The organism is Arthrobacter sp. GW460-12-1-14-TSB2 (assembly GCF_059423525.1).
This window is the reverse complement of sequence record NZ_JBWKYC010000025.1, coordinates 1-47,218: the sequence shown is the minus strand read 5'-3', so window position 1 is coordinate 47,218 and position 47,218 is coordinate 1. Positions and strand designations below refer to the sequence as shown.

Sequence of the window (47,218 nt, the reverse complement as noted above, 5' to 3'; positions counted from 1 at the left end):
TAGAAGACAAACCCTTCACCGGGCGTCAGTCAGAGCCGGAGTCACACCGCAACACAGCCAATTCCATCATTACTGTCGGTGCCTGTTGAGATGCTGTGGGTATGGACGGCAAAGCGGTTGTGGAGACGTTGGAGGCCATGGCGGCGTCCCTTGCTGCGTTGGCCGGATGTGCCGGTCGTGCGGCCGGGAATGGGGCCCCGGCTGGTGCTGATCTTCTTCGGGACGAAGCGGACGCGTGCCTGGACGGCCTGGCCGTGGTGGCCGGGTTGGACGCCAGGATCGCTGCGCTGAAAGTGCTCTTCGCCGCCGGATACGCGGCCGCGGCTGCGGCGGTGGCGGCCCCGGCCCTGTCTCCGCAGGGGCGCACTGCCCGGGACATGGCGGTGACGGCGGAGGTGGCGTGCGTGCTGACGGTGAGTGAACGATCGGCGGCGGCGCTGCTGGCGGAGTCGGCCGCCCTGACGGCAGGGTTGCCGCTGACGCTCGCTGCGCTCCGGTCAGGGACCGTGTCGTGGCAGCACGCCCGGGTGATGTGTGATGAAACGTCCGGTCTGGACCCGGCCGCGGCTGCTGCCCTGGAGGCTCATTTCCTGGACCCCGGGGCTCCCTTTGCTGCCCGTGGCTGCCTGGCGGGGGAGCTCGTGCCGGGCAGGTTCCGGGCCAAAGCGCGCAGCTGGCGTGAGCGGCATCATCCGGTCAGCATCGAAGGGCGCCACCGCAAGGGTGTGACGGACCGCCGGCTGGAATTTGTCCCGGACCGGGACGGCATGGCCTGGCTTTCGGCCTACGTGGCTGCGGAGGTGGCAACGGCTGCCTGGTCCCGTGCCACGGCAGCGGCCCGCGCGCTCCAGGGGCCCGCCGAATCCCGGACCCTGACCCAGCTCCGGGCGGACGTCGCCGCTGACTGGCTGATCGCGGGGGTGGCGGAAGGAACCCCGTCACCGAGGGCGCAGGTGTTGGTGACCGTTCCGGTGCTCTCGCTCCTGGGCACCGGGGAGGAGCCGGCCATGCTGGACGGGTACGGTCCTATTTCGCCGTCCGTGGCCCGCCGGCTGGTCGGGGACGGCGCCGGATCGTTCCTGCGGGTGCTGACCGATCCGCGCAGCGGGGCGCCGCTGGAGATCGGACGCACCAGCTACCCGGTGCCGAAGGCGATGCGCCAATGGTTGCGGCTCCGGGATGGCCGCTGCCCGTTTCCCGGCTGCAGCAACCATTCCCTGGACAATGAAGCGGACCACCTGCTGGCCTGGTCCGAGGGTGGCGGCACCGGGGTCACCAACCTGGGCCAGCCCTGCCGGAAGCACCACCGACTCAAACACAGCACAGCATGGAGGCCGGTTAACGCCACCCGGGACCAGCCACCCGGCTGGATCTCCCCGGCGGGACGCTCCTATCCCAGCGAATACCAGGACTGGGAACCACCACACTGGCCGGAGCTGCCTACCGGCGCGGACGGGGACCGCCTCGCGGGCGACGACACTGAGTGGGAACCGCCCGACTGGCCGGACGAACTTGCCGGCGCGGACGAACGTGCCGATACCGCCGGTCCCGGAGAGACCGGCCCGCCATTACCGGTGGATCCCTTTCCTGACTGGGCACAATTCATCGCGGCCTAGGATCGACTCGTCACTGTCCTTCCCGGTTGCCCGCTGCCCGTTGGCCAGTGCCCGCTGCCCGGTGGAGGCGACATCCTGATCAGGGGCGGTCCGCCTAAGGCTCGACGAGAATCAGGATTGTTTCCGGACGGACGCCGTCGAATTTCATTGCTTCGGCGGCCGTTTCGGACTCCATGATTCGCTGGAATGCTTCCATGTCGGGGACCTGGACGATCAGGCCTACACGCTGGCTCTTGGCCGGGTCGATGAACGTTCGAACGGTGATGCCCAGCGGCCCGAATACTTCTTCTCTCTTTGGTGAGCTGAGCCAGTGCTCAACATCGTCGACCTCGTGGAAGACCATTAGAGTTGGCATCGTTGCCTCCGCTTTCCGGGGTTGCGCCAGGAGCCGGGCTGGATAGGGGCCGCATGGGACATCCTGATCACCGTGAACGTACCACGGCGTCGAATGAAGCGGTAGCAATTCCTCATTGTGGTGGATGCCCAACAGGGCCACCATGATCCTATGGATGCTGAAACACCTAAAGCGGTGGAACTGAGCCTTCCCCAGGCCTTCCTGCTTCTGGCCACAAACGACAAAGACGGCAAACCTGAAGTGCCGGTGTTCGCCCTCAGAACCACTACGGCAGGGGCAATACTGGCCGAGCTGGCCCTGCTCGGGGCGATCGAACTGCAGGGGAAGCACATCAGGGCTACCGACGCCGCTCCCAAGACCGACTTCCTGCACGAACTGGAACTCATCCGCGGCAAGTCCCGGCCCCACACTCCCAAGGCGTGGGTCGCCATACTGGAGGGCCGAGCCGAAGTGCGGCGTGTCTATGAGGGGATGGCGGCACAGGGCATCGTGGAACATGTCGGAGAAAAGCACCTGGGCCGCTTCCGGGCCATGCGGTACCCGGAGAAGGATCATGCTTCGGAGGAGGCGCTCCTGAAAAAGATCCAGGCGACACTCAGCAGTGCGTTGTCCGATCCCGAGGCGTCTGCATCCCGAGTGACCGAGGCCGAGGCCGAGGCGGTTGATGCGGGGACGATTGCTGCGGAGGCGGCTGACGCCAAGACGCCTGATGCCGCGACGCGGGCTCCCGCGAAGCCTGGTGCCCAGGCGCCCGATGCCAGGTCCACAGCGCTGATCGCCCTGCTTCAGGCGGCCGGGCTGTTCGGCAAGCTCTTCCCGGAGGCGAACCGAAGCCGGGCGAGTGAGCTGGCGAGGAGCTATTGGCCGTCCCGCGCGGTGGAGGACGAACTTCGTCTGATTAGGTTGGCAGAGGAAGAGGCTGCAACCCTGTGACGCTTGCCCCATAGCTTCTTCGTGCCGTTGAGCCGGATACGCGCCGGGTCAGATGAGGCCGAGCTCCGCGAAGGCGGCAACGAGCCCTTCCTGCCGGGGAGGAGCGGCCGTTAGGTCGGCGAGCGCCACAAGCTCGGGGAGCGACCCTTCGATGGCGATGCCGACTCCCGCGAAGGCGATCATCTCCAGGTCGTTGGCGCCGTCGCCCGCCGCTATCGTGTCTTCGCGCGCGATGCCCAGATGGGCTATGACGGCCGCGACGCCATCAGCCTTGCTGATCCCGCGCTGGAACAGTTCCCCAGCGTGCCGGCCCTCGTCGGCCACCGAATTCGCGACCACTGCAATGGCCCCGCCGATTTCCTCGACCAGTCGCTCCATGGCAACGGGGGAGTCAAACACGGAGACCTTGGAAAACGGCACGTCGGCACCATTGGAGGTGGAGCGCACCGCGCGGAGGATATCGGACGAACCCACCGGGCCTCCGGGTGCCTGCTCGAAATGGGCGTCAAGAATTACCTGCAACCGCTCGAGTGCAGCGGGTGGTACGTGCAGTGCCTCCTGCGCTTCCAGGATGTATACGGCGTCGTGCGCGTCGAGCGCCCGGACCGTCCTGGCCGCAAGGTCCGCCGGGAAGCGCCGGTCCATCAGCACCGTCCCGGCCACCTCGGCGTAGGCGCCGGCACTGGCCACGAGGCCGTCGAAACCCGCGGCCAGGATGCTTTTGGGCAACATTGAGACCGGGCGGCCCGTACACAGGAAGATCCGGTGTCCTGCCTTCCGCGCGGCCTGGACCGCGCGCATATGGCCCTCGGGGACGACGCCGTAGTCCGCGTAGGTGCCGTCCACGTCAAGGAAGACAGCCCGGACAGTTCCAGCGGTGCTCGGCGTAGCGCTCATGCTCCGGGATCATACCCATGCGCAACATCCCGGCCTAACCGGTGCCGGCTGCTGCATCGACTTAGTCGAACCATTCCGCGCGATCGACGCTGTGGGGGAGCGGCACCAAACTGAAACGGTCGACGGCGGGAAGTCCCGCCGTCGGCCGCCGCTTCCTGCTCTGGGGTTCAGGGTATTTTTAGCATGCCCTTCAGCCGCGTTGTGCTCGCATGGCTCCAAATGGCGTGGACAGGCGTCGGCATGGCCGCGATGGCGACAAGAAGCCGATCGAGGTCAGAAGCAGCCGCGCTCACAGGTAGCTCTTGACGCTCGCACGCAGGGCCTCGGTGTGCTCATAGATCTCTTCCAGCGAGCCGATGGGCACCCGGGTCTCTTCCTTGTTGTCGTCGAAAATTCCGATGTACTTCTGGGTGCGGTTGAAGTGCAAGCGCGCGATCGGTTTGCGGTTGTTGTCGTCCAGAAGCACCGCAAAATAGGACTTGGCGTCCCTCTGCACTACGCGAGCTGGCTTCACTTCGCTGCAGACGATGGCCCGGACAATCTGGTACCCCTCGATTTCCTCGAGCGTCGTTTCCAGCCCGTCCGCCTCGGCCAGGTCGGCTTCGGCCACAGGTGCGCTGGTGACACTGGCGGCGGCAGCAGGGTCGTCATTCTGGGGGAAGCCCGGGGCGCCGAGGGCTTTCTTAAGACGCTCATTTACCTGGTCGTTCAGGAACTGCTTGGACGCTTTAGCTACCAAGGCGGTGAACTGCTCGCGCACTTTCTGCGTATAAGGGCCCGGATATACGCGACCGGTGAGGAACTTGACCCATTCGTCTTCCGGTTCCTTGAACTGTGCTGCGAGTGTCCTTTTGAGTTCGCCGATGTATTTCAGTTCGCCAGCGGCGCTGATGATCGAATCGAGGTCAAAGATGTCTTTGGACAGTTTCTGCAGTTCCGGAATGAGCGACTCGTCGATATCGTTCAAATCGAGCACAAGGAACGGCTTGGCGTCCATGCGGTTCGGCGCATCGAGGTCAGTGAAGAATTGGTACACCTCGCCGTTGGTGAGGATTGCGATCCTGGCGTTGGTGACGGCAAAGTACCGGAACAGCTGCGATGCGTGCTCGATCTTGACCGGCTCCGTGGATTTCTTGCACTCGATCAGGATCTGCACGTCGCCGTCTTTGACGATCGCGTAGTCGATCTTCTCGCCCTTCTTGAGTCCGACATCTGCGATGAACTCCGGAACGACTTCCATGGGATTGAAGACGTCGTAGCCAAGAATTGTGGAAATGAAGGGCATTACAAAGGCATTCTTTGTTGCTTCTTCCGTTTGGATCACACCCCGCTGCTGGCGCACCTTTGCTGCCAATGCTGAAAGCTTTTCTGCGAACTCCAATTGTCCCCCTAAGAAATGATGGTGGTGCAACGGTAGCGCAGCACCATGACAATTTGATGAATTAGCAGAATCTAGCTGCCCCTAGTCCTGATTTACTCCTTTTGTGTTGCTAGCGCGCCGGTCCTTGTTAGGGCGCTGAAGGATCGCCAACGTCAACGAGCCACCGGCGCGTCCGTCGCGGGCCGGTCGGCACTGTAAGCGAGCAGCGCCAGACCGGAACGGACGACGGCGGGAGGTCCCGCCGTCGTCCGGTGTGCATGAGTGCCCAGTGGCCTGCTAGCCCGCAATCCCGCCCGAACTGGACAGACAGCGCGTTCATGAAAATTCCTTCATGATCCCTTCATGTGAGCCTCATGGTTCTCGGCCAAGCTGAAGAAACGAAGCGGCTGGCGCCGGAAAAGCCTAAGTGGGAACACAGGGGGTGGGCATGGAAGGACAAAGCCCGTCCGCGGACCGTCCCTGGCAGGTCCGCCGGGCGCCATTGAACCCTGCCCCGACGGTGTCCACCCTGGGGAGGATCGGCGGTTCTCCGCTCCACGCCGAACCCGTATTCCACGGCGAACCGGCATTCCACGCCGAACCGGCCGAGGACCTCTCCAGCATCCCGGCGCAACGGCCGCCGCGGATCCTTTTCGCCAGTGCCGAGGCTTACCCGTTCGTCAAGGTGGGCGGGCTGGCTGACGTCAGTATTGCGCTGCCGAAGAGGCTGGCGGAACTGGGCTTCGACGTACGCCTAGTGATCCCGGCCTATCGGGGGATCGGCGGGACCCCTGTGCTGACGTTCGACGTCCCCCTAGGGCCGGTGGCCGAGCGTGTGGTGGTCCGGCGGCTGCCGCCGCTCCGGGGAGTGGAGGTCTTCACCATCGGCCTTCCGGGGTGGTTCGACCGCGAGGTCCCCTACAGCTACCAGGACGACGACGTCATGCCGTTCGTGCTGTTCTCCAAGGCAATAGCGACGCTCGCGGCGCAGGACGCATGGCGCCCCGACATCATCCACTGCAACGACTGGCACTGCGGGCTAGTGGCCCAGGAAGCCCGGCTAGGACCCCACCGGCTCGCGCTGGACCGCACCGGCGTCGTCTTTACGATCCACAACATCGCCTACCAGGGGCCGGTGGGGGCCGCCACCGACCAACTGATCGGACTACCGCCGGCAGGAAGCCTGCTCGAGCGGGGTGTCACCTTCGCAGACCAGGTCAACACCGTCAGCCCCCGCTACATGCAGGAGATCCTGACCCCGGCGCAGGGCGCCGGCATGGACCAGCTGCTGCGCACCCGCGGGGACACCGCACGGGGCATCCTCAACGGCGTCGACTACGAGGAGTTCAGCCCGGAACGTGATCCGTGGATCGACACCCGCTACAACGGTTCGTTCGTCCTCGGCAAGCGTGCGAACAAGGAAGTCCTGCAGCGCATCAGCCAACTGGAGTTCGCGCCGGACCGGCCGCTCTTCGGCATGGTGGCCCGGCTGGTGTCGCAGAAGGGGGTGGGCCTGCTGTCGTCGGCCCTGGACCAGTTCGTGGCCCGCGGAGCCCAGGTGGTGGTGATGGGCGAGGGGGCGCCCCGATATCAACGGGAGCTCCAGGCCGCGGCGCGCCGGCTCTCCGGCAACATGGCGTTCCACCCGACCTCGCAGGAATCCCTGGCCCGGCAGGTCTATGCGGGCTCGGACCTCTTCCTGGCGCCGTCCGTCTTTGAGCCCTGCGGGCTGACACCGCTGATCGCCCTGCGTTACGGCACTATCCCGGTGGTCCGCCGGACCGGTGGCCTGGCGGACACGGTGAAGGATTACACCGAGGACCCTGCCACAGGGCTGGGCTTCACCTTCGTCCAGCGCCGCGTCGCGTCGATGCTGTCCGCCGTCGACAACGCCATAGCGGTCTACCGTCGCAAGCCTGAGTGGCGCCGGCTGCAGACGCGGGCGATGGGGGCGGATTTCTCCTGGCAGGCACCCGCACGTGAATACGTCGCCCTGTACGACGAGGCCGTGCGCTCGCGTCGCGGCGCCGCCGTCGTCCGGAACGCCGTCGACATCCGGAACTCCGCCGTCGTTCCGGGCACCTCCGCTCGGGGCATCTCCGTTCCGGGCACCGCATCGCCCGGCATCCCGATGCCCCGGCAGCGGCCGCGCCCGGCTCCGCTGCCCCTGGCGATCGTCCACCACGCCAACCAGTTCCTGGTCACGGACGGCTACCAGGACCGGGAAGGCCTGACCTCACTGGTGAACGGCTACGCGGCGCTGCTGCGGCTGCACGAAAAATACCGCACCCCGGTCACGCTCCACCTGTCAGGGACCATGGTGGAAGCAGCCGCCTGGCACCACCCCTGGTTCCTGGCTGAGGTCCGCCGGCTGCGCGACCTCGGACTGCTCTCGCTGGTGGGCGGAACGTACTCCGAAAACATCCTCACCGCCTTCGACCCGGAGTACAACCGGCGGCAGCTCAAGGAGCTGTTCTGGCTCTACCGGCAGCACTTGAAGTGTGCCCCGGAGGACCTTGAGATCTGCTGGATCCCCGAACGGGTATGGGACACCAGCCGCCTGGCCGGACTGCTGACCGATCCCACCCTGCCCAACGGAGGGTACCGGTACGTGCTGCTCGACGACCGGCTGCTATATCCCACCGACGGATCCCACGGGAGCAGCGACAGGGCCGACTTCGACGGCGCCGATCAGGACAGCCCTCCGCCGGCCGACGCGCTGCGCCCCTACTGCATCGACGGCGGAAGCGGCCTTCAGGTGGTGCCGATGTCCACCCGGCTGCGGTACTGGCTTCCACCCGACGACCGGAGCCACTGGCGCAGCCTGTCCCGCACGGCCGAACTCCCCACGGCTCCGGGCGACGACACCATCCTGGTGTACGCGGACGACATGGAGAAGAGCGCCGGCGTGGGCCCGTGGCACCCCAGCGCCCTGGGGCGTTATGAGGAATTCCTGCGCTGGCTGGCCACCCAGCCCCACCTGATACCAGTGGACCTGCCGTCATGGCTCCGCCAGCGCCGGCGGACCCCCGGCGTCCGCGTCGTGGAGCGCGGCACCTTCGTGGAGCTGGCCCAGGACTGGCACGCGGGAGAAGACTACCGGGGCTGGGACCAGGACACGGCCTGGGCCCCCTATCAGCAGCACCTCGCCCGTGCCCGCCGCGCCGTGGCCGGCGCTGAGAGCGCGGGTGCCGAACCGAGGCTGACCGCGCTGGCCTGGAAACACCTGCTGGCCTCGGGGTACGAGACGGCATGGCACGACACGGACCACCCGGAGCGGCAGCCGGCCGCCTGGGCCAAGGCCGTGGCAAGCCACGGGCGCGCCGCCGGCGTGCTGGCTGCCGCAGCCCGGTGGTTCGGCAACCCCGCCCGCGCGCTCGGGGCGGAACTGGTGGACCTCGACGAAGACGGCGCGGAGGAACTTGTCCTCAGGAGCGAGCACCTGTTCGCAGTGCTGTCCCCGGAGTGCGGCGGCCGCCTGGTCTACCTGGCATGCCGCGGCCCGGACGGCGGCATGCTGGTGATCGGGAACCCTACCGACGACTGGAACAAGCAACAGGAGCTGAACAGCTACATGGACGTCCCGGCCAACCACCCCGGTGCGCTCGCCGACGTCGGGGGTGTCCACGACCGCCATGAGGCAACCATCCATGCCGGCGACGGAGCGGTCCAGGTTGAACTGACCAACGTGCAGGAGGACAGCCCGCTGCACGGGCTCCGCAAGCGGATCCTCCTCGATGACGTGAACCCGTCACTGCTGGTTGCCTACGATCTCCCCGCGGCAGCGCCCGGTATCACGGTGGAGACCTGCCTGTCGCCGGACTACTACCGGCTGCTCCGCCACGGGGTGGCAGAGCTGCAGCGTTGCGGAGGACGCAGCTGGCGGGGCGCCCGCAACCGCGGCGCGGACGTCTGGGTCGCCCTGGCCGGCGACGAGGACACCGCCTGGCGGGATCCCTCCGGGCCGGAACCCGGACACGGCGTACTCGTCCGCGTGCGCGCCGAGACGCGGTCCTTCCACCTCCTCATCGGAGTGGGAGAGGCCGACGACGACACGGCGCAGCTGGCGATGGAGGCGGGGCGGGAACGGCTCCACCACCTGGCCGCCCACAAAACAGCGGGAGGCCTGAGGTGATCACCCGTGCGGCCTCCGTCGCGGCCACGACCTCCGATGCGGCCACGGCCTCCGATGCCCGCCGGGCTGAACGGCTCGCCGTGGCCGAATCGCTGCTCGTCTCGCCGCCACCGCTGGATGCCCTGCCGCCGGGCAAGGTCCAGGTACTCACGCGGTCGGTGGTTCATGCGTCCCGGAGCCGGCCGGTGGTCCGATGGACAGTCACCGTCGACTCCGGGACCGGTCCTTCGTCTCCGCTGGCGGTGATCGGCAAGAGCTACCGCGCGGGCGGCGGAGAGCAGGCGTGGCGGTTGCTGACCAGCCTGCACCATGCCGGTTTCGACGGCGCCGAGCTCGGGGTTCCCGCGCCGTACGGCTTCGACCCCGCCCGTCAGCTCCTCGCGCAGGAGGAGGCGCCTGCCACTACCCTGCACTCGTTCCTGGACGGCGACCCGGGGCCAGCCTCGCCCGAGGCCGGGCGGGCCGGGCGCTGGCTCGCCCGCCTGCATGGCATCCGGGACGTGCAGGTGCCAGACCTGGCGGAGGACTTCGAGCGGCTCAAGCTCGCGGAGTACGGCACGGCGCTGGCCGGGCTGCTGCCGCAGTCGGCCGCCCGCCTGGATGAGCTCACGGCCGGGACCCTGGAGGGCTTGGCCGGCGCCGTCGGCTCCCGGGTGGTGACCCACGGGGACTTCCAGCCCAAGAACATCCACCTGGACGCGGACCGCTTCGTCGTCATCGACTTTGACCGGGCCGCCTGGGCCCCTGCCGCACGGGACCTCGGACACTTCATCGGGCAGACCCTGACCATGGGTGCCGCCCGGCACGGAGACCTGGCAGCCGCCCTGCCCTGGGTGGGGGCGTTCCTGGACGCCTACTCGGACAGCAGTGGCGACTCCGGTGCCGTCCGTTCCACCCCGGCCTACGTGGCCCGCACCTTCGCCGAAGTGCTCTACTACCGCCTGGTGGTCCGCCCGGTGGCGGACACCTCGTTCGTGCCGGACTGGCTCGACGCCTGGGAAGCGGCCGTGGAAGCCGCGGCAGCGGGAGGCTACCGGTGAGGGTATCAGGTACCGGGGCCACATATCCCGACCGCGCCGAGCGCCGGCGGCGCCAGCGCGGCGGATCGGTGCCGGTGATGCGCGCCGGGGTGATCCTGCGGACCTTTGGTCCTTTCCTGCGGCCCCAGTGGCCGGGTTGCGTACTGGCAGGGTTGCTGGCCGCAGCCAGTGCCGGCGTCGCCCTGCTCAAGCCGTGGCCGCTGAAGTACCTTTTCGACGAAGTGCTGCTGCCGGCGGGCGGCCCGGGGGGACAGGACGTGCAGCGCGTCCTGGTCCTCATCGTCGGTGCGCTCGCCGTCATCACTCTCCTGGACTCACTGATCAGCGCCGCACGCAGCTACACACTGACCGCCGTCGGTGAGCGCGTCTCCGCCGCTATCCGCACGAAGCTCTACGACCATCTGCAGCGGCTGCCCCTGAGCTACCACGAGCGGACCCCCACCGGTGAACTCACCACACGCCTCACCGGCGACGTTGACAAGGTGCGCGCGCTGCTCACCGTCACGTTCGTGGACGCCGCCACGAACGTGCTCACACTCGCCGGCATGGCCGGAGTGATGCTGATTCTGGACTGGCAACTCAGCCTGGCGCTGCTGCTGGTGCTGCCCATGCTCCTGCTCACCGTTTCCAGTTTCCGCGCCCGCATCCGGGCCGTGGAGGAGAACTCGCGGGAGATCGAGGGGGACCTGGCGGCGATGGCGCAGGAATCACTGGTGGCGGTCAAGCTGGTGAAGGCAACCGGCCGGGAGGAACACGAGTCCCGCCGCTTTCGGAGCCGTTCCGACGCCTCGGTCGCGGCCGTGCTCCGCTCCGCGCGCACCAGTGCCGCTTTCGGTGCCGCGGTGGACGCGGTGGTGGCCATTGCCACGACGGGCCTGGTCTGGCTGGGTGCCCAGCGCGTGCTCTCGGGTGCCCTCACACCGGGCGACCTGGTGATCTTCACGGCGTACCTTCGCGACTTCTTCGGCCCCACCCGGGCGCTGTCCAAGCTGCCGGCGCAGCTGACCCGGGCCGGTGTCCGCGCGGCACGCATTGCCGACACCCTTGGCCGCCGCCCGGAAGTGCAGGACAAGCCCGATGCCCGCACGGCCGGCCCGCCACGGCGGCGACTGAGCCTTGACGCCGTCGGATTCTCCTACAGCACCGACTGCCCCGTCCTGCGGGACGTCGACCTGAGCGTTCCGGTGGGCACCACCCTCGCGATCGTCGGGCCCACCGGCGCGGGGAAGTCGACGATTGCCGCGTTGCTGTGCCGGCTGCAGGATCCCACGAGCGGCCGGGTCCTGCTGGACGACGAGGACCTGCGCGACCTGACCGGCGAGAGCCTGCACACCCAGATCGGACTGGTCACGCAGGAGGCCCTGCTGTTCCGCGCCTCCGTGCGGGAGAACATCGCATATGCCCGTCCCGACGCCTCCGCGGAGGAGGTGGAGCACGCCGCCCGGACCGCCCAGGCCCACGACTTCGTGCAGGCACTGCCAAACGGCTACAACACGGTGCTGGCCGAGCGAGGGGCGACGCTGTCCGGCGGGCAGCGACAGCGGCTGGCGCTGGCGCGCGCGGTCCTGCAGGGCTGCCCGGTCCTTGTACTCGACGAGCCGACGACGGGCCTGGACGCGCATTCCGAGCACGCCGTGCTCCGCGCACTCCGGCACGTCAGCTCCGGCCGGACCACCGTGATCATCACGCACCGGATGGCAGCGGCCATGGCGGCGGACGAGATTGTGGTCATCGAGGAGGGGCGCGTGGTGGAACGCGGTACCCACAGCCGGCTCATCGCCGCGGGCGGCCTCTACACGGAGATGTGCCTCCTACAGGGGATCACCCTCCAGGGCAGCACCGGCCCCCGGGCCGCCCTGCACGGCGACGCCGCCGATTACGGGCGCCACGCCGCCTCGTCTTTCGACGTAGACGGCAACCAACCCGCCACCGATCTGAAGGGAGCCCTCCCATGACCGAGCCCAGTGTCCGGGCGCCAGCGAGCGACCTCGCATTCATCACCACCGGATCCACCGACGGCGTCCTGGCCGCCATGGCCGACGGCGCTGCCCCGGCTGCCGACCCGGCGGACCGGCTGCTGGTGCTGCGCAGTTCAGTGCCCCGCCAGGGCGGCCGGCTGCCCGTGACTGCGGTCGACGAGTCGGCGCTAATCCCGGTCCTGGAGGACGCTTACGGCCTCGGCCGGTGGCGCGCGTGGCGCCGCACCGACCACGGCAGCTCGAACATGAGCTGGTTCGTCCGCACGGATGCGGGCGAGGTGGTGCTCCGCCGCTCGCACAACCTGAAGACCGTGGCGGGGGCGGAGTTCGAATGCGCCCTCATCGACCACCTGCGCGGACGCGGCTACCCGGCTCCGCCCGTGGAGCGGACACGAGACGGCGCCGTCTCGGTGCAGGTGGACGGCGTCCTGCACATGGTCACGCGGCTGATGCACGGCCGCGCGTACGATCCCGGCGACGCCGCCCAGCTGGCGGAAGTGGCCCGGGGACTCGGGCGCTATCACGCCATCGTGTCAGAGCTGTCGATGCCGGGATACAGGGAGCGTTCCTCCGGCCTGGCCACCCTCGGGCAGGTGGGGCAGGAGAAGCTATACGCCGCCGTCGACGTCATGGCGTCGCTGCTGGACGCCGACGCCGGTGCGGCACTTCGTGAGGACGCCCGCTATCTGGCTGACCGGATGGAGCAGCTGAACGTGGGGCTCGGGGGACGCCAGCAGGACCTGACATCCATCGTGATCCACGGTTCCTATGGCCAGTCCGCCGTTCTCATGGACGAGGGCCGGCTCAGCGCGGTGCTGGACTTCGACCGGTCCGCGCAGGAGCTGCTGGGCCTGGATCTGGCGTATGCCCTGAGGTCGTTCTGCTTCGACGGCCCGATCCGCCGCGCCGGGTTCGGCCTGGACCCGGACCGATGCCGGACCTTCCTCCACCACTACCGCAGCCATGCCCCGCTCGCAGAGGCGGACCTGTCGGCCATGCCGGACATCTTCCAGGCCCAGCGGCTGATGGTGGTGGTCAAGAAGTGCGAGAACCTGCTGACCAAGCAGGCGCTGATTCCCCGGCAACCCCAGGACGCCGTCAAGTTCGCGCGAATCATGGACCGCGAGGCATCCTGCATCCGCCTGCTCATGGACAACCCTTTCACCATTACGGAGGAAGCATGAACCCCACCCAGACCCGGACCCAGATCCATGCCCAAAGCCATCAGGTGAAGGAGCAGCAGGTCCTGCGTGCCGAACGGGTCCGCACCCCGGAATTCCTGGACCGGTATGTCCGCCCGCACCTGGGCTCCGCGGCCGGCGGCGGGTCGTGGGCAACGAACGTGATCCAGCTGGACGGCACCGGGGCTGCCACGGTGCAGATAGAACTCGACGACGGCGCCCCCGTGTTCGCCAAGCTTTTCCCCTTCGACGACGGTCCCGCCGTGCACGCGAAGTTGCAGGCCCTGCGTACCGCCGGGCTGGGGCACGGTTCCGCTTACCAATCCGTCGAACCCCTGGCCTGGTACGGAGACGAGAAGATCCTGCTGTGCAGGGGAGCGCCGGGTGAGCCGATGTCCACGCTGTTCGCCGCGGACAGCGCCGACCTCGCAGCGGCCGCCGCCCGTGCAGCGTCGTGGTTGGCCCGCCTGCACAGCCTGGACCTCCGGATCGGGACCCCGCATTCCCTTCTGGTGACAGGAGAACTGACGAGCCTGGCCAAGCGCCTGGCCAAAGTGGCGGTCGCCAGCCCCGGTTATGTCGACGCGGCCCTGGGCATGCTCGAACAGCTGGACGGCCTGGCCCGGGACACCGTGGACGGCATCCAGGCCCAGAGCCACGGACAGTTCCGGCCGATCCACGTCTTCCTGACCGAAGACGTCGTCACGGTCATCGACCTGGACCGCAGCGCGCCGGCCGACCCCGCGCGGGACGTGGCGGAGTTCCTGCACAGGATGCGCCAGGGCGTGTACTCGGCCACCGGTGACATCAGCCGGGCCGACGAGCCATGCGCTGCGTTCCTCGCTGCCTACCGGGAGGCCACGCACGGCGACCGGCTGGTCAACCTGCGCTTCCACTGGGCGCGCTACATCTTCCACAGCCTCAACCGCGAGATCAAGACCGGGGATGCGGACTGGCGCGACCGCGACGACACCCAGTACCGCCTCTACGTGAATGAGTTCGAACGGGTGGCAGAGGGACGGGCGGGAGCATGACGCCGACGGAGGGCAGCGTGCTGGACCGTGCCGGGCAGGCGCTGCCTGTGGCCGAGCTGGAGGGATTGTGGCCCCTGGGTGGGTGGATCTCGGTCAGCCCTCTTCCGGGGGGCAAGAATGAACACCTGCGCGTCGCCGCTGCGGACGGTGTCCACTACCTGCGCCGCTCCTACCGGGCCAAGACGCGTGATGAGCTCACCGGCCAGTTGCGCCTGATGCGGCTGCTCCGGGACAGGGGGTTCCCTGCCCCGGAGGTGGTTCCCGCCCGCACCGGCGCCGACTCCATCGAGCTCTTCGGCCGGTTGTGGATCGCCACCCGCGGCGTCGAGGGGACACCCTTCGACGACGACTCACCCGAGCACGTGCGGGCGCTGGGCCGGACGCTCGCCCGGTACCACGCCGTCGTCGCCGACCTGCCAGCGGTGGCTGCCGAGCCGGCTGTGCTCAGCGAGCTGCGGAGCCGGGCCGGTGAACAGGATGTGGAGCCGGCACTGCGTGCCCGGACCGTGCAGGTACTCAACAAACTGACAGGCCTGCTGCCGGAGCTTCCCCGGGTGGTGGTGCACGGCGGGGCCAGGCGCGGCAGCCTGGTGTTCGCCGGCGACCAGGTGGCGGGAGTCCTGGACTTCGACAGCGCCCACCCGGACGTGCGGGTCCTCGATCTCGCGGTGGCCGTTCACGACGTCGGCAAGGTGTACACCCGTCTCGGGGAGGCCGACCACAAGGTGGCCCTCGACCTGAGCCGGGTCACCGAACTGCTCGCGGCCTACGGCAGGGATGCGCGGCCAACGGCGGCCGAGGTCGAGGCGCTGCCGCTGCTGCTGGAGGCCAAGCGGCTGAAGCGTGGGCTGGGCCGGCGCAGCCGTGTCCTGGGCGGCGAAACCCTGTCCGAGAACGACCACGCCAAAATACGTTTGGAAGACCACCGGCTCGCCTGGCTGGACGAGCACCAGGACGCCCTCGCGACGGCCTGCCGTGCGGTCCTAGCGTGAGACTCCGCCGCAGGGGAGCGGCACCAAACGCAAGCGGACGACGGCGCTGTAGGCACACGGGACCGCCCGCCGTCGTGGGCCCACTGGCTGGAGGCGTTACAGGAATCCTTCACTGGCGAAGCTGGCGGCGCTGCCAGCGCAGCGGATGGGTGCCGGGGCCGGGCGGGCTTTCACAGCCTGCCCATAGGCAAACGGTGCCTTGTTCCCATGCGGGGAGCTCAAGATCAGGGTATGAGCGTACGGAGACGGAGAACAGTTCACGGGCTGGCCGCCGTCGCGGCGTTTTTCCTGCTCGCAGCCAGCGTGGCCGGAATCGATGAGATGGCCAACGCCAAGATACCGGGGGCGGCCCACCGGAATCGTCCAGACAGCGACCATGAACACCGAGCCGGGGCTTGAGCACGTCCTTCTGGCCGGCCTGAGTCAGGGCACACTTCCCGGTGGTTTCCCGAATGATGATGTCCGGGACGACAAGTACGACGAGGACTATCTGGAAACACTCCACGTCCAACCACGTCCCCCGGGCTGAGAACACCGGACCGTCAGCGGACCGTCGCCGCGGGAACCAGCACGTCCGCCCTCCTGGGGCTCCGGGCCATGTACTTCCTCCTTGCACCCGGGTGGGACGCCGTCCGCTCTGCTGAAGTAGCCGCGGTTACAGCAAGCTCAGCGAGGATTCGGCTAACCGTTGCCTCGACGCCGTCGTGCGTCGGCACGGTGAATCCCGCCTCGTCTGCTTGCAGGGGTTCCAGCGTTTCCAGCTGTGAGTGGAGGAGCGAGGGAGGCATGAAGTGTCCGGGGCGTTGGGCTACGCGGTCCTGCAGAACCGGTAGCTCGACGCTGAGTTGGATGAACACCGTCCCGGGTGCTTTGACTCTGATTGCGTCCCGGTAGGCGCGCTTCAGTGCCGAACACGCCACGATGATCCCCTCCGGGTGGACGGACGCCAGCTCGGCGCCTACAAGCCCGAGCCAGGGCCAGCGGTCCTGGTCATCCAGGGGGCTGCCGGCGGCCATTTTCTGCACATTTGCCTGCGGGTGCAGGGAATCGGAATCGACGAAAGCGGCGCCCGTGCGTTGGGCCAGTGCTGCCCCAACCGTGGATTTTCCTGCCCCGGACACTCCCATCACGACGACGGGCTTCATTACAGCGTCCCTTGATGCTCGGTCCCTGCGGGAATGGGTGAGAGACGCGTAACTTCGACAGGTTTCTGAAGGAGGCCCTCGAGCGAGGCATTGAGGCGGTTGACGGCTTCTCCCGCACCGTGGGCGTCGAGCAGTTCTGCGCTTTCCCACTTTTCAATCATGACGATCTGGCCGTTGGGCGCTTCGTGGATGGCATACAGCAGGCATCCGGGTTCCTGGTGCACTTCGGCGATGGCGGGGGAAAGGGCGGCAGCTACGTCGCTGAATGCCCCTTCTTTGGGTGTGAATACGGCGGTAACAATGACGGTCATGGGACTTCCTTAGCTGATGGGAGAGAGCGTGAGGGGTGAGCAGCTGCTGCGTGGGACGAAGTCGGCCTTGACTTCGATCGTGCGGGGGGCCGGAGGGAGCCGGCCCTGCATCCTTCCCAGGACCAGTTCCAGGGAGTGCACCGCTAGCATGTCGATCGGCTGGCGGATCACGCTCAATGGCGGGCTGGTCAGTTCCGTCCAGGGATTGTCGTCAAAGACGATGACCGACAGATCGTCAGGGATCCGCACGCCGATCTGGACGAGGCGTCGAACGGAGCTCTGGACCTGGGCGGTGTTGGCCACAATGAGCGCGGTGGGGCGGTCTGGCAGAGCGAGAAGAGACCCGACTGCATCGCCCCCGCCGTCTCCCCGGAACGGTACATCCCGGATGAGCTGGGGGTCCACGCTGATCGAGAAGTTGTTGTGCGCGGTCTGGTAGCCCTCGATCCTGGACCGCCCCGTTGAGGTGCTGACGGGCCCGGTAATGAGGCCAATACGCCTGTGTCCGAGGCCGAGCATGTGTTCGGTGGCGCGTCGGGCCGAATCTACGTTTTCGATGCTCACAAGGTCGACGTCTGCGAGTTCCGGAATGGTGCGGTCGACGAAGACTACATTCACACCCAGGGACTGGAGGCGGGCCCACTTTTCAATGTTTGCTCCGGTGGGCGTGGCAATGACGCCTCCTACGGAGCGGTCAAGGAGTGTGTCCAGGCTGTCGGCTTCGAGGTGGGGGTCTTCCTGGGTGGTCATCACCATCACCTGCACGCCGTGGCTGCGGGCCTCCCAGACGACGCGGTCGGCTAGCTGCGCAAAAAAGGGGTTGGCCAGGTCTGCTACTACCAGGCCAATAGTGGGGGTATGGCCGACGCTGAGTTCACGGGCGGCGGCGCGGGGCCGGTACCCGAGTTCATCAATGACCCGCAACACCGTTTCGCGCTTGGCCGGCGCGACCGGGCCTGAGTCAGGGTTCAGGACCCGGGACACAACCGAGACTGAAACTCCGGCCGCCGACGCGACATCGCGAATTGTTGGCGCCTTCTTCACTTCTCCTCCTCGGTGAGGGTCCTGACGGGCAGGCGATCACGGGCTGTCTGTCTGCCCTGGGATGCGTGCCTGAGTAACCTTCGTTTGCGTTCCGGTGTGACTGTTGACACAGCCTATCACTGACTGGTACAAAAGTGGAACCGGTTCCACTCCGGTCCTAGAATTCCAGTTTGCGACGAAGAAGTTGCTCCGCCAGTCAGGTGGAGGGTCCTTCTCGACGCGGAACGTCAATCAGAGAGATCCCCATGAACCTCCACAAGCTTCTTAGCGACCGCGAGCAGGAAGGCCGCCCGATTCGAGTCGGACTCATCGGAGCTGGCCGTTACGGCACCATGTACCTGGCCCAGGCGAATAACATTCCTGGCATCCACGTGGTCGCTATCGCCGACATCAACGTCAAGCGCGCCGAGGGTGCATTCGAACTGGTCGGATGGCCGAAGAGCCAGATCGCGCCGAACATCGCTACCGCCCTCAGGGACCGTTCCACGACCATCGTGGCCAACGCCGACGAGCTGTTTGATGTAGACATCGACGTCATTGTTGAAGCGACGGGCAACCCGATCGTCGGGGTGAAGCATGCACTGCGTGCCATTGAGACGAAGAAGCACATCATCATGGTCACCGTTGAGGCAGACGCACTGGCCGGTCCTGCCCTGGCCAGGCGCGCGGAAGCCGCCGGTGTGGTCTATTCGATGGCTTACGGTGACCAGCCGGCCCTCATCATGGAACTTGTCGACTGGGCGCGCACCAGCGGCTTCGACGTTGTCTGTGCCGGCAAGGGCGCAAAGTTCCTTGAGCACTATCACGAGATGAACCCGGACAACGTCTGGGAGAACTGGGAGTTCTCCAAGGAACTCACCGATTCCGGGCAGCTGAACCCGAACATGCACACTTCCTTCCGTGACGGCACAAAGGCCTCTATTGAGATGGCCGCCGTTGCCAACGGCGCCGGACTGGTACCTTCCGACACCGGGCTGACGTTTACGCCGGGAGACGTCGAAGAGATCGCCACAATCTGCCGCCCCGCCGACGTCGGGGGAGTCCTCGCCCACGAAGGCACCGTCGACGTCATGTCCAGCGTCAAGCGCGACGGCACGTGGATCCCGCACAACACCCAGGAGGGCGTGTTCGTCGTGGTGAAGGCCACGAACGCCTACGTTTCCGGCTGCTTTACTGAGTACCCGTGGCACCCGGACCCCACCGGCCAGTACGCAGCGCTGTACCGCCCCTACCACTACGTGGGCCTGGAACTGAACATGTCCATCGCCAACGCGGCTCTCCGCGGGATCTCCACAGGTTCGCCGATCGGGTTCTTCGGCGACGTTGTCGCGACAGCAAAGAAGGACCTCAAAGCCGGTGAATTCCTCGACGGCGAAGGCGGATACACGGTCTGGGGCCAGCTGGTGTCGGCCAAGCACTCCGTCGCAACCGGCGCCCTCCCCGTTGCTTTGGCCCACCACGTGGAACTGCGGAACGACGTAGCCAAGGGCGGGATCGTCGGCTGGGACGACGTCATCATGGACGACTCCCTGTCCCAGGCCCTGGAAGTTCGCCGGGAAACCGAAGCGCTCGTCGCGGAATCCGCAATCAACGCCTGACCCTCCCCGCACCAAACCGGGCGCGGCCATGAACTTCAGCCGACGTCGTTCACGCCTCCGGAACAAGACTCCTTCCAATGAAGAAAGGCACCACATGAAATCCAAGACCCGCGCCCTCACCGGAGTGCTGGCATGCACCCTCGCAGCCTCAGTCCTCGCCGGATGCGCCTCCGGGGCCTCCGGCGGGGCTGGAGCACCGCCAGCCAAGATCCAGCTCTCGATCCCTGACCCGCTCACGTCCTCCGTCGGCGTCTCGGCCCAGCACTTCGCCGACCAGGTCAAGAAGACGTCCAACGGATCCGTGACCGTCACCGTGGTCCCCAACGGAACGAGCTTTAGCGGAGACCAGAACGCGGCTGTGACACGCCTGCAGGGCGGTTCCCTCGATGCACTCATCCTGTCGACGTCCGTCTACGCCGCCGTCGTACCGGAAATGAACGCCATCAGCATCCCGTACCTCTTCAAAGACACCACGGAGGAAGCGGCGTTCCTGGCAGGGAAGCCGGGCCAGGCGCTGAAGGAAAAGCTCGCCGCCAAAGACACTGTGGCGCTTTCCTTCCTCACCCGGACCGGCCGGGAGATTACGAACTCAGTACGCCCGATCGAACAGCCCTCGGATCTCAAGGGACTGAAGATCCGCGTCCCCGGTAACCCGTTGTGGACCGATTACTTCAGCAAGCTCGGCGCAAGCCCCACCACCATGGCATTCTCCGAGGTGTTCACCGGCCTGCAGACCGGAACGATCAACGGCCAGGAAAACCCTATTGAGGTGCCATGGACCAACAAGTTCTCCGAAGTCCAGAAGTACATTTCGATGACCAACCACATCAACGACGCCTGGGTGCTCGCCCTCTCCTCGAAAAAGTGGGACACCCTCACCGATGACCAAAAGAAGGCCCTCACGGACGCCTCTGAGGAAACCGCCACCTTCAAGACCGGTTACGACGCCGAGCAGTCCAAGAAGCAGCTCGAGGAACTCACTGCCAAGGGCATGAAATCCAACGAGCTCAGCGCCTCCGGCCTGGAGGAATTCAAAGCGGCCTCCAAGAGCCTCTACCCGACCTTCTCCCAGCTGATCGGCAAGGACTTCTTCGACCAGGCCATCGCTTTCACCACCACCAAGTAGCCCCGCCGGCCCGGGGAGCTCACTGCTCTCCGGGCCGCCCGCAAGGAAACGTCCCCGCTCTCAATGTCGACAGTCTGGAAGCCCATGAAACACATCACTACTCCGGAGGAACTCGAGGAGGTCCTCCCCTCGGACGCGGAAGAGATCCTTCACCACGGCCACGTCCCCCCGCGCTGGAGCGGTGCCGTTTGGCTCGACAAGACACTCGAATGGATTGTGGGCGCGGCCATCCTCGCGGAGCTCGTCGTCATCCTGCTGAACATCATGGTCAGGGTCATCACCGGCGACTCGGTGCTCTGGACCCAGGAAGTCTCCGAAATCGCGCTGCTGACCATCGCTTTCATCGGCGGCGCCATCGCCTACCCCAAGGGCGCGCACATGTCCGTCCAGGCCCTCATCATGCGCCTCCCGGCTGCATGGAAGCCTTACTTGGCTGCGCTGGTCGACTGGCTGGTCTTCGTTATGAGCGCCGGGGCATTCGCGTTGTTCGTTCCGACCCTCGTCCAGCAGATCGAGGAAAAGACCCCGATCCTGCAGCTCCCCGTTTTCTGGGTCTCACTGCCCTTCTCGGTCGGCATGGTGCTTATCGCCTGGTTCGCCCTCCTGAAGCTGTGGCGCCAGGAGCGTCGCCCTGCGCTCACTGCAGCGGGAATCGCGGCCGGACTGATTGTTCTCGTCCTTTTGGCGCAGCCGCTTTTCTACTATGCCACCCCCAACGTCCTGCTCGGCGTCGTCCTTCTGCTGTTGTTCATGCTGCTGTTCCTGGGCCTGCCCATCGCATTCGTTCTTGCACTGGCATCCGGGATCTACCTTTATTTGGGCGGCATTTCCGAAGTCAGCGCCATCCCCATCGGAATGGCTTCCGGGGCTAAGGGCTTCGTCCTTCTGGCAATCCCGTTCTTTATCCTTGCCGGGACGGTCATGAACTCCGCCGGCTTGACCCTCCCGCTGGCCAAGCTCGTCGACGCGCTGATCGGGCACCTGCGCGGCGGCCTTCTCCAAGTGGTCGTCGTGACCATGTACATCTTCTCCGGCATCTCCGGCTCCAAGGTGGCCGACGTCGCAGCAGTGGGCACCACAATGCGCGGCATGCTCGAGGAACGCAAGTACCCCCGCGGCGAAGTTGTCGCTGTCCTGTCGGCCTCGGCCATCATGGGCGAAACCATCCCGCCGAGCATCGTGCTCCTGATCCTCGGCTCCATCACCACCATCTCCACCACCACGCTGTTCCTGGCCGGATTCGTTCCTGCCGCATTCCTTGCCCTCTGTGTCATGGCACTCGTCTTCTTCCGCGCCCGCAAACAGGGCGGCGTCGCCAGCCCCAAGTCCAGCTGGCGTGAACGAGGGTCGGCAACCTTCTTCGCGATTCCGACTCTTCTGCTTCCTGTGGGCATGGTGGTGGGCATCCTCAGCGGCTTCGCCACACCCACCGAAGTGTCGTCCGTGGCCGTCGCTTACGCCTTCATCCTCGCCGCCGCCTACCGACGCGGCAGCAGGCGGCTGCTTGGTGACACGCTGCGGGAAACGACGACGACGGCGGGAATGGTGCTGTTCATCATCGCGGCGGCGTCTCCGCTGGCCCAGACCCTCGCCCTTGCCGGTGTCTCCCAGCAGATCCACGACCTCATGTCCGGGCTGGGTGACTCACCGCTGCTCTTTATGCTGTTCACTGTCGTGCTGCTGATCATCATGGGCCAGCTACTGGAAGGCCTTCCGGCGGTACTGATCTTCGCCCCCCTGCTCCTGCCGATCGCCGTCGACTTCGGCGTCAACCCCGTGCAATACGCCATGGTGCTGATCATTTCCATGGGTATCGGCTCGTTCGCACCGCCGGCTGGCGTCGGCTTCTACGTCGCCTGCGCCACCGCACATGAAACCGTGGAGAAGAGCCTGAAGCACTTCTGGCCCTATCTGATCGCCGTGTTCCTCGGGCTCCTCGTGCTTGCCGCAGTCCCGTGGTTCAGCACATTCCTTCCCGCCCTCGCCGGACTCATCCCGTTCTAAGCACATGACAACACCGACAACTATTGATAAAGAAATTCCCGGCTTCTCTGGATCTGTGGCCCTCATTGGCACAGGGCCCATGGGTGCCCCGATCGCCCGGAACATCCTCGCTGCCCAGGTTCCGCTGACTCTTTGGAACCGCACACCAGAAAAAGCCCGTGCGATTGGGGGAGGCACCGTCGTTGCCTCCCCGGCCGCCGCCGCGAGTGAAGTCGTGCTGACTGTATTGCCCGACCTGCCCCAGGTTGCGGCTCTACTTCCTGGCGAGGACGGCCTCCTGAAGGGATGGAAAACCGCGGGCATCGAACACCCCATCCTTGTCGTTCACGGGACGGTGTCACCGGTGGCGGTCGCAGAGTTCGCCGACGATTGCCTGCGCAACTGGGGGGTGACGGTCGTGGACGCACCCCTTAGCGGCGGAACCATCGGTGCCGAAGAGGGTCGGCTGAGCATCATGGTTGGCGGACCGCCCGAAGTCGTGGAGCGACTGACCCCGCTCTTCGGGCTGTACAGCTCGACAGCCGTTCATTTTGGCCAAACCGGCGCGGGGTCAACGGTGAAGGCATGCAACCAGATCGTCGTCGCCGCCACGGTTACGGCCCTGGCCGAAGCGATGGCCCTCGCAAGCACCGCCGGACTCGACCTTGAGAAAGTGCAAACCGTCCTGGCCGGCGGCCTTGCCAACTCAGAAGTCCTGCGGCAAAAGGGACGGCGCTGGATCGACCAGGACTTCGAGGGTGGCGGGTCTGCGAAGAACCAGCTCAAAGACCTCAACTTCATAGCCGAGATTGCCGCGGCACGCGGGATAAAACTTCCGTTAGCCGCGTGCCTCCAAAGTGCCTTCGAAGAAATGACCGCGACCGGCGACGGCGACATGGACCATACAGGGATCTACCGGACCATTCTCGCTTAGTCTCCAGACAGGGAAACGGCTCCAAAACGCAAAAAGGACGACGGCGGGAGGTCCCGCCGTCGTCCGGCCCTTACGGTTGCCGTTGTGGTGGCTGCCCAACTGCGCCACCATGATCGTATGGATGCTGAAACACCGAATACCGATGAACCCGAGGTCGAGGAACCGAAGGCCGGGCAGCTGAACCTTCCCCAGGCTTTCCTGCTCCTGGCAACGGACGACAAGGACGGCGAACCGGAGTTGCCGGCCTACATACTCAGGACCACTGTGGCAGGGGCAATACTGGCCGAGCTGGACGTGCTCGGTGCAGTCGGGCTGCAGGGGAAGCGCGTCAGGGCCACGGGTCCGGCCCCGCAAACGGACTTCCAGCACCAGCTGGAGCTCATCCGTCACAAGTCACGGCCCCACACTCCCAAGCGGTGGGTCTCAATGCTGGAGGGCCGGGCCGAAGTGCAGCGTGTCTACGAGGGCATGGCGTCGCTTGGCATTGTGGATCATGTCGGCGAGAAGCACCTCGGCCTGTTCAAGTCCGTGCGGTATCCGGAAAAAGACCATGCCCCGGAGGCGGCGATCCGGCACAAGATCAAAGCCGCACTCGAGGGCAAGCCGTCCGATGCGCGGACCACTGCACTGATCGCCCTGCTTCAGGCGGCCGGGCTGCTCGGCAAGCTCTTCCCGGCAGCCGATCTGACCCGGGCAAGAGAGCTGGCGAGGGACTACTGGCCTTCCCGTGCTGTGGTGGACGAACTGCGCATGATCAGGCTGGCGGAGGAAGAAGCCGCAATGTTGACCGACCCTGTTCGTGCCAGGCACCCGGAGTGAACCGGTGCCCTTGGCGTCAACTCACAACTTGTCCAGAAAGTCCTCCGCAAACCTTTTGACACCATCCCACTCGGTGTACACGTAATCCTGCGACGTGTCCGTATCCAAGGTGCCCTTGTCACCAGCGATCTTCTTCATCATGTGGCGCTTGAGGAACCCGTACTGCGTGTAGAGCAGCGCCCCTCCGAAGAGTCCCACTTGAGCCGGCCGCCAGCCCGTTTCATGCTCGAATTTCTCGACGTAACTCTCCGCGTTCTCGGCGTCCCCGTGGGCAGCCAGGCTGACAGAGAAGAGGGCAGACGGGAGGCGTTTCAGGGCATCACCATTCTTCCGCACGAAGTCCCGCACATAGTCTTCGTGCTTGCCCATATGGACTGACGCGCCGACGATCACGGCGTCGAACCCGTCCGGAATAGTGTCCCCGGTCTGCTTGATGTCCGCAGTCTGTGCGTCATGACCGTGTGCTCGAACCACTTCCGAGATGTACTCGGAGATCTTGGCCGTCTGACCCTCGGTGGTCCCGTAGGGAAGGTAAATATTGGCCATCATTGGCCTCCTTGTGCTGCCGGCCCGCGCGCGAAGAGAGCATCGCCTGAATGATCCACGGGCCTACTCACACCAGTCTGTCAACGCCGGGGATGCAGCCGTAGGGTCGAACGTCCCGGCACGGGAGCCGGCTAGTCTTCGATGGTCACGCCGCGCCAGAACGCGATCCGGTCCTCGATCTGCTTCGCGCGTGGCTTGGGCTCCGCATAGAACCAAGCGGCGTCCACGTTCAGCTTCCCGTCCACCTCCAGCGTGTGGTAGCTGGCCTTCCCCTTCCACGGGCAGACGGAGTACAGGTCACTGTCCTTCAGGTAGCCCGCATTGACTGCATCGCGGGGGAAGTAGTGGTTGCCTTCCACCACCACCGTGTCCGCGGATTCGGCGATGACTTTTCCGTTCCAGATAGCCCTGACCATGTGGTTCCGTTCTGTAGGGCGCCGCCGGCGTCAGCGGGCGGCACGTCGTAGGTATCCCAACGGCCCGGCCGGTGGACTTGTTCCCGCCAGGCGTACGACGGCGGGAGGTGGCCCGTACTCGAACGCATCGCGCTCATGCGCCGGCGGGTTGGAACAGCTCGACGACGTTGCCGGCCGGATCTTCCAGCAGGATTTGCTGACCGCCCGGGCCGGTGACAATGTCGTTGCGGAACGTGAGGCCTGCGGCTCGCAGCCGTTCCACTTCGGCCGCGATGTCACCCACGATGAGATGGATGCGGTTCCACCCTCCCGGTGCCGGCACCGTGCCGTCCGGCATCGGCCGGCCCGCCGAGCTGGTCGGCCCGCTCAGCAGAAGCCGCAGCCGGCCGCGGGCGACGTCGGCGAACGCCGGTGCGGCGCTCATCCGGAGGGTGAATCCGAGGTGCTTTGTGTAGAAGTCGACCGCCGCGTCGACGTCGTCCACCATGTAGCGGACGCTGACCAGGTCCGTAAGGTCGTTGGGCATTTTCTAGCTCCTTTCCGAACTCCTTTGGGAATACTCGATTGCGTAAAGCAGGAACTGGATCCGGGTGTTCAGTTCGTCCGCCGTGCGGACGAACGCCGGGTAACTGTCCTGATTGGCTGCTGCTTCGGCCGCCGGATCGGGGATGCTCCAATGCACCATGGCGGGAGGCCCGGGGAAGTCGGGGCACACCTCCCGTACGCGGTCGCAGAGGCTGATCACATAGTCGAACCGCCGGTTGGCGAACTCACTCAGATGCTTGGGGCGGGCGCCGCTGATGTCCATGCCGCGCTCGCCCATCACGCGGACGGCGCTGGGGTCCAGGTCCTTGGGGTGGCTGCCGGCGCTGGCGGCCTCGACCCGGGGACCGCCAAGGCGCGCGAGAATCGCCTCGGCCATCTGGGACCGGGCGCTGTTGCCCGTGCACAGGAACAACACGCGGACAGGCGCCTGGGCCTGCGGACCGCCAGGACCGTCCGACGGCGGTGCCAGCTCGGCCGGGACCAGCCGCAGGCCGGGGTGAAGTGCCGCGCCGGATTCGGCAAGCCGTTCGCGATACGCCGCCAGGTTGAGGCTGCAGTAGGTGTCACGTCCGTCAGCCGAGCTGCGCCGCATGGTCACCAGGCCGCCCGCGCGCAACTGGCCGAGGTGGTAGGACGTCAGGCTCTGCCGCTCGCCTACCAGCGCCGTGAGCTCGCGGACCTGCCGGTCGCTGCGCGCCAGTTCGCCCAGCAGCTGCCACCGCACGGGGTGGCCGGTCAGACGCAGGAATGCCGGGGCCGCAGCCTGAGCACCAAGGGGCGTGGTGTAGCTCACATGTAAATTGTATCAATTTGGATAGATCGATCAACCCTGTTTGATTGATCTGACCCTTCGGACGGGACCCCTTTCCGCCGGAAACGCACAGAGTTAGGATGCCGTGTGATCACCCACGGCTACGCGGACAACAACGGCCTTCGCATGTACTACGAGGTTCACGGCAGCGCGGTGCCCGGCCAGCCGCCGCTGCTCCTCGTCCCGGGCGGCGGCTCCACCATCGGCACCAACTTCGGCGAGCTCATCCCGATGCTGGCCGAACAGCGCCAGGTGATTGCCGTCGAGGAGGAGGGCCACGGCCGCACCCGGCCCACCGACCGCCCGCTCACTGCCGAAAACTCCGCCGGCGACATCCTCGCCGTTCTGGATCAGCTCTCCGTTGAAACCGCGGACGTGCTGGGATTCAGCGCTGGCGGGCACACCGCCGTCGCCTTGGCGCTCGCGCGTCCCGCCGTTGTCCGGCGCCTGATCGTCGCCTCCACCTTCGTAAGCCGCGATGCCGTCCCGGCCGAGTTCTGGGACGGCATGGCGAAGGCCACCTTGGACGACATGCCGGACACCTACAAGGACGCTGACCGGCTCCTCAACCCGGAACCCGGCCACGTGGAACGGCTCTTCGAGCTGGACCGTCGGCGCATCCTGGACTTCCCCGGATGGTCGGACCACGAACTGGGCACCATCACCGCGCCCGCGCTGGTGGTGAGCGGCGACCGGGACATCGTCACCGCCGAGTACGCCGCGCGGATGGCCGGCATGATCCCGGGTGCCCGGCTGCTGATCGTCCCCGGCGGCCACGGCGATTACCTCGGCGAGCAGGCCGCCAGCGGCGGGGACCTGCGGACCATGCAGGCGACAGTCCCGTTGATGCTGCGGTTCCTCGACGGGTAGGGCCTTAAGTGTTCGTTCGCACCAAGCCCCGGCATGCTTCCATCGGCGAGCTGTGGATCATGCCCACCGACAGGGCCCGGCTCTGGACTGAACTACTCAGTCCTTACTCGGCGTCGGCTGGATTGGCGAGTGTTATTTGGGTGTGGATGATGACCGCCGAGCACTGGAATTGGGCGCTGCAGCTTTGCAGGTAGACCGAAGCTGCGGCGGCACCCTCATTGAACGCCATCATGGTTGGAACTACCCGTATGGTGACTGTCTGGGTCTGCTTGGTGCAGCTGAGCTGATCGTTCCCGCCGCCGCCGGCGATGCGTCCGTCGCTGACTCTTTGGGTGATCTGGACCACGGGTATTGCCATGACCAGGGCCGGGTCGGTATCGCACACGAAAGTGACGGGAACATCCACCGCCGCGCCGTCGGCGACGAGGACTCCCGGCCCCGCGCTTACGAGCGTGGCGGGGGCTGCGTGCGCGGGGGTGGCTATCGCCACGAGGGCGGCGGCAAGAACGGCGGCGAAGCAGCTTCTGGTGCCTAACATCAGGTTTCTCCCTTGAATGGAGGCGTGGCGTCCTGCGTTCCGCATTGTCAGCCAGTGCGGTGATGGGGCGTCTTCTAGGTACGGGGCGAAGCCCCTGACGGCAGCGCCGTTCCGGGCGCCGCCTGATGCGGCCGAAAGTCCGGTTGGCCGTAGATTACCCACTACCTGCCTGCGTGACAACGGTTAACGCAAACGGACGACGGCGGGAGGTCCCGCCGTCGTCCGTTCCCGGTCCTTAGCCGTGGTTGTACATGATGTGTTTGGTGCGGGAAAAATCCTCGAGGGCGTAGACGGAGAGGTCCCGGCCGTAGCCGGACCCCTTGAAGCCGCCCCAGGGCATTTCGTTGGCGATGACCAGGTGCGAGTTGACCCAGACGGTGCCGAAGTCGAACCGGCGGGGAACGGAGAGCACTCGGGCGGCGTTCGTGGACCAGACCGAGGCGGCCAGTCCGTAGACGGTTTCGTTGGCCCGGGTGACGGCTTCTTCGTCGGTGCTGAAGGTTTCCACCGATACCACCGGGCCGAAGATCTCCGTGCTGGTGATCGCGGCGCCGGCCGGCACGTTGGTCACGACTGTGGGTTCGATGAAGTAGCCGGGCCCGTCGATGGCGTTGCCGCCGACGGCGATGGTCAGGCCGTCCTTGCGGACGTCCTCGAGTGCGGCGAGGACCCGCTCGTAGTGGGCTTTGGAGATCATGGAGCCGATTTCGACGTCGGCGCCCGAGCCGGGAGTGCCGACCGTGATCCCGCTGACCTCCCGGACCAGCAGCTCAGTGAACTTTTCTGCGACTGATTCGTGGACGAGGACCCGGCATGCCGAGCCGCATTCCTGGCCGCCGTTCCAGAACCCGGCGGAGCGGACGCCCTGGGCGGCGGCTGCCAGGTCGGCGTCCTCGAAGACGACGACGGGTGCTTTGCCGCCCAGTTCCAGGTGTACGCGTTTGACGGTGTTGGCTGCGCTGGCGGCGACCTTCTGGCCGCTGCCGACGCTTCCGGTGATGGCGACGAGGTCCACCCCGGGATGCTCGGAAATCCGGTTTCCCGTCACGCGGCCGGAACCGGTGACGATGTTCAGAACACCGGCCGGGACTTCGGCGGCGATGAGTTCGGCGAGTTTGAGCGTGGTCAGGGGTGTCTGCTCGGAAGGTTTGAGCACCAGGGTGTTGCCGGCGCCCAGGATCGGGGCGATCTTCCAGGCGGCCATCAGCAGCGGGTAGTTCCAGGGAGTGATCACGCCCACCACTCCGACGGGTTCGCGGAGGATCACCGAGGTGTGGTTCGCGGCGTAGTCGCCCGCGCCGGGGGTGGTGAAGGCGCGGGCAGCGCCGGCGGAAAACCTGAAGGTGTCGATTGCGCTGGAGATATCGTCTTCGGCCACGGCGGCGGGTTTGCCGGTGTTCGCCGCTTCGAGGGTTTCGAACAGCTCGCGGTTGGTCTCGATGATGTCGGCGATGCGCAGCAGCACTGCGGAGCGGTCCTGGGGAGTCTTCGCCGCCCAGCCCGCTTTGGCCGCGACGGCAGCCGCGACGGCGGCGTCGACGTCCTCCACGGACCCGCCCGGGACCTGCATCAGGATCTCTTCAGTGGCCGGGTTCACCACCTCGACCGTTGCGGCCGAGGTGGAGGGGATGAAAGCCCCGCCGATGAACTGGCCGAACGGCGGCAAGGATGGTGCGGGCGTCTGCGCCGCCCTGCGGACGGTGAACAATGCTGTGTCTGTCGCGGTCATGGTTTTCCTCGAGTCCTGTCGTTACTTCTGGTTGAGGGCGGCCAGGGCGTGCTTGACCCGGGCGAGGTCCTCGGCGTTGAGGTCGGCCGTGGGGCGGCGGGGCGAGCCGGCCGGGAGGCCCTGCAGGGTCAGGCCGGCCTTGACCGACGGGATGAACGGGACGGAGAGGAGTGCGTCGATGACGGGGTAGAGCTGCTTCCACAGTTTCAGGCCGCCGGTGAGGTCGCCTTCGGCGATGCGGCGGCTGACGGCGACGATCTCGTTGGGGACGACGTTGGCCGTGCCTGCCATCACGCCGGCCGCACCTTCGGCCAGGGCGCTGTAGAGGTAGGCGTCCCAGCCGATGAAGGTGCCGATGACGTCGCTGTGGTGGTGAATCAGCTGCAGTGCCTGTTCCCAGTTCGCGCTGGAGTCCTTGATGTACCGGATGTTCTCCACGTCCTCAGCCAGCGAGCGGACGGTGGCCGGGTCCAGGTTGACGCCGGTGACGGCCGGGATGTTGTAGAGCATCACCGGAATGCTGACGGACCGGGCCACATCCTTGATGTAGGTGACCGTTTCTTCCAGTGAGAGCGGCTCGTAGTACGGCGTGATCAGCATCAGCACGTCCGCGCCGGCCTTTTCGGCGGCCTGTGAGAGGCGGATGGCTTCGGCGGTGGAGGTGGCGCCGGTGTTGGCGATGACCGGGACGCGGCCGTTCGCCTGCTCGATGACCGTGTTGATCAGGAGCAGGCGCTCCTCCGAAGACAGGGCGCCCACCTCGCCGGTCGATCCTGCTGCGACGACACCGTCCACGCCGGCGTCGATGGAGCGGTCGACGATGCGCCGCAGGGTGTCGACGTCGATGTTTCCGTCCTGGTCGAAGGGGGTGGACAGTGCGGTCAGGACGCCTTTGAGTTGCGTTGTCATGGTGGTTGTTCTCCTTGGTGGTGTTGGTTCGAGGGCGGGCGCAGGCGCCGGATCAGGTTCCTGCGGCCAGGCGCAGGGTGGGGGCCGCGGCCCGCTGCTTGTCGGTGGCGAGCAGGCTGGCGGCTTCCTGGGCTGCCGAGAAGCCGGTGGTGATGGAGCTTTCGGTGTAGAGGGTTCCGAGGAAGTCTCCGGCCAGGAACACGCGGTCCGTGCCCCGCATGAGCGTGGACTGGAGCTTTGCCCGGCCCGGGAAGCAGTACGGGGACGCGACCTTCCACCGGTCCGTCTTGGCCTCTACGACGCTGTCGGCGAAGCCGTGGCCGAGGACCTGGTCCAGATCGGCAAGGTGGGTCTGGATGACTTCCTCGTCGCTCTTATCCAGCAGGGCGCGGCCCAGGCTCGCCGGAGAGAACGTCATGAAGCTGCCGCCGGGCTTCCGCACCGTCTCGGAACCACGGACGATGCTTGCCTGGTTCAGGGCGATCGCGAACGAGCGCTTCGGTGCTGCGATGGCGTAGATGTCGTCCCATGGCCGTGCCGACGTTTCGTTGGTCAGGAAGGCCGTGCTGACGTGCGGGCCGTACTTGATCTGGCTCAGTGCACCGCGCAGGTCCTCCGGAAGGTCCACACCGATTTTGTGCGACACATCAGCGGTGGTCGCCAGGACGACGGCGCGGGCCTCCACTTGACGGTCCACACCGCCCTGGTTGTATCGGACGAGTACGGAGTTCGTCTTGTGGATCACTTCCTGCACGGTGGCTCCGAGCTGGACACGGTCGCCGAGGGCGGCCGCGATGGACTCGGTCAGGGTGGACGGGCCGCCGACGATGCCCTGGCTCAGGCCCTGGCCGATCCCCAGGACCAGGCTGAAGTACCCGATGCCGGCGCCGGCAGAGATCTGGTCCATGTCACCGGCGGAGCGTGTGACGGTGGTCTTGAACAGTGCGGCCGCGTCCTCGGACAGGTTTCCGATGAAGTCCTGGAACGAGCTGTCGTTCTCGAAGTCATAGATGCGCTGCTGCCGCATGGCACCGGATTCCCCCGAACGCTTCCGCACCACACCGGTGTACTTGGCGACGCCGCTCACGACCTTCAGGCCGGCCCGCAGGGTGTCGATCCGGGATGCAAGGGACATCGGGATGCGGAACGGGTACGTGGCGATGTGCCCCTCGCGGATGAACTGGCCGTTCATGGACAGGGCCTGCAGGGATCCGGGGATCTGGACGGCCGTCACGCCGACTTCATTGAGCAGTGCGTCCGTGGAGGAGCCGGCTCCGGCGAAGACGTGCCCGCCCCAGTTCAACCAGTAGGCACCCCGGCGCTCCGAACGGATCCGCCCGCCAACACGCCCGGCTGATTCCAGCACCACGGTATCCCAGTGCCGGAGCCGCCAGGCTGCCGACAGTCCGGCGAGACCGCCACCGACAATTACTACGTCTTTCATGATCTGGACTTTCTTGTGAGGCTGGTTTGAAGCTTCTAGTTGACTGCGCTGTGGCCGAGGGTGGCATTAGCCGTGGCTCGGCCGGGTGCATTTCCCGGCAGTGCGGCGGCCTCGCCCAGGGTCATTCCCCGGGTTTCCGGCGCCCAGGCCATGGAGACAGCCATGCCGAGCAGGGTGACGATTCCGGCGATGATCATGGTGGTTCCGATGCCGAGCGTCGTCAGGGCCAGCGGGACGAGGTATGTGCCGACGGCAGCACCGATGCGGCTCAGGGATGAGGCCAGGCCGACGGCGGATCCGCGGACTTCGGTGGGGAACAACTCGTTGGGGTAGACCCACTGCATGATCTGCGTGCCGCCGATGAGCAGCGCGTAGGCCGCAAAGAGCGCCATGATGATCCAGGTGTCAGCGTCGGGGAAGAGGCCCATGGCAAGGAGGGCCAGGCCGCTCCAGAGGAAGCTGTGGATGATCAGGGGGCGCCGGCCCATCCGGTTGACCAGGAACACGGCGACCAGGCAGCCGACGAGGAACATCACGGTGATGGCCGCGGAGCCCACGTGGGCCAGGTCCTCCCCGAGCTTGAGGGCTTCAAGGATGGCCGGGCCGAAGGCGTAGACAGCGAACAGCGGAACGATGGAGCAGGTCCAGAAGATGGTGATGAAGGCCATCCGCTTGCCGTAGCCGGACTTCAGGAGCTGGCCGACGCTGACCTTTTCGCCGGCCTCTTCAGGCAGGTCGGCGAGGGTGACGTTGGGGCCGTAAACGCGCTTGAGTACCTTGTTGGCTTCCTCGAGCCGGCCGACCTTCACCAGCCAGCGCGGCGACTCGGGTGTGCCCATCCGCAGCAGGACGATGATGAGGGCGGGGACGGCCGAGCTGGCGAGCATCCAGCGCCATCCGTCTTCAAAGGTGAGCAGGAACTGGCCCACGATGTAGGCGACGGCGGCACCCACAAACCACATGGTGACGAAGGCACCGAGCAGCGGCCCGCGCCACTTCTTGGGCGTGAATTCCGCCAGCAGGGACGTGGCGATGGGGTAGTCGGCGCCCACGGCGAAGCCGATGAGCAGTCGCAGGATGATCAGCCAGAACGCGTCGTTGACGAAAGCCTGGGCGACGGAGCAAGCGACCAAAGCGATGAGGTCAACCGTAAAAAGAAGGTGCCGCCCGAACTTGTCGGTCAGCCAGCCGCCCAGGAAGGCGCCGAAGAAGATGCCGGCCAGGGCTGCTGCACCGATCAGCCCCTGTTCCGAAGGCGAGAGGTTGAATTTTGTGGTGATCTGGATCATCGCCACGCCGATAATGCTCAGGATGTACCCGTCGACGAACGGACCGCCGGAGGAGTACAGCGCCAATTTCTTATGGAATGACGACAGTGGGGCGTCATCAACTACATGGGACATCGATTTTTCCTTTGCTGAAGGATCCCTGGCCGAACGCTGGCTCCAACGGCAGCGGAGGTCGGGTTTGAGGGTTAGCGATCTGAGAAAAATGCTCTGCAGGAGGGGGTTGTGCTCCTGGTCACACTTAAAAGATACATCATTGTATGATTAATGCAATAGCTTTTTTGAAAGCAAAAAAGACCGCGCCGGGATGGCGCGGTCTTGGATGTCGTTCGGGGCCCTCTATTTGAGGGTGATGAGCTTCCACGGCAGGCGGCCGGGGCTCTCGGGGCAGACATCGAGTGAGGTCTCGGTGCGGCTGAGATCTTCCTCCAGGAGCAGCGTGCCCGTTGCGATGCGTGCGTTGTTGGATGCAATGACCCGGCCGTTCGGTCCAAGCAGGACCACCGCGGGATCGCGCAGCTGAAGCGCCCGGAGGAAGATGCCCTCAAGGTTCGCCAGCGGGAGATCGCAACCCAGAACGTGGACGCCTTGCGCGGTGGCCGCGGGAACACAGAGGGTGATGATACTGACGTTGATACCGCCGAAGTCGACGTACGGGCCCACTGCCACCGGCTGTCCGGTGGACGAGGGGAGCGTGAACCATTCCCGGCCTGTGTAGTCGTAGTAGTTCAGCGAGTCCGGGTTGAGGTCGTGGGTGACGAAGCGGGGTTCGCCCTTGGGCTGTGCCCGCCACCATTCCAGCCAATGCGGCGCCTCCGGGAGGCTGCCGGGGGCGTAGGCGATGCCGGCGCCGATAATGAGCTCCGAGTGCAGCTTGATGAAGTTCGCCAGGTCCTGCCGCAGGAACAGGTAGTCGCTGCGGCGGGGGACCCCGGACGCAGCTTCTGCCGCTGCGGTAACCGCGGCGGCAACTTCTTCCAGATCCGCGAAGACCGCGTTGATGCTGGAGGAGAGCACGTCAGCAGTGCGCTGGAGGGCTTCGCCTACGGTTTCCACGTCACGCACTTCCTTCAGCCTGCATCGTCAGCCTGAGATGCTGTTCGATCAAATGTTCCGTCTCGGTCCGGCTGTGATGCTCTGCCGCTGTGGCGGCGCCATCGGCGTCCCGCATCCGGATCGCATCCACGATCGCCGCATGCTGTTCCACCAGTTCAGCCTCTCCGCCGGGCAGGCCAGGGTCGCCCCACCATAAGGTCATCAACTCCGCCTCAAGTTGAAGCGCTGCGGAGGTCAGCCTGCTGGACTGGGAGGCAATGCTGACGGCTACGTGGAACCGGGCGTCCATCCGGCGCCGCGCACGTCCGTCAACGGTGTCCCCGTGGCGCTTCACCAGGTCCTCCAGATGCTCAACGTTTTGAGGGTCTGCCCGGCCGGCGGCCAGCCGGGCGGACATGGACGAGATGGCGGCAGCCAGGTCCCCGAGGTCCCTGAGGGCTTCTGTGCTGGTGTCCCGGAGCTTATGCTGCAACTGGGTGTCCGTCAGTTCGATCTGGCGGCGGATGACGCTTCCGCCGCTGCGGCCGCGGCTGGTTTCGATGAGCCCCTTGGTCCGGAGGGCGGCAAGGGACTGGCGAAGGGTTATCGGGGAGATGCCAAGTTCTGCAGCAAGGACGGACTCCGTGGGGAGCCGGTCGCCCTCCGTCAGGATGCCCATCAGGATCGCTGTTTCAATCTGGTAGGAGACCTGGTCGGCCCGGCCCAGCCCCTCGGGTTCACTGCCCCGCAGCAGCAACAGAAGATCCAGTGAACGCGTGGAAAGTGCCGTGCCCTGCATTCCCGGGTCCCTCCTGCTGCTGGTACATCCGAAACGGGCGGCCGCCGTCGGCCTTTCCCTATTACCTTCAATCTTTGCATATTTCCGGTTTGCGGGAAGGGGCCGGCCCGCGGTGGCTTCCAGCACTTCGTAGTATTAAAACGGTGCGGGCCGGAAACGGCGGAGAACAACCTGGATTAGTGCGCTGGCCGTGTTGGGCGCATGGCTCCCGGGAGTCATACCAGTGGTTCAGGTGGCCCGCACCCGCTGGAGTCCCCAGGTCATCTTCCGGATCGCTTCGCACTGCAGGCCGCTGAGCGCTGCGAGCTCGTAGTCGTCCATGACGCCCAGCCGGCGGGCCGCGGCCAGGAGCTTCAGCCGGCGCCCCTCCAGGTCCGCCTTCGAGGCCTCGAGCGTGGCCAGCTCGGACTTCAACGCGCCAATCGCCGCCAGCTGCTGCGCGGCCGGCAACCCTGACGGCGCCAGGTCATCAAAAGACAGGCCGATGGTTCGCACCGTCCAGCGGGTCAGCCCTGCCGCCTGGGCGAGGCCGGTGACCTTCAACCCGTCACACAGCGCCTGGGCGACGTTCTGGTTCAGCCGGGCCGTGAGGGCCCGCATGCTGCTGGCGTTGAACGAAATCCGCTGCCGGTCCTCGCGGAGGAGCTGGCGGAGCCGTTCCACCTGGACAGCAGCCCTGTCAGCCTTCCGCCGCCCCCGGTAACGGTAGAAGCCGCCGTCGGCCGCGGGTGAATCAACGGGGTGCAGAACGGCCAAAAGGCACTCCTCAGGTCGGAATTGCCGCTGGCGGGCCGGCGTACGTAAAACGCTAGACACCAGAATCCGCCCGCGGAAATACCAATCCTGCGTGGAGCCATAACCAAAAAGTGTGGGCACGGGCCATAAGCGACGCTTATCCGTCCACGCACTTTAGGTCTTATCCAGACGCGCCAGGATTCCCTAGGGTCGAAGGAAGCGAGTACCGCTCCCTCCTGAATCCGTAGGAAGAGACCATGCCTAAATTTGAACCTGCATCACGGGTGTCCCGCATCAAGTCATCCGCAAGCGTGGCCGCCGCGGCCCGCGTGCGTGAGCTGAAGGCGGAAGGGCGCCGGATTCTGGACCTGACGGTCGGGGAGCCGGACTTCGACACCCCGGAACACATCAAAGCGGCCGCCATTGAAGCGATCACCCGCGGGGAAACCAAGTACACCTCCGTCACCGGAACCCCCGCCCTGCAGCAGGCCATCCTCCAGACCCTGGAACTGCGCACCGGCATCCACTACACCCCGGCCGAGATCACCATTGGCGGCGGCGCCAAGCAGGTGATCTTCACCGCCTTCATGGCCACCTTGGACGCCGGCGACGAAGTGGTGGTGCCCGCGCCGTACTGGGTCTCCTACCCGGACATGGTGCTCGCGAACGAAGGCACCCCCGTGGTGGTTGCCTGCGGCGAGGAGACGGGATTCAAGCTCACCCCCGAGGCTCTGGCCGGAGCCCTCAACGGGCGGACCAAATGGGTCATCCTGAACACGCCCTCGAACCCCACGGGCGCCGTCTATTCCCCCGCGGAGCTGCGCGCGCTCGCGGATGTCCTGGCCGGCTTCCCGCACGTCCACATCCTGACTGACGAGATCTACGACCAGATCTACTTCGGCACGGGCAAGCTCGCAAGCCTGGTGGAGGTGGCCCCGGAACTGAAGGACCGCATCCTGGCGGTCAACGGCGTTTCCAAGGCCTACGCCATGACCGGCTGGCGTCTGGGGTACGCGGCGGGACCTGCCCCGTTGATCGCCGCGATCAACAAACTCCAGTCGCAGATCTCCTCCTGCCCGTCCTCCGTCAGCCAGGCCGCCGGCGCTGCCGCCCTCACGGGCAGCCAGCGCTTCGTGCAGGAAAGCCGCGAAATCTACCGCGCCCGGCGCGATGCGGCAGTCACCGCGCTGAACGCCGTCGACGGGCTGTCATGCACGACGCCGGAAGGCGCCTTTTACGCCTACGTCAACTGTGCGGGGGTGATCGGAAAGACGACCACCGAGGGGCAGGTCATCGCAAACGACGAGGACTTCACCCTGTACCTCCTTGAAGCGGCTTCCGTGGCCGTGATCCAGGGGTCGGCCTATGGACTTGGCCCCTACTTCCGCATCTCCTACGCCACCAGCCTCGACGTCATCGACGAGTCCATCGCGGCCATCGACAAGGCCGTCCGGGCCCTCAACTGATCCACACCCACCGAAGGAAAACGCCGTGATCCACGTCAAAACCACCATCGAACGACCCGAAGCCGACGCAGTCAGCCGCCTCGCGAAGTTTTCGTCCGCCACCATCCACGAGGCACAGGGCCGCAAGGGCGCCCTCAGCTCCAGGATCAAGCCGATCGACCGCTCCATGTCCTTCTGCGGCCCCGCCGTCACCGTGCGCTGCGCCCCCCGCGACAACCTCATGCTGCAGGTGGCCATCCACTACGCCGAAGCCGGGGACGTCATCCTGGCCGCGGCAGGGGAGTACGAGGAAGCCGGAACCTTCGGCGACGTCCTCGGCAACGCCATGAAGGCGAAGGGCCTCGCAGGCCTGGTCACCGACTCGGGCGTCCGCGACACCCAGGACCTCATCGAACTGGGGCTGCCCGTGTTCTCCGGCAGCATCTCCATCAAGGGCACCGTCAAGGAAACCATCGGCCCCATCAACCACCCCGTGGTCTTCGGCGACGAGATCATCTACCCCGGCGACGTGCTCCGCGGTGACGCGGACGGCGTTGTGGTGGTCCGGAAGGACGAGATCGAGGAAGTCATCCGCCTCTCGCAGGAGCGCGACGACGCCGAGCGCGAACTCATCGGCCTCTACCAGGCCGGCGGAACCACCATCGAGTTGTGCAACCTCACCGACGTCCTGAAGTCCAAGGGACTGCTCGTCGAAGAGGCCTAACCGCTCCCTCCAGCCGCGGCAGCACCGCCGTCGCACGGGAAAGCACCCGTGCGGCGGCATTGGCGTGCGGGACTACTGCGCCAACTGGCAGCTAATGCCCCCAAATCCGTGATTTGGGGGCATTAGCTGCCAGTTCGATCTGTTCCCGTGGCGGCAGTACCCTACCGGGCCGGGTGGCGGGGCGGGCCAGGGACGGAACCCTCCAGATACCAGACCGTTGATCCGGCACTGCCTGCCGGCATGATGCTCCCTTCGAAGACGAAGACAGCATCCATTGAGCGGTCCTCAGGGCGCCAAAAGCCATTTGACGGGCAGTGGAAACCTGTTCTGGCCGTGAGCCCCCGGCCTGTGTCGGAAAATCTTCGAATAGTGCTTAACTTTTTCACGGCGGCCTCCCAATAAATTCATTACAATATAAACTGCCGCATTTCCTCGGCTTCGCTCTAATTCTAGATTCCGGAGCGCCGTGATACTAAGACTAATGATGCGTGGCCTAATAAGCGGATGCTATGGACCGTTTATCGCGCGTATTTGTTGCTCAGCATTTCCTGGAGCATTTCCTTCAGCACCAGCAGGACTGCCGAAGCGGCTTCCGAGAGGGGGTCGTGATCAGGGGTGCACAGTGCGATTTTGCACTGCAGCGCCGGATCCACAATGCGCAGGACGTGGAAGTCCTCCTCGTGGAACAGGGCGTCCGCGGCCGACTTGGGCATGATGGTGGCACCCAGGTCGGCGCGGAGGAGCCGGGCCAGGGACGGCACCGACTCCACCTCGCCCACCAGCTTGAGCGCGAGCCCTTTGCTGGCGAAGCCGGTTTCGACAACCTGGCGGAGTGTGTGGATCTTCTCGGGAAGGAAAAGCCCGAACCGCGCAACATCCTCCAGCGAAATTTCACCGTTTCCGGCTGCCACATCGGATCTGTTGGCATTAACCACAAAGTGCAGGTCCTCGACTATCAGCGTGGTGAACTGAACGCCGCGGATGGGGCCCGGCTCGTAAATGAGCGCCATGTCCAGCCGGCCGTTTTTGATGGCTTCACTGAGGACGCCGCCGTAGATTTCCGTGACGTGCAGGACGATTTCCGGGTACCGTCGGCCCACTTCGCTGATGATCCGCGGCGTCAGGCTGGAGGCCATGCTGTACGGCGCGATCGCGATGGAGACCCGGCCGGACGGTGCGGCCCCGGACGCGGCAACGTCCTGGCGTGCCTGCTCCACCAGTCGCAGGATCGACTGGGCATGCCGGTACAAAGTGTGGCCCGCGGCGGTGGGCTTGACGCCCTGCTTGCTGCGGATCAGGAGCCGCTGCTTGAGGTCGGTTTCCAGCGCCGAGACCTGCTGGCTCAGGGCAGGCTGCGCCACATGCAGCGCCGCTGCGGCCTTGGTGATGCTGCCCGAATCCACAATCTGGACAAAGTACGCAAGCTTCCGCGTATCCATGGCGCCTTCTCTCTTCGCGGCGTCCAGACCCCGGGAAGGTCACAACCGGATGCCAATTCATTAATCGTACATTCTACCCGCATGGTTGATATGCAATTTTGCGATGACGTCAGATGCATTTCGCATGCTAATGGGATTAACCGGGAAAGACGTTCCCTTTTACATTTCTGAAATATACGGTCCCTACCTTGAATGTATTCGCGATAACGCGCTGATAAGACGGAACCTGATGATCGGAACGAGGTGGCACGAATGATGGCAGCACTGTACGGCTCACCCGTCATAACGAGGGCCTATCCCGTGACATGGATTACGTCTTTGTGTGAGCCAATTCGCAATGCCAGACTTTTGGGCAGAGGCCCGGCAGTCCGGGCCGCCGGACCGCAGGCCCCGCACCGGGCAGGTTCCCGGCATTCATTTCACTACCGGAAGCTGAACTCCGCGCCTCGCTGCGCAGCTGTCCAGCCAACATCCCAGGAGGGCTCACATGGGACCCACAGTTGATCTCGTGGCAGATCTCGGAGAAGGCTTCGGCGCCTACTCGATGGGTGACGACGCTGCCTTGCTCGAGGTGGTTTCGAGCGCCAACATCGCCTGCGGATTCCACGCCGGAGACCCCGACATCATGAACGCCACCGTCGCCGAGTGCGTGCGGCGCGGCGTCAGCATCGGGGCGCACCCGAGCTTCCCCGACCTCCGGGGCTTCGGCCGCCGAGCCATGGACCTCACTGCGGACGAGGTCCGCAACGACATCCTGTACCAGATCGGTGCGCTGAGCGCCTTCGCCTCGTACCACGGCTCCGGCGTCGCCCACATCGCACCGCACGGACGCCTTGGCAACCTCGTGGCCACCCGCGCCGATTACGCGGAGGCCGTGGCCGACGCCGCCGCCCGCATCAACCCGGACCTCATCGTCCTGGCCCAGGACGGCGAACTTGCCGACGCCGCTGCGCTGCGACAGCTTCCGGTCGCCATCGTCGGCATCGCCGACCGCGCCTACGAGGCCGACGGCTCGCTGGTGCCGCGCGGCCGCCCCGGCGCCGTCATCCATGATCCGTCAGCCATCGTGGACCGCACCATCCGGATGGTTTGCGAAGGGCTCATCGAAACGGTCGCCGGGACCGACCTGCAGATCGTCGCCGACACCGTCCTCCTGCACGGTGACACTCCCGGCGCCGTCCAGTTGGCCCGCCAGGTCCGCGCCGAACTGGAACGCGCCGGCGTGACCATCGCACCCGTCGCCCAGGTCCTGGCCGCCAAAGTGAAGGCTGCCTGACATGCCCGCCGCCACAACGCCAACCCCCGTGGAAGTCTTCGAATCCGGGGACGCCGCACTGCGCGTCGTCGCCTCTTCACCGGACCGCGAGGCTAACTGGAGCACCGTGCATGCCCTCGCCGGCTGGCTGGAGGCAGCGGGGGCCGACGGCGTCCACGGCGCCGTGCCCACCTACGACTCCCTGCTCGTGGAATTCGATCCCGGGGTCACCTCCGCTCGCCAGGTCCGTGCCTTTGTCCTTCTGGGAATGCGCCAGCTCGACTTCATTGGCGCCCCTGCCCGGGCTCCGCGCGAGTTCAGCGTCCCCGTGGTCTACGGCGGCGAATACGGCCCGGACCTGGAACGCGTTGCAGAGCACGAGCAGCTGCCGGTCGAGGAGATCATCGCCCTGCACACGGCCAAGTCCTACGTGATCCGATGCCTCGGCGCCCCTGCCGGCTCACCCATGATGGACGGCCCCGATTTCCCGCTCCCTGTACCGCGGCTGAAGGACCCCCGCCTGTCCGTCCCGGCAGGTGCCGTGGCCGTCGCCGGCCGGCAGGCAGTCATCGCCCCGGCTATGGCCCCCGGCGGATGGTGCGTCATCGGCCAGACGCCGCTGGCGGTCCTGGACGTCACCAGCGAACCGCTGGTTCCCTACGTTCCCGGCGACCTGCTGAGGTTCCACCAGATCCGGGCCGAAGATTTCGCGAGCTACGCCGGCCGGAAACTGGAGGCGGCACGATGAGCGGCTCCCTGGTCATCCAGCAGTCCGGCAACTCCGTGGTCACCGACCTTGGCCGCTTCCGCGGACCCCGGTTCGGACTGCCCGTGAACGGCGCGCTGGACCAGTTCTCCGCACGCGCGGCCAACATCCTCACCGGTAATGAGGACAGCGCACCCCTGCTGGAAATCACCGCACTGGACTTCCGCATGCGGGCCACCACGGACATCCTCATCGCCGTCACCGGAGCGCCGCTGCGCCTCACGGTGGGCGGACGCGAATGCCAGCAGTGGGAACCGGTATCCGTCCGGGCCGGCGAAACAGTCGCCTTGCGCCAGATCACCGGCGGGCTGCGCGCCTACCTCGCCGTCCACGGCTCGGTGGAGGCACCCGTCCTGCTCGGAAGCTGCGCCCCGGACACCGTCGTCGGATTCGGCCTGCGCCTGACCGAAGGCACCGAACTGAAGACCTCGCGAAGCGTCGCACCCATCCGGCAGCCGTACTTCGACCTGCCGCTGTTCCGGCTGGGCCTGACCCGTCCCGAATTCAGCAGCCACGCCGTCGTCGAAGTCACGGACGGCCCCGACGTGGACGAATTCGGGGACACCGCGGACCTCCTCTACACCACCGAATACACCGTCAGCGCCCGGAGCAACCACATCGGACTGCGCCTCGGCGGGGACCTCCCCGAACGCCAGTCGAGCGCCGAAGTGCTGTCCCGCGGCGTTCCGGTCGGAGCGATCGAGGTGCCGTCCCGGGATGAACTCCTGGTGCTGCACCGGGGCCGGGGCGTCACCGCCGGCTATCCGGTCCTCGCAGTGGTCACCACCCGCTCGCTGGATGTGCTGGCCCAGGCAAGGCCGGGCCACACCATAACTTTCCGCAGGACCACCGTCCCCGACGCCACGGCGAAACACAGGGCGGCCTTGCGGGAGCTGGAAAACCTCCGTTCCACCGTCAGCACAGTCTTTGCCCTCCTCGGCATCGGCAGCCGGCCGGGCTGGCAACAGTTCGCCCCGGCGTCCGGAAGCTAACACCCTCGCATCAGATCCAGAGCCTTGTTACCATCCCCTTAGTAAGGAAAGCCATGACAACTTCTACGCACGCGGCCCAGCCGCAAGAGCGGCTCAGCAGCAAGCAGACCCGCAAAGTAGTGACTGCCGGCTGCGTCGGCATTTTCGTGGAGCTCTACGACAACGGCATCTTCGCCTTTATGGCCGGAACGCTTGCCCTCGTCTTCCTGGCACCCGGCAACCCGGACAACGCCCTGTTGTTCGTCTTCGCCGGCTATGCCGTGTCCTTCTTCGTTCGCCCCCTCGGCGCCGTGGTCTGCGGATACCTGGGGGACCGCATCGGACGGCAAAAGCTGCTGGTCTTTGTCATCCTGCTGATCAGCGTGGCCACGGCGGGCATCGGCCTGCTGCCGGCCTACTCGGCCATCGGCATCGCCGCCCCGATCCTCCTGGTGCTGCTCCGCATGCTGCAGGGCTTCTCCGTTGGCGGCGAAGCGGCCGGCGCCATGACCTTCCTCGCCGAGCACGCCCCTGAAGGCAAGCGCGGCATCATCACCTCCTACGCCCAGATCGCCTCCTTCGCCGCACTGCTCACCGGCACGCTCGTCGCGTTCTCCATGTCGCCCTGGCTCACCCAGGCAGCGATCGACGGCGGCGGCTTCGGTTCGTTCGCGTGGCGCATCCCGTTCCTGGTTGCCATCCCCATGGGCGTCATCGGCTGGTACATCCGCAAGGCGATCAGCGACACCCCGAACTTCGTGAAGCTGAAGGAAGAGGGCGGCCTGTCCAAGAACCCGCTCAAGGAAGCCTTCAAGTCCGCCGAACACCGCCGCGCCATGCTCCTGGCCCTGTTCATCCCGCTCATGAACGGCTCCGGCTACTACGTCCTCTTCTCCTACATGCCCACCTTCCTGAAGGGCAAGCAGCTCAACTTCACCATCGGCGAGGCGCTCATCGTCACCGCCTGCAGCCTCGTGGTCATCTGCATCGCCATCCCCTTCATGGGCGCGCTGTCTGACCGTGTGGGACGCAAGAAGGTCATCGCCGGCTCCGCGATCGCCATGGCAATCGTCGGCATCCCCGCCTACGCCCTGATCGCCACCGGTGAGATGGGCCTGGCCATCCTGGGCGCCTGCATCATGGCAGTGGTCTTCGCAGGCCACACCGCCGTGATCCACATCCTGATCGTTGAACTGTTCCCCACCCGGGTCCGGTACTCCGCCTACGGCCTGGGCTACAACATCTCCTCGGCACTCTTCGGTGGCACCGCCCCGCTGCTGATGACCTGGCTCATTTCCTCCACCGGCAACATCTACATGCCCGCTTTCTACGCCGTGATCACGGCACTGGGCACCCTCGCCGCCGTCAGCACGGTCAAGGACCGGGCGCACCTGCCCCTCCGCGACGCCTAAACCACCACCCATCCGAACAGCAGTGCACTGCCCCCACCGGCAGTGCACTGCACCAATTGCGGGGCATCAACTGCGCTGCACCCTCAGGAGACTTCCATGCCTTTTTCAGATTATTCAACTGCCCTCGTCACGGGCGCGTCCACCGGCATGGGCGCCGCGATCGCCGGGCGCCTCGCCAAGCGGGGACTCACGGTCCACGCCCTCGCCCGCAACGAGGAGCGCCTCAACGAATTGGCAGACAAGACCGGCGCGGTTCCCCACGTCGTCGACCTGACCGACACCGCAGCGCTGGCTGCCGCCGTCGGCGATCTTGAAGTGGATGTCCTGGTGAACTGCGCCGGGGTGTCCCGGCCTGGAAACATCCTGGACTCCAGCGAGAGCGACATCGACGAACTCGTGGACGTCAACCTGCGCGGCCTGCTCCAGCTGACCAGGCTGGTGCTTCCGGGCATGGTGGAGCGGGACCGCGGACACGTCATCAACATCAGCTCCATCGCCGGGGTCTACAACTTCTACGGCCACACGGTCTACCACGCGACCAAGGCGGCAGTGCACCAGGTCTCCCGGCAGCTGCGCAACGACACGGTGGGCAAGCGCATCCGTGTCACCGAAATCTGCCCCGGACGCGTCGAAACGGAGATCTTCGGCCGCAACATGGGCGGCACTCCCGAGGCCATGGAGGAGGCGTGGAAGACGTACTACGAGGGCTACGAATCGCTGACCACGGACGACATCGTCAACGCGATGGACTACGCGATCGAAACACCCCGCCACGTGAACGTGGGCATGCTCGAACTCATGCCCACCTTCCAGGTCCCCGGCGGCCTCACCTTCGACCGCCGCTAGCCGCACGCCACCCACCAGACCCCACGATTGATAGGTTCTTCGATGCAAACAGTCCGTACCGTCAGTTTCCCCGACCGGCAACTGCTCGCCGATCTCTCACCCCTTCCCGAAGGGCTGAGGGGAGTGGTCTGGGACCTGAAGGCGGATCCCGACGGCGGGACGCTCAGTGAGATCGATGGCGTCATCCTCCCGTACATCGACGCCTCCGCCGTGCTGGGCTCCCTTGCGCGCGTCCCGAACCTGAAGTACGTGCAGACGCAGTCCACCGGATACGACGGCGTGATCGAGGCCGCCGGTCCGGCGGCCGGCGTGGCCAGCGCCTCCGGCGTCCACGCCGCCGCGACCGCGGAACTTGCCGTCGGGCTGATCCTGGCGAAACTGCGGGGCATCGACCAGGCCGTCCGCGATTCGCAGTACGGGCTGTGGCGGCCGGAGCGGCGCCAGTCCCTGGCGGACCGGCGGGTGCTGCTCGTGGGAGTCGGCGGGATCGGGCATGAAATTGCCCGCCGCCTGGAGCCCTTCGAGGTCACGGTCACCCGGGTGGGGAGTGCTGCCCGCACCGACGAATACGGCGTGGTTCACGCGTCCGCGGACCTGCCCGCGCTCGCCGCCACGCACGACATCCTCGTTTCCGTGCTGCCCCTAAACCAGCAGACCCACCAGCTGATCGGCGAAGAGGTCCTCGCCGCCCTCCCGGACGGTGCCCTGGTGGTGAACGTGGGCCGCGGCTCCGTGGTGGACACGGCTGCCCTGACCAAGGAAGTTCTGTCTGGCCGCCTGCAGTGCGCGCTCGACGTCGTTGATCCCGAGCCGCTGCCTCAGGACCACCCGCTGTGGTCCACTCCGAACGCACTGATCACCCCTCACATCGGCGGCAATGCGTCGGCGTTCCAGCCCAGGATCCGCAGGCTCCTGCGGAAGCAGCTCGAAGCCCTCGCGGCGGGAGAGGCTCCCGCCAACCTGGTGCAGAAAGGCCCCTTCGCATGAGTGCACTTTTTGACCTGACGGGGCGTGTTGCCCTGGTGACCGGTTCGAGCCGGGGGATCGGCAATGCGCTGGCGCGGGCGCTGGCGGATGCCGGCGCGACGGTGGTGCTGAACGGCATCAATACTGAACGGCTGAAAGCTGCTGAGGCTGCGATGGCGGCCGGGTACCCGCCGGGGCGGGTGCACAGTTGCGCGTTCGATGTCACCAGCGATACTGAGGCTGCGCGGGGTGTTGCGTGGGTGGAGGAGAACGTGGGGCCGCTGGAGGTCCTGGTGAACAATGCGGGGATCCAGCACCGGGTGCCGATGCTGGAGTTGGACGTGGCGGACTGGGAGCGGGTGATTTCCACGGACCTGACCAGCGCGTTTTTGGTGGGGCGTGAGGCGGCGCGGGTCATGATCCCGCGCGGCCGGGGGAAGATCATCAATATCTGTTCGGTGCAGACCGATCTCGCCCGCCCGACCATCGCCCCGTATATCGCGGCGAAGGGCGGGCTGCGGAACCTGACCCGGGCGATGACCGCGGAGTGGGCCGGGTCCGGGCTGCAGATCAACGGGATCGCCCCGGGCTACATCCATACCGAGATGACGCAGAACCTGGTCGATGACGAGGACTTCAATTCCTGGATCCTGGGCCGGACCCCGGCGCACCGGTGGGGGACCGTGCAGGATCTGGCCGGGCCCGCGGTGTGGCTGGCCTCGGACGGCTCGGACTTCGTGAACGGGCAGACCATCTTCATTGACGGCGGAATGACGGTGGTGGTCTGATGGGCGGCCTTCATCAACTTCCTGCCAGCGGCCCGGCCGTGGTGGCGCACGCCGCGGGCGACCTCCGCATCGAAGACGTGCCCGTTTCGGCGCCCGGTGCCGACGAGGCGGTCGTCGAAGTCCGCTACGGCGGTATCTGCGGCTCGGACCTGCACTACTGGCTGCACGGCGCCGCCGGCGAATCCATCCTCCGCGCGCCCCTGGTGCTCGGGCACGAAATTTCCGGGACCGTGATTCAGGCCGCGGCAGACGGCACCGGACCGGTGGCCGGCACCCCGGTTGCCGTTCATCCGGCCACGCCCGGGCCCGGTGCGGCGCGGTATCCGGCGGACCGGCCCAATCTGTCCCCGGGCTGCACGTATCTGGGCAGCGCCGCCCGCTATCCGCACACCGACGGCGCGTTCAGCCGTTACGTGAACCTGCCGGCGCGGATGCTGCGCGCGCTGCCGGGAGGCCTCAG

The 47,218-nt window shown here is 66.2% G+C and carries 44 protein-coding genes; 25 read left to right on the top strand and 19 right to left on the bottom strand.

Annotated elements, in window-relative coordinates:
- The first annotated feature begins 101 nt into the window (after window positions 1-101).
- On the top strand, window positions 102-1,616 hold the full coding sequence (locus AC07YR_RS20835; protein ID WP_494735124.1) for an HNH endonuclease signature motif containing protein: 1,515 nt from the start codon (window positions 102-104) through the stop codon (window positions 1,614-1,616).
- A 94-nt stretch (window positions 1,617-1,710) separates the two neighbouring features.
- Here AC07YR_RS20835 and AC07YR_RS20830 read toward each other — a convergent pair whose 3' ends face one another.
- Window positions 1,711-1,971 carry a hypothetical protein gene (locus AC07YR_RS20830; RefSeq protein ID WP_055798191.1) on the bottom strand — a complete coding sequence of 87 codons (261 nt, stop codon included), beginning with the start codon at window positions 1,969-1,971 and terminating at the stop codon, window positions 1,711-1,713.
- 150 nt (window positions 1,972-2,121) lie between these two features.
- Here AC07YR_RS20830 and AC07YR_RS20825 point away from each other — a divergent pair, with 150 nt between their 5' ends.
- On the top strand, window positions 2,122-2,904 hold the full coding sequence (locus AC07YR_RS20825) for a GOLPH3/VPS74 family protein (RefSeq protein WP_055797963.1): 783 nt from the start codon (window positions 2,122-2,124) through the stop codon (window positions 2,902-2,904).
- 48 nt (window positions 2,905-2,952) lie between these two features.
- Here AC07YR_RS20825 and AC07YR_RS20820 read toward each other — a convergent pair whose 3' ends face one another.
- Together AC07YR_RS20820 and AC07YR_RS20815 are read right to left on the bottom strand one after the other, a co-directional pair.
- The gene (locus AC07YR_RS20820; RefSeq protein WP_055797960.1) at window positions 2,953-3,801 is read right to left on the bottom strand and encodes an HAD-IIB family hydrolase; all 849 of its coding nucleotides are present in this window, start codon (window positions 3,799-3,801) and stop codon (window positions 2,953-2,955) included.
- A gap of 289 nt (window positions 3,802-4,090) precedes the next feature.
- On the bottom strand, window positions 4,091-5,182 hold the full coding sequence (locus AC07YR_RS20815; RefSeq protein WP_055798187.1) for a type I restriction endonuclease: 1,092 nt from the start codon (window positions 5,180-5,182) through the stop codon (window positions 4,091-4,093).
- A 427-nt stretch (window positions 5,183-5,609) separates the two neighbouring features.
- On the opposite strand from AC07YR_RS20815, the gene AC07YR_RS20810 reads away from it, so the two are divergent.
- The 7 genes from AC07YR_RS20810 (at window position 5,610) to AC07YR_RS20780 (ending at window position 16,051) form a co-directional block, all read left to right on the top strand.
- Complete coding sequence (locus AC07YR_RS20810) at window positions 5,610-9,296, top strand: glycogen/starch synthase (RefSeq protein ID WP_494735123.1); 3,687 nt, start codon at window positions 5,610-5,612, stop codon at window positions 9,294-9,296.
- Window positions 9,293-10,336: a phosphotransferase gene (locus tag AC07YR_RS20805; protein WP_494735122.1), complete on the top strand. Its 1,044-nt coding sequence runs from the start codon at window positions 9,293-9,295 to the stop codon at window positions 10,334-10,336. Before AC07YR_RS20810 ends, AC07YR_RS20805 begins: the two co-directional genes overlap by 4 nt.
- The gene (locus AC07YR_RS20800; RefSeq protein WP_494735121.1) at window positions 10,333-12,291 is read left to right on the top strand and encodes an ABC transporter ATP-binding protein; all 1,959 of its coding nucleotides are present in this window, start codon (window positions 10,333-10,335) and stop codon (window positions 12,289-12,291) included. The genes AC07YR_RS20805 and AC07YR_RS20800 overlap by 4 nt, the downstream gene beginning before the upstream one ends.
- Window positions 12,288-13,499 carry a phosphotransferase gene (locus AC07YR_RS20795; RefSeq protein ID WP_494735120.1) on the top strand — a complete coding sequence of 404 codons (1,212 nt, stop codon included), beginning with the start codon at window positions 12,288-12,290 and terminating at the stop codon, window positions 13,497-13,499. The genes AC07YR_RS20800 and AC07YR_RS20795 overlap by 4 nt, the downstream gene beginning before the upstream one ends.
- Window positions 13,496-14,530 carry a phosphotransferase gene (locus tag AC07YR_RS20790; protein WP_494735119.1) on the top strand — a complete coding sequence of 345 codons (1,035 nt, stop codon included), beginning with the start codon at window positions 13,496-13,498 and terminating at the stop codon, window positions 14,528-14,530. The genes AC07YR_RS20795 and AC07YR_RS20790 overlap by 4 nt, the downstream gene beginning before the upstream one ends.
- Window positions 14,527-15,522 carry a phosphotransferase enzyme family protein gene (locus tag AC07YR_RS20785; protein WP_494735118.1) on the top strand — a complete coding sequence of 332 codons (996 nt, stop codon included), beginning with the start codon at window positions 14,527-14,529 and terminating at the stop codon, window positions 15,520-15,522. Before AC07YR_RS20790 ends, AC07YR_RS20785 begins: the two co-directional genes overlap by 4 nt.
- Before the next feature lie 376 nt (window positions 15,523-15,898).
- The gene (locus tag AC07YR_RS20780; RefSeq protein WP_494735117.1) at window positions 15,899-16,051 is read left to right on the top strand and encodes a hypothetical protein; all 153 of its coding nucleotides are present in this window, start codon (window positions 15,899-15,901) and stop codon (window positions 16,049-16,051) included.
- A 13-nt stretch (window positions 16,052-16,064) separates the two neighbouring features.
- On the opposite strand, the gene AC07YR_RS20775 is transcribed toward AC07YR_RS20780, so the two are convergent.
- The 3 genes from AC07YR_RS20775 to AC07YR_RS20765 are packed head-to-tail and all read right to left on the bottom strand — an operon-like array spanning window position 16,065 to window position 18,022.
- Window positions 16,065-16,667 (bottom strand): gluconokinase, encoded by a 603-nt coding sequence (locus AC07YR_RS20775; RefSeq protein ID WP_494735116.1) that lies wholly within the window; start codon window positions 16,665-16,667, stop codon window positions 16,065-16,067.
- Window positions 16,667-16,978: a putative quinol monooxygenase gene (locus AC07YR_RS20770; protein ID WP_436058771.1), complete on the bottom strand. Its 312-nt coding sequence runs from the start codon at window positions 16,976-16,978 to the stop codon at window positions 16,667-16,669. Before AC07YR_RS20770 ends, AC07YR_RS20775 begins: the two co-directional genes overlap by 1 nt.
- Before the next feature lie 9 nt (window positions 16,979-16,987).
- On the bottom strand, window positions 16,988-18,022 hold the full coding sequence (locus AC07YR_RS20765) for a LacI family DNA-binding transcriptional regulator (protein ID WP_436058770.1): 1,035 nt from the start codon (window positions 18,020-18,022) through the stop codon (window positions 16,988-16,990).
- 245 nt (window positions 18,023-18,267) lie between these two features.
- On the opposite strand from AC07YR_RS20765, the gene AC07YR_RS20760 reads away from it, so the two are divergent.
- From AC07YR_RS20760 to AC07YR_RS20740, 5 genes are all read left to right on the top strand, one after another.
- On the top strand, window positions 18,268-19,620 hold the full coding sequence (locus AC07YR_RS20760; protein ID WP_436058769.1) for an NAD(P)H-dependent oxidoreductase: 1,353 nt from the start codon (window positions 18,268-18,270) through the stop codon (window positions 19,618-19,620).
- Between the two features lie 94 nt (window positions 19,621-19,714).
- Window positions 19,715-20,746: a DctP family TRAP transporter solute-binding subunit gene (locus AC07YR_RS20755; RefSeq protein WP_436058768.1), complete on the top strand. Its 1,032-nt coding sequence runs from the start codon at window positions 19,715-19,717 to the stop codon at window positions 20,744-20,746.
- An 84-nt stretch (window positions 20,747-20,830) separates the two neighbouring features.
- Window positions 20,831-22,750, top strand: coding sequence for a TRAP transporter large permease (locus AC07YR_RS20750; protein ID WP_436058767.1), 1,920 nt, complete (start codon window positions 20,831-20,833; stop codon window positions 22,748-22,750).
- Between the two features lie 4 nt (window positions 22,751-22,754).
- Window positions 22,755-23,663, top strand: a complete 909-nt coding sequence (locus AC07YR_RS20745; RefSeq protein WP_494735115.1) for an NAD(P)-dependent oxidoreductase — start codon at window positions 22,755-22,757, stop codon at window positions 23,661-23,663.
- Between the two features lie 117 nt (window positions 23,664-23,780).
- Window positions 23,781-24,482: a GOLPH3/VPS74 family protein gene (locus tag AC07YR_RS20740; protein WP_436058765.1), complete on the top strand. Its 702-nt coding sequence runs from the start codon at window positions 23,781-23,783 to the stop codon at window positions 24,480-24,482.
- A 21-nt stretch (window positions 24,483-24,503) separates the two neighbouring features.
- Here the strand turns inward: AC07YR_RS20740 and AC07YR_RS20735 are convergent, their stop codons facing one another.
- The 4 genes from AC07YR_RS20735 to AC07YR_RS20720 form a co-directional block, all read right to left on the bottom strand.
- A complete protein-coding gene (locus AC07YR_RS20735; protein WP_436058764.1) occupies window positions 24,504-25,031 on the bottom strand; it encodes a flavodoxin domain-containing protein in 528 nt (175 codons plus the stop codon).
- A 128-nt stretch (window positions 25,032-25,159) separates the two neighbouring features.
- A complete protein-coding gene (locus AC07YR_RS20730) occupies window positions 25,160-25,444 on the bottom strand; it encodes a DUF427 domain-containing protein (RefSeq protein WP_436058763.1) in 285 nt (94 codons plus the stop codon).
- Between the two features lie 133 nt (window positions 25,445-25,577).
- A complete protein-coding gene (locus AC07YR_RS20725; protein ID WP_436058762.1) occupies window positions 25,578-25,970 on the bottom strand; it encodes a VOC family protein in 393 nt (130 codons plus the stop codon).
- Between the two features lie 3 nt (window positions 25,971-25,973).
- Window positions 25,974-26,783 carry an arsenate reductase/protein-tyrosine-phosphatase family protein gene (locus tag AC07YR_RS20720; protein WP_494735114.1) on the bottom strand — a complete coding sequence of 270 codons (810 nt, stop codon included), beginning with the start codon at window positions 26,781-26,783 and terminating at the stop codon, window positions 25,974-25,976.
- A gap of 105 nt (window positions 26,784-26,888) precedes the next feature.
- Between AC07YR_RS20720 and AC07YR_RS20715 the strand changes: the two genes are divergently transcribed.
- A complete protein-coding gene (locus AC07YR_RS20715) occupies window positions 26,889-27,671 on the top strand; it encodes an alpha/beta fold hydrolase (RefSeq protein ID WP_494735113.1) in 783 nt (260 codons plus the stop codon).
- A 103-nt stretch (window positions 27,672-27,774) separates the two neighbouring features.
- Here the strand turns inward: AC07YR_RS20715 and AC07YR_RS20710 are convergent, their stop codons facing one another.
- The 8 genes from AC07YR_RS20710 to AC07YR_RS20675 form a co-directional block, all read right to left on the bottom strand.
- Window positions 27,775-28,209: a hypothetical protein gene (locus tag AC07YR_RS20710; RefSeq protein WP_494735112.1), complete on the bottom strand. Its 435-nt coding sequence runs from the start codon at window positions 28,207-28,209 to the stop codon at window positions 27,775-27,777.
- 235 nt (window positions 28,210-28,444) lie between these two features.
- Entirely contained in the window at window positions 28,445-29,938 is a 1,494-nt protein-coding gene (locus AC07YR_RS20705) for an aldehyde dehydrogenase family protein (protein WP_494735111.1), read from the bottom strand.
- 21 nt (window positions 29,939-29,959) lie between these two features.
- Window positions 29,960-30,847, bottom strand: a complete 888-nt coding sequence (dapA, locus tag AC07YR_RS20700; protein WP_494735110.1) for a 4-hydroxy-tetrahydrodipicolinate synthase — start codon at window positions 30,845-30,847, stop codon at window positions 29,960-29,962.
- 52 nt (window positions 30,848-30,899) lie between these two features.
- Window positions 30,900-32,291 carry a protoporphyrinogen/coproporphyrinogen oxidase gene (locus AC07YR_RS20695; RefSeq protein WP_494735109.1) on the bottom strand — a complete coding sequence of 464 codons (1,392 nt, stop codon included), beginning with the start codon at window positions 32,289-32,291 and terminating at the stop codon, window positions 30,900-30,902.
- A gap of 35 nt (window positions 32,292-32,326) precedes the next feature.
- On the bottom strand, window positions 32,327-33,694 hold the full coding sequence (locus AC07YR_RS20690) for an MFS transporter (protein ID WP_494735108.1): 1,368 nt from the start codon (window positions 33,692-33,694) through the stop codon (window positions 32,327-32,329).
- Between the two features lie 222 nt (window positions 33,695-33,916).
- Window positions 33,917-34,633 carry a cache domain-containing protein gene (locus tag AC07YR_RS20685; protein ID WP_494735107.1) on the bottom strand — a complete coding sequence of 239 codons (717 nt, stop codon included), beginning with the start codon at window positions 34,631-34,633 and terminating at the stop codon, window positions 33,917-33,919.
- A 1-nt stretch (window position 34,634) separates the two neighbouring features.
- The gene (locus AC07YR_RS20680) at window positions 34,635-35,411 is read right to left on the bottom strand and encodes a FadR/GntR family transcriptional regulator (RefSeq protein WP_494735106.1); all 777 of its coding nucleotides are present in this window, start codon (window positions 35,409-35,411) and stop codon (window positions 34,635-34,637) included.
- A gap of 228 nt (window positions 35,412-35,639) precedes the next feature.
- Window positions 35,640-36,167, bottom strand: a complete 528-nt coding sequence (locus AC07YR_RS20675) for a hypothetical protein (protein WP_494735105.1) — start codon at window positions 36,165-36,167, stop codon at window positions 35,640-35,642.
- 236 nt (window positions 36,168-36,403) lie between these two features.
- Here AC07YR_RS20675 and AC07YR_RS20670 point away from each other — a divergent pair, with 236 nt between their 5' ends.
- Complete coding sequence (locus tag AC07YR_RS20670; RefSeq protein ID WP_494735104.1) at window positions 36,404-37,612, top strand: aspartate transaminase; 1,209 nt, start codon at window positions 36,404-36,406, stop codon at window positions 37,610-37,612.
- Between the two features lie 25 nt (window positions 37,613-37,637).
- Entirely contained in the window at window positions 37,638-38,315 is a 678-nt protein-coding gene (locus AC07YR_RS20665; RefSeq protein ID WP_055807664.1) for a 4-carboxy-4-hydroxy-2-oxoadipate aldolase/oxaloacetate decarboxylase, read from the top strand.
- Between the two features lie 518 nt (window positions 38,316-38,833).
- Here AC07YR_RS20665 and nac read toward each other — a convergent pair.
- A complete protein-coding gene (gene nac / locus AC07YR_RS20660; RefSeq protein ID WP_494735103.1) occupies window positions 38,834-39,754 on the bottom strand; it encodes a nitrogen assimilation transcriptional regulator NAC in 921 nt (306 codons plus the stop codon).
- Window positions 39,755-40,241: 487 nt separating this feature from the next.
- Between nac and AC07YR_RS20655 the strand changes: the two genes are divergently transcribed.
- The 8 genes from AC07YR_RS20655 to AC07YR_RS20620 form a co-directional block, all read left to right on the top strand.
- Window positions 40,242-41,030 carry a LamB/YcsF family protein gene (locus AC07YR_RS20655; RefSeq protein ID WP_494735102.1) on the top strand — a complete coding sequence of 263 codons (789 nt, stop codon included), beginning with the start codon at window positions 40,242-40,244 and terminating at the stop codon, window positions 41,028-41,030.
- A gap of 1 nt (window position 41,031) precedes the next feature.
- The gene (locus AC07YR_RS20650; RefSeq protein WP_494735101.1) at window positions 41,032-41,757 is read left to right on the top strand and encodes a 5-oxoprolinase subunit B family protein; all 726 of its coding nucleotides are present in this window, start codon (window positions 41,032-41,034) and stop codon (window positions 41,755-41,757) included.
- Window positions 41,754-42,767, top strand: a complete 1,014-nt coding sequence (locus tag AC07YR_RS20645) for a 5-oxoprolinase subunit C family protein (protein ID WP_494735100.1) — start codon at window positions 41,754-41,756, stop codon at window positions 42,765-42,767. Before AC07YR_RS20650 ends, AC07YR_RS20645 begins: the two co-directional genes overlap by 4 nt.
- Window positions 42,768-42,820: 53 nt before the next feature.
- On the top strand, window positions 42,821-44,158 hold the full coding sequence (locus AC07YR_RS20640) for an MFS transporter (protein WP_436058751.1): 1,338 nt from the start codon (window positions 42,821-42,823) through the stop codon (window positions 44,156-44,158).
- Window positions 44,159-44,254: 96 nt separating this feature from the next.
- On the top strand, window positions 44,255-45,004 hold the full coding sequence (locus AC07YR_RS20635; RefSeq protein WP_055807647.1) for an SDR family oxidoreductase: 750 nt from the start codon (window positions 44,255-44,257) through the stop codon (window positions 45,002-45,004).
- A 42-nt stretch (window positions 45,005-45,046) separates the two neighbouring features.
- Window positions 45,047-45,991, top strand: a complete 945-nt coding sequence (locus AC07YR_RS20630; protein WP_494735099.1) for a 2-hydroxyacid dehydrogenase — start codon at window positions 45,047-45,049, stop codon at window positions 45,989-45,991.
- The gene (locus AC07YR_RS20625) at window positions 45,988-46,758 is read left to right on the top strand and encodes an SDR family oxidoreductase (protein ID WP_494735098.1); all 771 of its coding nucleotides are present in this window, start codon (window positions 45,988-45,990) and stop codon (window positions 46,756-46,758) included. The genes AC07YR_RS20630 and AC07YR_RS20625 overlap by 4 nt, the downstream gene beginning before the upstream one ends.
- A partial coding sequence (locus AC07YR_RS20620; protein WP_494735097.1) for an alcohol dehydrogenase catalytic domain-containing protein occupies window positions 46,758-47,218 on the top strand: 461 nt, incomplete at its 3' end. The genes AC07YR_RS20625 and AC07YR_RS20620, both read left to right, overlap by 1 nt.

What these genes read in the sequence shown, in the direction of transcription:
- AC07YR_RS20785 (WP_494735118.1), top strand. Translation starts at nt 14,527, where the DNA reads ATGACGCCGACGGAGGGCAGCGTGCTGGACCGTGCCGGGCAGGCGCTG.
- AC07YR_RS20680 (WP_494735106.1), bottom strand. Translation starts at nt 35,411, where the DNA reads ATGCAGGGCACGGCACTTTCCACGCGTTCACTGGATCTTCTGTTGCTG.
- AC07YR_RS20790 (WP_494735119.1), top strand. Translation starts at nt 13,496, where the DNA reads ATGAACCCCACCCAGACCCGGACCCAGATCCATGCCCAAAGCCATCAG.
- AC07YR_RS20750 (WP_436058767.1), top strand. Translation starts at nt 20,831, where the DNA reads ATGAAACACATCACTACTCCGGAGGAACTCGAGGAGGTCCTCCCCTCG.
- AC07YR_RS20640 (WP_436058751.1), top strand. Translation starts at nt 42,821, where the DNA reads ATGACAACTTCTACGCACGCGGCCCAGCCGCAAGAGCGGCTCAGCAGC.
- AC07YR_RS20630 (WP_494735099.1), top strand. Translation starts at nt 45,047, where the DNA reads ATGCAAACAGTCCGTACCGTCAGTTTCCCCGACCGGCAACTGCTCGCC.
- AC07YR_RS20710 (WP_494735112.1), bottom strand. Translation starts at nt 28,209, where the DNA reads ATGTTAGGCACCAGAAGCTGCTTCGCCGCCGTTCTTGCCGCCGCCCTC.
- AC07YR_RS20625 (WP_494735098.1), top strand. Translation starts at nt 45,988, where the DNA reads ATGAGTGCACTTTTTGACCTGACGGGGCGTGTTGCCCTGGTGACCGGT.
- dapA (WP_494735110.1), bottom strand. Translation starts at nt 30,847, where the DNA reads ATGACAACGCAACTCAAAGGCGTCCTGACCGCACTGTCCACCCCCTTC.
- AC07YR_RS20745 (WP_494735115.1), top strand. Translation starts at nt 22,755, where the DNA reads ATGACAACACCGACAACTATTGATAAAGAAATTCCCGGCTTCTCTGGA.
- AC07YR_RS20810 (WP_494735123.1), top strand. Translation starts at nt 5,610, where the DNA reads ATGGAAGGACAAAGCCCGTCCGCGGACCGTCCCTGGCAGGTCCGCCGG.
- nac (WP_494735103.1), bottom strand. Translation starts at nt 39,754, where the DNA reads ATGGATACGCGGAAGCTTGCGTACTTTGTCCAGATTGTGGATTCGGGC.
- AC07YR_RS20690 (WP_494735108.1), bottom strand. Translation starts at nt 33,694, where the DNA reads ATGTCCCATGTAGTTGATGACGCCCCACTGTCGTCATTCCATAAGAAA.
- AC07YR_RS20775 (WP_494735116.1), bottom strand. Translation starts at nt 16,667, where the DNA reads ATGAAGCCCGTCGTCGTGATGGGAGTGTCCGGGGCAGGAAAATCCACG.
- AC07YR_RS20725 (WP_436058762.1), bottom strand. Translation starts at nt 25,970, where the DNA reads ATGCCCAACGACCTTACGGACCTGGTCAGCGTCCGCTACATGGTGGAC.
- AC07YR_RS20760 (WP_436058769.1), top strand. Translation starts at nt 18,268, where the DNA reads ATGAACCTCCACAAGCTTCTTAGCGACCGCGAGCAGGAAGGCCGCCCG.
- AC07YR_RS20730 (WP_436058763.1), bottom strand. Translation starts at nt 25,444, where the DNA reads ATGGTCAGGGCTATCTGGAACGGAAAAGTCATCGCCGAATCCGCGGAC.
- AC07YR_RS20705 (WP_494735111.1), bottom strand. Translation starts at nt 29,938, where the DNA reads ATGACCGCGACAGACACAGCATTGTTCACCGTCCGCAGGGCGGCGCAG.
- AC07YR_RS20830 (WP_055798191.1), bottom strand. Translation starts at nt 1,971, where the DNA reads ATGCCAACTCTAATGGTCTTCCACGAGGTCGACGATGTTGAGCACTGG.
- AC07YR_RS20835 (WP_494735124.1), top strand. Translation starts at nt 102, where the DNA reads ATGGACGGCAAAGCGGTTGTGGAGACGTTGGAGGCCATGGCGGCGTCC.
- AC07YR_RS20655 (WP_494735102.1), top strand. Translation starts at nt 40,242, where the DNA reads ATGGGACCCACAGTTGATCTCGTGGCAGATCTCGGAGAAGGCTTCGGC.
- AC07YR_RS20780 (WP_494735117.1), top strand. Translation starts at nt 15,899, where the DNA reads ATGAACACCGAGCCGGGGCTTGAGCACGTCCTTCTGGCCGGCCTGAGT.
- AC07YR_RS20695 (WP_494735109.1), bottom strand. Translation starts at nt 32,291, where the DNA reads ATGAAAGACGTAGTAATTGTCGGTGGCGGTCTCGCCGGACTGTCGGCA.
- AC07YR_RS20635 (WP_055807647.1), top strand. Translation starts at nt 44,255, where the DNA reads ATGCCTTTTTCAGATTATTCAACTGCCCTCGTCACGGGCGCGTCCACC.
- AC07YR_RS20820 (WP_055797960.1), bottom strand. Translation starts at nt 3,801, where the DNA reads ATGAGCGCTACGCCGAGCACCGCTGGAACTGTCCGGGCTGTCTTCCTT.
- AC07YR_RS20755 (WP_436058768.1), top strand. Translation starts at nt 19,715, where the DNA reads ATGAAATCCAAGACCCGCGCCCTCACCGGAGTGCTGGCATGCACCCTC.
- AC07YR_RS20825 (WP_055797963.1), top strand. Translation starts at nt 2,122, where the DNA reads ATGGATGCTGAAACACCTAAAGCGGTGGAACTGAGCCTTCCCCAGGCC.
- AC07YR_RS20795 (WP_494735120.1), top strand. Translation starts at nt 12,288, where the DNA reads ATGACCGAGCCCAGTGTCCGGGCGCCAGCGAGCGACCTCGCATTCATC.
- AC07YR_RS20770 (WP_436058771.1), bottom strand. Translation starts at nt 16,978, where the DNA reads ATGACCGTCATTGTTACCGCCGTATTCACACCCAAAGAAGGGGCATTC.
- AC07YR_RS20740 (WP_436058765.1), top strand. Translation starts at nt 23,781, where the DNA reads ATGGATGCTGAAACACCGAATACCGATGAACCCGAGGTCGAGGAACCG.
- AC07YR_RS20670 (WP_494735104.1), top strand. Translation starts at nt 36,404, where the DNA reads ATGCCTAAATTTGAACCTGCATCACGGGTGTCCCGCATCAAGTCATCC.
- AC07YR_RS20735 (WP_436058764.1), bottom strand. Translation starts at nt 25,031, where the DNA reads ATGATGGCCAATATTTACCTTCCCTACGGGACCACCGAGGGTCAGACG.
- AC07YR_RS20645 (WP_494735100.1), top strand. Translation starts at nt 41,754, where the DNA reads ATGAGCGGCTCCCTGGTCATCCAGCAGTCCGGCAACTCCGTGGTCACC.
- AC07YR_RS20650 (WP_494735101.1), top strand. Translation starts at nt 41,032, where the DNA reads ATGCCCGCCGCCACAACGCCAACCCCCGTGGAAGTCTTCGAATCCGGG.